Genomic DNA, 44,456 nt, shown 5'->3' with positions numbered 1-44,456 from the left:
ATGAGGACGACCAGACATTGTAATTCTCTCCTTTACTTTTTACACAAGTCTATCACATCTTTAAAAAAATGGTATAAAACTACAAGGACAGCTCCGAAATTGGCTGGCAAATAAATTTTTATGAAACCTCGAATCATTGTTTGCGGGTTGGGCCACACGGGACACAAGATTTTTTGTTTGTTGAGACAGCAAGGAGCGATTGTGGTTGGTATTAGCGATCGCCCAATTCGCGGCGAAACTTCTGATGTGGTTGTAGGCAATTTGCAAGCAGCTTCTACCTTGTTGGCGGCAGGCATTCAAAATGCTCACACTTTAGTAATTGCAGGAGACGATGATGCTGTAAATTTGGCAATTTTGATGCAAGCGAGGATTCTTAATCCTCAGATTCGCATCATCAACAGATTGTTCAATACTAGCTTGGGCGACAGGATTGACCACACTTTGCCCGATCACGCTTCCATGAGCGTTTCATCATTGGCTGCTCCGGTTTTTGCTTTTGCGGCTCTCGGAAGTCAGGCGATCGGACAGTTGCGTTTGTTCGATCGCACTTGGCCGATTCACGAAGAATATATCGATGAAACACATCCTTGGAAAAATCGAAAACTCAGCGATTTGTGGGACGATCGATCGCGAATGTTGATTTATTATCTGCCGGCGGCTAACAAAACTGATTTAGTATCGGCGGTGCTTGCCGATCGGCAGTGTCAGCAGGGCGATCGGCTAATTGTTGCCACTCAGCCGACTATCCACAGCCCCCAAAAAACTTTAACTCAAAAACTGCTCAAAACATTAACTAAGCTGCACAGATTTCAGCAGCACAGCCAAGCAGCAGTAATTGTTGTACTGACGCTGCTGTCAATGATTGCTGTTGCTACTGCTACCTATATTTGTGTTGACAATCATATCTCAATTGTCGATTCTCTTTATTTTTCAGTAGGGATGATTACGGGAGCCGGAGGCTATGAAAAAGTGGCCGAACAAGCTCCTGAAAGCATTAAACTATTTACAGTTGTCATGATGTTAGTTGGAGCCGGCATCATTGGCATCTGCTACGCACTGCTCAACGATTATGTATTGGGAACTCGCTTTATCGAATATTGGGATGTGGCGCGAGTTCCGCAGCGCAATCATTACATTATTTGCGGGCTCGGAGGAATGGGTCTCCAAATTGCTAAAGAACTGCACACTAACGGTTACGATATTGTGGTGATCGAGCAAGATCCGAACAGCCGATTTCTGAGCACGGCTCGCTCAATGAAAATTCCGCTCATTCAGGGAAGTGCCAGTTTGCCCGCAACTCTGGAAGCTGCTAATGTTAAGCAAGCAGCAGCACTTTTGGCGGTAACTAGCAGCGATATGTCTAATGTTGAAATTGCCTTGAGCGCTAAAGGATTGGCACCCAAACTATCGGTTATTGTCCGCAATCAAGACCCACATTTTGCTTTGATGGTGCAGCAAGTTTTTGAGTTTGAAGGAGTTTTGAACCCGACGGAATTGGCGGCTCCTGCTTTCGCGGCGGCGGCGATTGGAGGCAGAATTTTAGGGAACGGAATGACTGCTGACAGTCTGTGGGTTTGCTTGGCCACATTGATTACGCCAAACCATCCTTTCTGTGGCCAGCGCATTCAAGATGCTGCTAAGTCTGCTGATTTTGTGCCTCTTTATGTGGAAACTAAGTGTCAAACTCTCCACGGCTGGGATTTGCTGAATTGTTGTCTGAGTGCGGGGGATGTTTTGTATTTGACCATGCCGGCGAATCGGTTGGAGCAACTGTGGAGAACGACCTCTGAATTAATTAAAACTTAATGGTTTGACGCGGGAATTTATGGGGCCGATCGCTCAATTGCAACTACAAACCTGATAGAATGAGCCGTGTCTAGTAAATAAGACTTACGGCTAATCCTCAGAAATCCGGTTTCTTAGGGCAAGTTCTAGTATAAATAACCCACAGAGTGTCAATTAGTTGCGATTGAGAATGAGAAAATTTTTAGGATTAGTTGTGTTTGGGATGATTCTGGCGATCGCCTCTGTAGCTGTGGCAGCTCAACCTTTGTTCGTCGCTTATCCTCCAGCCAACCACAAAACTACAGCCGATCGCATCTTTTTCATCGGCACAGCGCCGGCAACGGGTGAGGTTTTGGTAAATGGCAACCAAATTTCGCGCACCGCAGCGGGTCATTTCGCCCCGACTTTTCCCCTGCAACTCGGCGAAAATGTCTTTACCTTGCGCCACGAAAATCAGGAAGTCAAAATTAAGGTGACGCGCGAGTCCAATCAGCCGGAAGCCCCTGTAGGATTGGCTTTTGCTAAAGATTCCCTGACTCCGAAAGTCGATGTCGCGAGTTTGCCGGGGGAATATATTTGCTTTGGGGCGATCGCACCTGCGAATGCTCAAGTTTCGGTAAAATTGGCGGGCGTTACTATTCCTTTAAAAGCGCGCTCGCAAGTGGAACTACCTGACAACAAATCTGTACTGTTAGGTGAAAACTCCCCGATAAAAAAAGGCGGCAGCGAACAGTATCAAGGCTGCGGTAAAACCCCTGATAACGCCCTCTCATCTAAGGGAGAAACAGTTGATTTAGGCGTGCCATCGTTTGAGCTAACAATGAACGATCGAACTATCAGCCAACAAGGTACGGGCAAAATTTCTATTCTCTCTCCGGCGGATTTAGAAGTAGCAGAAGTAACGGCAGAACCGGGTGTTGCCCGAACCGGGGCGAGTACAGATTATTCTCGGATGACACCGCTGCCGAAGGGAACGCGAGCAACAATTATCGGGCGCGAAGGAGAATGGCTCAGACTCGATTACGGTGCTTGGATTAAAGCAGCGGAAGTGCGAATTGTCAAGGATACAGTGCCTGCGCGATCGATTATTCGCAGCGCCAGTTCGCGTCAAGTTTCCGGCTGGACAGAGGTGTTATTTCCCTTAGAAATACCCGTCCCAGTCACTGTGCAAGAAGGAGAACGCACTTTCACTTTAACTCTGTACAATACTACCGCTCAAACTGACATTATTCGCATCCAGGATGACGCCGTAATTTCGCGTTTGGAATGGCAACAAATATCGCCGCTGCAAGTACAATACACTTTTAATCTCAAATCTGCCCAGCAGTGGGGCTATAAGCTGAGATACGACGGCACAACTTTAGTGCTGTCTTTAAAACACCCGCCCGCGAATACAAGCATGATGCCGAATTCGCAAGCAAAACCGCTGTCTGGAATTAAGATTCTCATCGATCCGGGACACGGCGGGCCGGAGGATGGAGGTGCGGTGAGTCCAGTGGGAATTAGGGAAAAAACAGTAGCTTTAACTGTGTCGAAATTGGTGCAACAGGAATTGGTAAATCGGGGCGCGAATGTGGTAATGACGCGGGTAGAAGATGTCGATTTGGATTTGCCGCCGAGGGTGGAAATGATTCAAAAAGAAGAACCTGCGATCGCAATTTCAATTCACTACAATGCTTTGCCGGATAACGGCGATGCGATTAAGACTAAAGGTGTCGGCGCTTTCTGGTTTCACCCGCAAGCGCACAGTTTGGCAATCTTTTTGCACAATTATTTAGTTGCCAAGTTGAACCGTCCGAGCTATGGTGTATTCTGGAACAACTTAGCCATGACTCGTCCTGCCGTTGCTCCATCTGTTTTAATGGAATTGGGATTTCTGATCAATCCCGAAGAGTTTGAATGGATTGTGAATCCGACAGAACAGAAAAAGTTAGCCGAGGCGATCGCTCAAGGTGTTACCGAATGGTTTGCCTCAGTCCAATAACAGTTAGTAGTAAGGACTGAAGCCCTTCTCAAAAAAATCATAGTCAGGACTTCAGTTCAGCCAATCCAAGGAAATGAAATAATGCTAATTTTTACTCAATCAAAAGCCTTTTTTATTGCAGCCGTCGTTGCAAGTTTTAGCTTCTCACTTTACAGCTTTCCTGTTTTCGGCAAGCAGCAAAGCCTTGCTCCCGCAAAAGCAGAAGCTTTAAAAAAGCAAACTCAATGCTCGTTTATTACAGGTGAAGGTGGCGCTGTTAACATTCGCAAAGGCCCAGGCAATAAGTACGCGGTTGTAGCTAAACTCAAAAGAGGAGACGGAGTTAGGGCTGTCACCAGACAAGGTAATTGGGTGAAAATTGCGGCCAGATTTTCGGGAAATCCTCCTAATGAAACTTTTACAATCCTTGACGGTTGGGTGAACAATCAATTTATTAATGGCTGTTCCGAAGACCAATTTGACAGGTGGCGACAATAGGGACTTTGGTTTGTAGTAAGGACTTCATTCCTGAGTTTAGATGAAGATTCAACTCCTCTCTACAAACCCAACTGGTAGATTTTTAAAATTGGTACAAAAAAGACGATCGCCCTGATTCATTCTTGCATTCTCAACCAGCTAAACACCTGTTCGGCAGTGATATTCAGGGGAATCATTTCGGGCACAGGAAGGACATCGCTACCTTCGCAGAATTGCGGTTGTTGGTTGGGCAAAAATGCTAAAATCGATCGATCGTCTGGATCGATTAGCCATCCCAACTGACAATTATGTTGAAGACAGTGAATAATTTTTCTAGTTACGCGATTTGAGCTTTGTTGTGGCGACAGGATTTCGATCGCCCAATACGGCGCAATTCGCACATCATCCACTGGTTCGCCGCTGTCATCAAATTGAATCTGTTCCCACAATAGTACCGCAATATCTGGAACAATCGAGCGACCGCCAAACGTACACCGCAACTCTGGAAAAGCGTAAGCTATCTTGGGTTCCTCTACCACTTCATTAATGACACGCAGGAATTGCCCCTGGAGACGAGAATGTTTAGTTTTCGGCATAGGTTTTTGGATAATTTCCCCCTCAATGTATTCGCTAGCAGGTTTAGTTTCTGGCAGTTTCAAAAATTCTTCCAGGGTGAAGCGCCTAGTTGCGACTGTCATAAATAAATTCCTCAATTCTACCTATCTTCAGTGTAATTCAAAAATTATTTATTTTGCATAACAATGGTGTTACCTAGCCTAATTTTCCGGAACAATCTGCTGTTTAAATTCAAACAAATTAGGATTTGTAGGGTCATAAAAAGCCCGCAACCAATGCACGTTTGGAGAACCAAAAGTTTCAACTCTAGTAAAATTTTTCATTCTCGGTAATTGAGTCTCATCGGTAAAATAGGGTAAAGGTTTATCGATGCGGAAATAGTGAGTATCGCCGTGGACGAATACAACCTGCCCTGGGAAATTGCCTGTTTCTGTTTCCAGAGTTGCGATAAAATCGTTGTAGCCGCTTCTTCTTTTGTCCTTCGGATCGAGTTCAAATCCCGGATTTGCCTGTGCAACTAACACAATTCCTTTGCTGTTGCTGCGTTTGGCTAAACCAAAACATTCTTTGATCCAGGCTAAGTTAGCCCAATTGCGATCGGCATATTCTGCATCTGCTTCGGGAGTGCGACCAAAATTGTTGTTGCTTCCCGGCATATTAATCGCGAAAAACACAACGTCATGATAAATCCAGCGAACGTTTTCGCGGAATTTAGCAAACTGCGGGTTTTCGCTTTGACGGGTGAGAGTTAAGGTGCGCTTTCCCAAACTTTGATTACCGTTGCTAAATATTTCCCGCAGTTTAGCGAGTCTTTCTACTGGATCGTAACTGCCGTTTTTTGAACGGTGGCAATCCGTCCATTCATTGTCACCATAGGCAAGAATAAACGGTATCTCAAAATTGTCAAATAACTGCTTGCGGCTGAGAAAAGTTGCATCATCGCAGACACTAGAACCGTTTTTAATGTCGCCGTCGTGGACTACAAACGCTGCGGGCGATCGATTGATATCTGCAATCAAATTCGGAAATTGTGCTTCCTGTTCGGCACTGTAGGGCAAATCGCCAATCAAGGCAAATTCAAAAGGTCTATCGCCCGAAGTTTGAGCGTAAGTTAAAACACCAAAACCCGTAATTGATACAAAAACAATAAAGGCAAGAATTAGATAGTTTTTTTTCATCTATTTAACCGTAACTAAATCAGTTATGATACCATATAAGCCGACAAATCACTCTCAAAAATTATGGATTTTCGTCGGTTGCTCTCGATAATGGCCATGCTTTCGATCGCAGGCTGCAATATCCAAACGCCACAAACTAACACACAGCCTACAGAAAGTCGATCGCCAATTGCAGCCCCTGTTCCCCCCAAACCACAGTCTGAGATCAAAGAAGCAAAACTAATTGCTGTCGGCGACATCATGATGCACAGTACCCAAACGCGATCGGGCTACGACGCAAAAAAGAAAACATACAATTTTGACACTTTCTTCGCACCAGTTAAAAGTATCCTATCAACAGGCGATTGGGTCATCGGAAATCTCGAAACACCTTTAGCGGGCGAAGATGCGGGCGGATATACGGGATATCCGCTATTTAACGCACCGGCTCAATTAGCAGATGCTGCTAAAAAAGCCGGATTTAATATCTTGACAACGGCGAACAATCATGCTTTAGATCGTGGAGAAAAAGGCGTAATTAGGACGATCGCCAATCTGAGCGATCGCCAAATTGCCTCAACAGGAACAGCCACATCAGCCGCCGCCGCCGATCGCACTTTAATCAGCACCAAAAACAACATTTCACTAGCCATGCTAGCCTACACATACGGCACAAACGGCATTCCCATACCCAAAGGCAAAGATTACTTAGTTTCCCTAATTGACGAAAAAAAGATAGTCAAAGACATTGCTAAAGCCCGCAAACAAGGAGCAGATATTATCGCAATCTCCCTGCATTTTGGCAACGAATATCAGCGACAGCCAAACACCCAACAAAAACAATTAGTGGAAAACCTATTAAAAGCCGGTGCAGACATCATTCTCGGCAGCCATCCCCACGTCGTCCAACCTTACAAAATCTTTAATTTCCCCGGAAAAAATGGGAAAACCCGCAAAGCTGTAGCAATTTATTCAATGGGAAACTTCATTTCCGGTCAGAATAAAAAATATACAGACTTAGGCGTAATTTTGCAAGTAAATATTCGCAAAACATTTCCCGAAAAAACCACAGAAATTACAGATGTAAAAACACATCCTACTTGGGTGCACCGCTACAGCTTGAACAACAAATTAAACTACCGCGTTTTGCCTCTAGCAAAAACTGTCACCGAGAAAAAAGATCCGCTATTAGCAACTTCGCACTATCCGGTTCTCAAAAGAGATTGGCAGGATATGAACAATCATCTTAATTCTTTAAATAAACCTCAATATAACAAGAAATCCCTCCCTTAAGCAGGGGGGACTGGATAGGACTCTATCTAGGTTTTAGGTTTTAGGTTGGATGCTTAGTCTATTCCACCTACCACCTACCACTTATTTTTGAGAAGTGTCGCCTACACGTAAGTGAACAAACCTAAAGCGCTCTGAGTTAAAAATCTGTCCTGCAAAACGGCAATTAGTTCGTAATTTGAATTTTCTTCGCGGTAAATAGCAGTGCCAGAAATTCCCTGAATGGGAGAGCCATCTAAGAGGTAGTCAGACGCACTTCCTTGCAGTTGAATTGTGTCTGCAAAGGGCAGATAATCAGTAATTAATGCGTAGTCAGCATCGCCGCCAACATTGTAGAAAGCCTGACCGGGCGCGCCGAGAACGAAGGTATCCAATCCTGTCCCGCCAATCAGCGTATCTGCATCAATTTCCGGCCCGTAACCGTAAGCAATTATTCGGTCATTTCCGCTACCGCCGTCTAAATAGTCGCTGCCATCGCGACCTACGCCACTATCAGTTAGGATGTCGTTTCCATCGCCGCCGTAAAGAGAATCATTTTCCGTACCGCCGATGAGAAAATCATCTCCAAACTCGCCGTATAATTTATCGTTTCCGCTACCTCCAATTAGGATGTCATCCGCATACCCGCCCCGCAGTTCGTCGTTACCGCTACCGCCATTTAATTGGTCGTATCCATAGCCGCCGTCGAGAAAGTCATCGCCATTTTCACCAAATAGTTGGTCGTTGCCAAAACCGCCATAGAGTGTATCGTCATCTTCGCCACCGTACAGAAAGTCATTTCCGCCCAAGCCTACTAGAGAATCATCCCCTGCTAAGCCGTAGATGACATCATATTCTGGGGTGCCTTTCAAGCTGTCTGGTTCTTCAGTTCCAGTGATAACCATTGTTTTAGTTCCTTCAATTGCTAGTCGGGAGCGCAAATCATGCGAGGGAAGTTGCCCTTGAGGTGGGATTGCAAAATCTAAGAGCGCGATCGCTCTCCCTTAATCAGTTATATCTACTTTAACTATTTTGAAAAGTTTCGACCAGTCGCTTATTTGAGTGACACTCATTTTACGTAACTCATTTGCTGAATTAGCCAATAAATCGCCCCTTCCACATCAGCAACCTGCTCAACATAGGGAATCTGCGGGCGCTGCACTATCACAACCGGAATTTCCCGTTCCCTAGCCGCAGCAATTTTAGCATAAGTAGCACCGCCGCCGCTGTTTTTGCTAACAATTGTATCAATTTGATATTCTAATAGTAATTGCCGCTCGTCTTCCAACGAAAAAGGCCGCCTTGCTAATCACAATTTACCGTTAGGTACAGGAGTATTTAGTGCAGGAGGATCGATCGCCCGCATCAAAAACCAAATAGTCACTGATGTAGGGTGCGTCAGGGAAAACGATATTACCCGAAATCAGGGCACGGCACTGCCGTTTCCCTACAAATCCGGCGATCGTTACATCCGATCCGTGCGATCGGGCGATCAACAAAATTGCTGTAGGGAAGCAGCACTACCGTTTCCTGACTGCCGTTTCCTTAGCCGCAGTTTTTTTTAAAGTCGCATAAATTTTCAGTAAATACCGATCTACACACTCGCCAAACCCAAAGTTAAAATATACCCAAGAAAAAAAATAGCTCCTCCTAGCTGTTTTTTGGGCCAGCTAAATATCAGGGAGTTCATCTACGTGTCAATAAATAAAACGCTCAAAGGCAGAGCCACTACACCTGCCGCAGGTTTTACAATGATTGAGCTATTGATAATTATTTTAATCATAGGAATATTTTGTGCGATCGTCGCCCCCTCTTGGCTAATGTTTATCAACAACCACCGTTTAAAGCTATCGCTCGATCGAGCTTATTGGGCAATGGAACTTGCCCACAGCAACGCCAAACGATCCAAAATTTCATGGCAAGCCAGCTTCAAACAAGTAGGAGAAAATGTACAAATGGCCGTTCACCCAGCCGACATTCCCCCAGCCCAAATACCAGACAGTCAATGGAAAAACCTAGAACCGCAAATTCAAATAGATCCAGATGAAACAACAGTGCTCCAAGTAAATGAAAGCAACGAGCAAAAAACAAACGGCACAATCCGGCGCGTCATGTTCAACCACAGAGGTTGCCCCGTATCTCGAATCGACCACGACTGCACGCTAACGAGTATAAGAGCCAAAGGAACCCTAACACTATATCATCCCAACTTAAGAAACAGCCAACGCTGCATCATCATCTCCACTCTCCTCGGACATAAACGCACCTCCCAAAGACAATCAAAACCCAACGACAACAAAAGATATTGTTACTGACAGGGCGATCAATTATTTTGGGGTAGGGAAACGGCATTGCCGTGTCCTCAATAGCCTTGTTGTCGATCGTTATATTCGATGTCAATTCCTGACGCAACATCTCAGATATAACTTATATCTTGCACCATTCTCAATTAGCCTTTTCTGAACAGGCCGGAAAGCCTGTGCCTAAAAAGCTTATTGACAATAGTGCAACATCTGACATATAATCAACTACTTCTTACTCGGCGCAATCTTCTCAATAGAAATCAGCGCCTCCATCACCGACTCCACAATCGGCGCCGCCACCGTACCCCCCGAAGAACCCTCCTTCGGCTCATCAATCACCGCCAGCACCACATACCGAGGAGCCTCCACAGGCATGATCCCCACAAAGCTAGTAATAATCGCCTTGTCAGAATAACCCCCACCAGCATTAGCTTTTTGAGCCGTGCCCGTTTTTCCAGCAATCCGATACCCAGGAATTTGTGCAGCTTTCCCCGTACCACCATCAACCACAGTTTCCATCATTTCTAACACCTGCTTAGTAGTTTCCGGCGAAAAAACCTGCTTTGGAACCGCCCTCGGAAGCTTCCAATAAGCTTCACCTTCCCTATCAAAAAGTCCCCGCACAACGTGAGGAGTCACCAACTTGCCACCATTAGCCAAAGCGCCGTTAAGCTGCACCAACTGCATCGGAGTAATCGAAAAACCTTGCCCAAAAGCCGTAGTAGCAACTTCCACCGGAGAATTAATAAATTGCTCTCGATTTTTAAGTTGACTGCTTACTTCAAAAGGCAAATCAGTTCCTGCAGTTTGTCCGAGTCCGAGTTTTTCTAAAGCTTGATAGTAAAGAGAAGGTTTCATGGTTCTCATGATGTGCACCATCCCCACATTACTAGAATGTTTCAAAATCTCAGTAACAGTGGAAGGGCCGCGCGCGCCTACGAATTTGTAATCGGAATTTTGGATAGTCCAGGGATTCATGTAAATCCGACCTTCATCGTTAAACACAGTATTAGGTTTCACCGCACCCGCTTCCAGAGCGATCGCCACATTAATCGCTTTAAAAGTCGAACCAGGCTCATAAACATCAGTTACAGCCCAATTTTTATAGCGCGACAAATCGAAATTAAAATATTGATTCGGGTCATAAGAAGGTTCCGCCACAACTGACAGCAATTCCCCGTTACGGGCATCCATCACAATCACTGTGCCCCGCTTCGCATCGTGTTGCTTCATTTTTTCCTTAAGCGCACTTCGGGCTGCCCGCTGCAAGCGACTGTCGATCGTCAATTGCAATTTCAAGTCATCAAGCTGCACAAATCCCGCCGTCAGCCGATCGGGAACCCAATTCCCATTACTCGACCTGCTAAACTGAATCGACGGCATCGATCGTTCCAACAAATTCTGCTGGCTGTATTCCACCCCGGCTTGTCCCTTCCGTTCCCCGTCCACATAACCGAGGATATCCGCCACCAACTCCTGCTGAGGGTAAAAACGCTGCTGCTGACGCAGCAACTCCAAGCCATCGACCAGACTCTCTTTAATTTGCATCTGAGCGACGCGATCGGCAACCTCTTGAGGCAGAGACTCCGCAATTGTAATACCACTTTCAGCAAGATTAAACCTGCGTATCAATTCAGTTTCCGACGTAGTGCCCGGAGTCAGTTCGATCGCCAGCATCGGAGCCAATTTAGCAGCTATTTCCGCCTTCGAGTGGTTAAACAACTTCGGGTGAGCGTAGAGCGTGTACACCTGTCTGTCGATCGCCAAAACATTTCCTGCGCGGTCAATTATCGGGCGTCTCGGTACAAACGGCTTCGTTTTGAGAGTTTGCTGCTGCTCGGCCTGTTTGCGGAGCGCCGGAGCTCGTGTCACCTGCAAATAAAACAAATTCACAGCCAGCCCCAGCCCCCCCAGCATCAACACCGCCCACACGGCCCACAAACGGAACTTGCTGCGCTTTAAACGCTCCACCGGTCGCCCCCAAGATGCAGCCGTCTGTTGTGGCGATCTGCCGAAACTGCCCGGAGATCTAGGTTTGGCTGGTTTTTCCCACCCAGTGCGATCGCCCGACGGTTTTGGGCGTTTGAAATTCGGCGATCTGTAGCGGTCAAAACGGGGGTCGTAGCTCATGGCATTAAAAATTCAATAGCAAGTTAGAGCGTTTTAGAATTTATAATTTAGATTTTATAATTTAGATTTTATAATATAAATTTCAAGACTTGGGAATGAGCAATCCCTGTCAGGGTTTGGATCAGACCTACAGTTGCATTCTTTTTTTTGAAGTCGTGTTAATTATTTTTAATTTGTAACTTCCGGTTGGAAGCCGAAAATCGATCGCGACTTGCAAAAAAGTCAAAAAGGAGATTAGAGCCTCCAATTCTCAGGCCCTCGGACACTCAGGCCCTCGGGCGCTCTCGGCTTTGACACAGGTTTAATAGCCCAGCGGTGTTTCCACACCGACTCGATTCTTAAGAGCGGGCTCAGAGTTTGGTGCCGCAAGGGGCGATCGGGTTTCAGGGGCCGGCTGCAAGAAAATCGTGTCCCCAGGATTCTGCGGAGCCAAACCAGTTTCGGGATTTTGGGCTTCTTTAGCAAGTTGGTGTTTCAAGACTTCGCTAGAAGCACTCAACTGCTGTTCCCGGAGGCGCAGAGTTTCCAGTTTTTGATACTCCTGACTCCAGCGCTGCTCGCCGTAAACAGTCAAGCCATAGAGACTCAGAGCACCGCCCAAAAGTATAACTGCTGCCACTGAGGAGGCGCGCTGTGCCCGCAGGAGCGATCGCAACCACACTGGCATCTGCTGGCGAGCTGGCAAGACTTTCAGCACCGATGCGGACTGCTGAGCCTGAGCCTGTTCGTCGGCTGTCGAGTAGTTGGGCAATACCGGCCCTGTCTTCGCCCGCCTAGCTTTGGCAATAGAAGTAACTTTGCTTTTGGCGGGGCCAGCAGCGGGCTTGCGGGTCGATCGGGAGCGGCGAGAATCCGGGGATCTGATAGCAGCGGTCATAGAGTTCACCAATACGTAAAGTGGGGTAGCTTCAGCTTGATTGAGGTTAAGAGTTTTTTGTCTCCCAGATCGCCAGTCGTGGCCATCTGCGTTTGATCGGTTATCCTTACCAAAGATACCTCACAAGCCAACCAACCCATCCTACCACTGGTCTCTTTGACTTCAGGATTTGCCAAAAAAAAAGAAATCTTTGCCGGTTAGCCGTAATCCATGTGAAATTTATTAATAAATGCAGTATTGTAATCAACGAGCGAATCGTTGAGCTATTCGTGCCAGCATTGTTTCTCAAGTAAACTATTCCCTTCCTTGCGATGGGTTTTCAATGTTAAGGAGTTTTTATGAACAAGGGATTAATTCGTTTGACTTTGGTAGTGGGCTTGGCAGTAGCCCTCGGCGCCTGCGGAGGAGATGCCGGCGGCGGCGGTGGCTCTAGCCCCACTCCGGGCGGCGCTGGCGGCGCTGGTGGCACTGGCGGCACTGGCACTACTACTACTCCTCCTGTTTCTTCTCCATCTCCAAAGTCCACTCCACCTACTAGCCCAGCCCCTGCTCCTAAAAAGACTCCCTAACTAGGGCTATCCCGGAGTTGGTGCCCAACGAGCCTAGCCTCGGGGTGAAAAATGGTTCGCTCCTCGCATTTTTTCATCTCATCGGTCTAGGTCTCAAGTTGGGTGTTAGTGATTGTCTGATGCTTTTACTACTAAAGTTCAGTACGTCCCCTTACAGCAGCAAAGTCCGCTGATTCGCTGCGTTACAAGAGCATTCCCTTTCAAGTAGAAAATTTAACTCCCGGCCTGGACGTTTTGAAACTCAAGCCTGTGAAAGGATGTTTGAGGACATTGCCAGTGCTGCTGCTTCAACTGAATATCAACCGGAGGCAAGCGAGACTCGACGCAAATTTTGCACTCTATCGAGTCTCGCTTGCCTTCCCCGCCACTGTTCCCACAGACGAGAGGAAAGCAAGCAGAGACTTGCATGCTCGAAAACTGGCGGGATGAAAGCATCGGCATTGCTACTCGATTTGTTGACTACGAGTTTCGCGCCGATGCGGGCAAGCACATCGACCCGTCTGTTTTAAGCCAGTTTAATGATTCAATTGGCGCCGCGCCAGTTCGGTATTAACCCTGCCTCGGCAAAACTCGCTCCAGTTGCGCCTCAGTGCTGCTTTAAACCTATTGCACCGTCGCTGGTAGGATGCTGCTAGTTTGGTAGGCGATTCCTTGAGCATGGCAGATATTGCTGGCTGCTGTCGCCATGCTGAGTCCTTTAGCTTTGATTCCTCAATACCGAGTTGAGCATCCTTCACTCATCCTTCGCTGTTTGAGCGTATTGCCCAAATTCACCGACTTTGTGGGGAAACCCAGCCTCCGGGATGTGAAATTCTACCGATCGGGCGATCGTCCCTGCCTGAAACTTCCAGGTAAACTATTACCTGCTGCCCAACACTTACAGGGTTGACCCTCCTGCAGTGGCCAATCGACAATAGTTTGAAAAATTTTTATATCACATATTAAATAAAAAGTCAATGATATTTGGGAAAAAATATAAATTTTTCAATTTGTTTTAATATTTCTATACTTAGATGTTAGCAGTAAAACCCCAGCTCGGCCGCCGGCAAGGCAACAGCCTGCTGTGTGTGCAAGGGCGCGCGCTGGAGCTGCAGCAGGCAAGATTATGCTAATCAGTGGTAGGATCAGCGATAAAAAATGTATCGAAATGTAAAGTGCAGCGCCACTCTAGGTTTTGAAAGCCATTTAGTTAAAAGATTGAGGTAAGTAGTTTTATGCCCGCGACCGTCCCCTTTGAACAGATTGACCGCATTGTTTGGAATCAGCACCACGATCCATTTGAAGTGCTAGGCCCTCACGCGATCGAAGAAAATGGCAAAAAAGTCTGGGTCGTCCGAGCTTATCTGCCGAATGTGGATGCGGTATCCGTAGTTTTGCCGGAGGCCAGGGCCGAATACCCGATGAAATCAGAGCATCACCCTCACTTTTTTGAATGTACGATCGACACCCCAGAACTAGCAAACTATCAATTGCGGGTCAAAGAAGGGGAACACGAGCGCTTCATCTACGATCCCTACGCCTTTCGATCGCCCAAACTCACAGAATTCGACCAACATCTATTCTCAGAAGGCAATCACCACCGAATTTACGAAAAACTGGGGGCACACCTTACCGAAGTAGACGGCATCAAAGGAGTATATTTTGCCGTTTGGGCCCCGAATGCCCGAAATGTATCAGTTTTAGGAGATTTCAACTATTGGGACGGCCGCAAACATCAAATGCGGAAATCGCAAAACGGCATCTGGGAATTATTTATTCCGGGACTATCCGTGGGAACTTCCTACAAATACGAAGTGAAAAACCAAGACGGACATCCCTACGAAAAGTCCGATCCTTACGGTTTCCAGCAAGAAGTGCGGCCGAAAACAGCATCAATTGTCACGGACTTAAGCACCTACACTTGGCACGATAGCGCTTGGATCGAAAAGCGGCGGCACACAGACCAACTGACGCAGCCGGTGTCGGTTTACGAATGCCACATCGGTTCTTGGCTGCACGCCGGTACTGACGAACCCGCCGTGCTACCAAATGGGGAAATAGAACCCCCCGTGCAGGTTTCGGAACTCAATCCTGGGGCGCGCTTTCTGACTTACCGGGAATTAGCCGATCGGCTGATTCCCTACGTCAAAGATTTGGGATTCACTCACATCGAAATGCTGCCCATCGCCGAACATCCTTTCGACGGTTCTTGGGGCTATCAAGTCACCGGCTATTTCGCCCCAACTTCCCGCTACGGGAAACCTGAAGATTTCATGTATTTTGTTGACCAGTGCCACGCTAACGGCATTGGCGTACTGGTGGACTGGGTACCGGGACATTTCCCCAAAGACGGTCACGGTTTGGCTTTCTTTGACGGAACTCACTTGTACGAACACGCCGACCCCCGCAAGGGCGAGCACAAAGAGTGGGGAACCCTAGTATTTAACTACGGCCGCAACGAAGTGCGGAATTTCCTAGTATCAAACGCTCTGTTCTGGTTTGACAAGTACCACATCGACGGGATTCGCGTAGATGCCGTAGCCTCGATGCTTTATTTGGATTACTGCCGTGAACCGGGAGAATGGCTGACCAACCAGTACGGGGGTCGGGAAAATATCGAGGCGGCAGATTTTCTGCGACAGGCGAATCACGTAATTTTTAGCTATTTCCCAGGTGCGCTGTCGATCGCCGAAGAATCTACCTCTTGGCCGATGGTATCTTGGCCGACCTATGTAGGGGGTTTGGGCTTCAACCTGAAGTGGAACATGGGTTGGATGCACGATATGCTCGACTATTACCACATGGATCCGTGGTTCCGCCAATTCCACCAAAACAACATAACTTTCAGTATGTGGTACAACCACAGCGAGAATTTCATGCTGGCTTTGTCCCACGATGAAGTAGTCCACGGCAAAGCCCACATCATCGGGAAAATGCCAGGGGACGAATGGCAAAAGTTTGCAAACGTGCGGTGTTTGTTTACTTTTATGTTTGCTCATCCCGGAAAGAAAACGATCTTTATGGGGATGGAGTTCGGCCAGTGGCACGAGTGGAACGTTTGGGGGGATTTGCAGTGGCAGTTGCTGCAATTCGAGCCACACCAAAAGTTGAAGCTGTTTTTTAAGGATTTGAACAATTTGTACCGCAGCGAAACGGCACTTTACAGTCAAGATTTTGCTGAGGATGGGTTTGAGTGGATTGATTGCAGCGACAACCGACACAGTGTCGTGGCATTTATGCGCCGAGAGAAGGATGGCGACGAGTTTGTGGTGACGGTGTGCAATTTTACGCCGCAGCCGCACTCTCACTATCGCGTAGGAGTGCCGGAACCAGGTTTCTATACGGAGTTGTTTAACAGCGACGCGCGGGAATACGGCGGCAGCAATATGGGGAATTTGGGGGGCAAGTGGACTGAGGAGTGGTGGTTCCACAACAGTGCTTATTCGATCGACTTGTGTTTGCCACCTTTGGGGGTGTTGATTTTAAAGCTCGATCGGGCAAAAACAACAGCCAAATCTCAAGAGTTTTAAGTTGTGAGTCGTGAGAGTTTTGAGCTAAGAAGAATCAAAACTTTATTAAACCTAAAAATTTGAGGGTATTCAGAAACCCGGTTTCTTGGAGAAATCGGGTTTTTTCTGTTTTGTTGTTGTGGCGAAAGAAGGAAGTTCTGCAACAGATTCGCTTTCTTCAGATTTAAGGGATTTAATATTAATTCCGGTTGCAGAGGAATGATTTAACCGCAGAGTACGCAGAACTCACAGAGGAAGAGAAGAGAGAGATGAATAATTTCGATGCAAACGGAAAGGATATAATACCACTTCTAAACACTTCGACTACCCCTCGACTCCGAGCGGCGGGGAAGCGCGAACGTACAAGTTGCAAATACTAGGGCTAGGCGAGCGTACCTATTACCAATTTTTAATTTCGAGTATCGGAAGCGCCAAGATTATAAGAAACTTTTGACGGCTCAACTGTTACTACTTCCGAAATAGATTGTTCTGCCGCTACCTCTAAAGTTGGCAGTGGTAGATGCTTCATTTCCCAAACTTTCAGCAAAATTAGATATTCATAAAAAGCTTGCAGCGTGCACCAAGCCAATCCCGCTTGGCCGTCAAGAAATCCGCCGAGTAATATATACATATAGAAAAAGCGCACCACAGGCCGCAAAGGCAAGCGTAAAGAAAAATCTTTCAAAGCGCGGCGCCTTTCCACCTCCGACGCGCCAAACAATAAACCCCACCAATTTACTTGACCCGCTTCTAATTGACGGAGAGTTTCAGCCGCCTCGTCAGTCGAGTAGCGGTTGTGCTTTTCAATCCAGCGGGAAAGACCTTTGCTGCAAGTATAGTGAGGGTAGGTTTCCTTCAAAAAGTGAGTAGGCCCGTTCCAGACTTCCCGTTCAGTGTGACCGTAGTCAGTAAACCACACTCGGTCTTTGCGAAACAGGCGCATTTGATAGCGGGGATATTGAGTGCTGCGGCGAATCCAGCGCTCCATAAATATTACTTTTTCAGCTACGTAATAGCCGATATATTCTTGACTTTCGATCGCCTTTAAGCATTCAGCAAACAGTGCAGGCGTCATCCGCTCGTCAGCTTCGAGTATGTAAACCCATTCGTACTTGCACGGCACTTCTTGGAGCATCCAAGTCCGCTGGCGTCCATGAGTTTCAAAGCGGTGCTGCACAGTTTGCACGGCATAGTTCTGAACAATCTCAAGGGTGCGATCGGTGCTGAAAGAATCAACTACAATGATATCGTCACAAAGCCGTGCCGATTCAATGCAAGCGGCGATATCAATCTCTTCGTTGTAAGTCAGAATATAAATTGAGAACATTCCCAGCTTTCAGTAATGGCAAACTATTGGGTAAACAAACTATTTCTCAGGGATGTTTCGACCAGCGCGATCCCTGCCAGCGCCGGTCAATTTTTGCGGCGGCCGAACCGCAGAATTCCCATACTTCTCAATCCCGTCCAACCAACAGTAATGTAGCCTATCGCTAACAGCAAACTGCTGATTCCCGTCTGTAAACTCGAATTTCTCGATCGAGTTCTTAACTCTTTCTCTTTTTGTTGCTTGCGGGTGCGAATCTCGTTGCGAGCTTGAGTAGGAAGTTCTTGAGCTTGCTGTTCCAGGAACTTGTCGAGGGCTTTCGGGTCATTTTTTGACTCCTGAAGCACAGCTTTCAATTCCTTGGGAACATCTGGACTCTTGAGTGCTTGTTGCAGCTTCCCGTCGTCTTCCAGCAGCGCCCCTATCTGGGTGCGACGCTGGCTTTTGAGCTGTTCTACCTGAGCTTTAAATTGAGCGCTTTTAAGTTGTGCCTCAAGTTGACCTTCCGCTTGTCCCGCTTCTTGATCGACTTGAGCCAGAGCATCCTTGAGTTCCAAACGAGTATTGTTGAGGTGAACGGGAACCAGAGATAGGTAAACTAGACCTAACAAGCTGGAAATCAACAGCGCCCAGAATCGCAAGTCCAGCCAAACCTTGCGTCGCTCAATAGAGACTCCACTGCTGCTGTCAACCCAAAAGCCAGTCATCAGGAGGGCAATACCGATCAAAGGAATAATGCCCCTGTCAACTATCTGAGTTGCAGCACTTAACTGCCAGCCTCGATTGAGAAGGTCTGAACTTTCTCCCGGCAGCGACAGAACAATGCAGTCAAGCAAAGCAGAGAGAATCAAGATAATCCCGACTACTTTGAGAGTTCGAGCAGCTACTGAAGAAAATTGACGGCTATTACTTGCTTTCATAAATTCGTGTTAGATAATTCTACACCGTTAGATTCAAGGGGGTAGTTGAGTGGATTTTGTTGAACGAGTTAAGCTATTTTCCACCAAAATAGCTGTTTCGGGTACCGACCTCGACTTTCCTCTGGGTTTTCACAGGCTGCGGTTGCGACCCAAAAGGTCGAGTTTTTGCACAGCTATACTGAGTGGGACACAGGAGGCTGTAAGCTTCTGGGGTGGCTGTAAGGCTTGGTCAAGATAGCGCCCAGAAACTGCAGCAAGCAACTGCTGGCTTTTTCTATAGTCTGACGAATCCAGCGTAAAGATGAGTTCTGCACGCTTGGGTTCGGTGCTTTTAACTAGCTTTCGCTCGCGCGACGGTGTCAGAAATAATAGACACAGGAGGAGCGCGTTTCGCTGGGTTTCACCCCCTAGGGTTCTCACTACCCGATAGCCTGCCCGATGCGGTGGAACTCTCATCCCCTGTCTTATAGTAATTGATATAAGAGAGGGCGGGAATAAATAATTGTTTCCCAACCTTTTTAACCTCCAATTACCAACAGCACGATGCGGCAATCACACATACAGGAGTAGCAGTTTTTTCCTGTGGAATTCTGTTTTCCCTATCAGCTTCGGCGCCGATCATTTTGAGTTTTTCCTTCTTGCTTAAAAGTGACCAATTACTAAATACTCATTACTAATCGCCAACTACTAATTATTGGCAGATTGAGGGATGAATTATTCAAGAGCAAAAGTGCAAAAATTCACATTTTTTGGTAGGATATTTTATCGCTGTTAAAATTTGTTGGTAATGACTGCAATGATTTCTAGTGTTTACACGTTGAGAGAACTGGAAAGATCGATCGCATCCGATCCGGACAAGTGGCGTCCGATCGTGTTTACTAACGGCTGCTTCGATATTCTGCACTGCGGCCACGTCCGCTATTTGCAGGCAGCAAAAAAATTGGGGCGATCGCTCGTGGTGGGCTTGAATAGCGACGCCAGCGTGCAAGCTATCAAACCGCAGCAGCCAGGATTGCCGCCCCGCCCGATCGTACCGGAAAATCAGCGAGCCGAAGTGTTAGCCGCTCTCAAACCAGTAGACGCCGTAGTAATTTTTTCCGAGATTACAGCAACTAAACTGATAAATATCCTGAAGCCTGATATATACGTTAAAGGAGGCGACTATCAAGTCGAAACTCTGCCGGAAGCACCGGCCGTTATCGCCGGAGGTGGCAAGATTTCCTTGATAGAAATAGAAGTTCCGAGTTCTACCAGTGCGATCGTCAAACGCATTTTACAATTAGGTACTTAACCCTTGATCGCAAACAGCAAACTGTGAGCTAAACTCAGAAGTTGCCCCATCAAAAAAAACTCAAGTGCGCTCGCTCGTACAACTTCATCCCAATTGCTAAGCAGGAGATAATTTTAATGGAACTCACAAGCAATAACACGATCACGGAAATCCTACAAAGACACAAAGCAGAGTTACTAGCAGACTGGCTCAAAGAACTGCAAAATACCGGGCTGCGGCGGGACGACTTGATGAGAGCCAAAGAATTGCGCTCCGAGTGTCAAGAGTTTCTGCAATTGCTCCACATTGCAGTCGGGCACGGTAACTTTAGCGACATCCAGACACCCGAATGGGAAAATATGCGGATGTTGCTAGCAGAAGTTTCGCGATCGCGCGTTCAGAGAGGCTTTACTCCCTCAGAGATAGCGAGTTTCATTTTATGCTTCAAAAAGCCATTGTTCGATCGGCTTTGTCATGAACTGACAGAAAACCGCGACGCACTTGTCGAACAACTTTGGCTTTCCACCAGTTTATTAGACCAGCTTGGCCTTTGGGTGACAGAAATTTTTCTCAAAGCTCGCGAAGAAGTCATTGAACGCCAGCAGCAAGAAATGCTCGAATTGTCAACACCCGTAGTCAAACTTTGGCAAGGAATTCTCGCTTTACCCATGATCGGGACTCTCGACAGCGCCCGCACTCAAATAGTCATGGAAACTCTGTTGCAGGAAATCATGGAAACCGGCTCCGAATTTGCGATTTTAGACATTACAGGGGTGCCGACTGTTGACACTTTAGTTGCTCAACATTTATTAAAAACTGTCGCTGCCGCCCGTTTAATGGGTACTGAGTGCATCATCAGCGGCATTCGCCCGCAAATAGCTCAAACCATAGTTCATTTAGGAGTTGACTTGCAGGATATTCTCACAAAAGCTACTTTAGCAGATGCTTTTAAAGTCGCTTTGCAGCGCCAAGGTTTAACTATAAGAAATATTCAAGAGGAAAGATAAAAAATATTGCCTCTGGGTATAAAAATTAAGTGAAAATTAAAATAGAGGTGGATTTGTGGAACGGATACCGATACTTCAAATGGGAGAATTTCTGCTAGTAACAATTCAAGTAGATATGCACGACCGCTTGGCAATGACGCTGCAAGACGACCTGACAAACCGCATCGTCAAAACAGGCGTAAAAGGTGTTTTAATAGAAATCTCTTCTCTAGAAATAGTAGATTCTTTTATCGGTCGTATTATCAACAATATCGCTAGTATGTCGCGAATTTTAGATGCTGAAACAGTTGTTGTCGGGATGCAGCCAGCAGTTGCGATCACGCTCGTTGAGTTGGGGCTTTCCCTGACAGGAGTTCGCACAGCTTTAAGCGTTGAAAAAGGCATGATTTTGTTGAGAAAATCCTTGGGTTTCTCTCCTGACGAGCAACCGTAAGCAGTCGATCAATTGTCCCATGACTGAGGCACAGGCAGTAAAGAAACCTAGTTTGTTTGTAGATACCTTGTGGACAAACTGAAGATTTCTGAGGACAGGGCTTACGCACTCAAGAGGGTTAAATCAAGGGTTTGAGATTGCTTCACTATGTTCTCTATAGAGAGAAAATCGTAGTAAGTGCGTAAGTCCTATTAGGAGAAACTAAGTTGATGAGCGTAAGTCCTATGTTTTGTGGAGAAGTTCTATTTTGGTACAGTAGCCGCCATGTCAAAACGTGAGACACTAGAAATCCGATCGTCATCCGATATAGTCCACGTCCGACAGCAAGTGCGAACTTGGGCTGTAGCAATGGGATTCGGTTTATTAGACCAAACGAAAATCGTTACCGCAGCCAGCGAACTCGCCCGCAATACTGTAGACTACGGAAAAGGGGGAACTGTAACTATCGAAACGCTCCAATTAGGACCCCGCAAAGGGCTGCGGCTGATATTTGAAGACAAGGGCCCGGGAATTCCAGACATCGAATTGGCAATGACTGACGGTTATACTTCTAATAACGGTTTGGGTTTGGGACTCAGTGGTTCTAAACGGTTGATGCACGAATTTGAGATTGTTTCCAAAGTGGGTAAGGGGACTAAAATTGCGATCGTCCGCTGGCGCTGAAGAAGTAATACGATTTGAGAGTTGAGATTTTAGATTAAAGAATTGGGAATGAGTGAGGACAATCGGGGTTTGGAGCTTGCGTATAGTTGTATTATTTTTTAAATTGGTATAAAGAGTAACCAGCAAAGCCAAGAAGTGATTCTTGGAATCCCACACCATACCCGGAGAGGGTTGGCGTATGGAGGATTTCATTATGAGAGCTGATAAAAAATGATAGATGCTGTAGCCCTGCCCGTAACAGAAGAAAGTCAAGTCGGAGAAGCGCGGCGAATCGCAGTCGCCCTCGCGACGGAAGTCGAATTTAACGAGACCGATCGCGGTAAAGTGGCAATTGTTACCACCGAAGCAGCAAAAAACCTCGTCAAGCACGCCCGCGAAGGAGAACTTTTGCTGCGAACATTAAAAACAGCGGCAGGATATAGCATTGAAATAGTAGCGCTAGACCAGGGGCAGGGAATGGCAAATGTCACGCTGTGTCTGCGGGATGGTTTTTCTACAGCGGGAACTCCGGGAACCGGACTGGGGGCAATTAAACGCCTCTCTACTTTTTTTGATATTCATTCTGTACCGAAACTGGGTACAGCCTTATTAGCGCGGCTGGAACCGACCCAAAATAGCCGGGAAGCCTCCCAAAACAGCAGTTACTTGGAATTTGGGGTTGTCAACTTGCCCAAAGCAGGAGAGCAAATTTGTGGGGATTCGTGGGCGGCAGAAAATCACCTTGACAAAAACCTGATTTTAGTTGCAGACGGGCTCGGCTACGGGGATTTGGCCCAGGAAGCCTCTGGCGAAGCAGTGCGCGTATTTGAGGAAAACGCTCAACTTGGGCCGAAAGCAATTTTAGAGAAGGCGCACACTGCTTTAAAAAATACCAGAGGAGCGGCGGTGGCGATCGCCCAAATCGATCCTACCCAACAAACAATTTGTTTTGCCGGAATTGGCAACATCAGCGGTGTAGTTGTCACAGATAACCAAAGCCGCAGCATGGTTTCCTACAACGGCACAGTTGGACATATGATGCGAAAAGTAGCAGAATTTGTCTATCCTTGGTCGCAGCAGTCCCTACTCATCATGCACTCCGACGGTTTGGCGGCGCAGTGGAATTTAAACCGCTACCCGGGTTTAGCCTCCCGACATCCTGCTTTAATCGCAGGCGTGCTCTACCGGGACTTCAAACGCACTCGCGATGACATGACAGTTATAGTAGCCAAGGTGAGAGAAGCAGCGTGAGTTACCCAATCCTGACGACGGAAGTCCGCTTTGAACAAGACATCGTACAAGTACGCCAAAGAGCTCGCCAAATTGCTAAAGGGCTGGGATTCGATTCCCAAGTACAAACCCGCATCGCCACAGCAGTTTCCGAAATTGCGCGCAATGCTTTCAAATATGCAGGCGGCGGCAAAGTAGAATTCATTGTGGAAGGGGAATCGCCCCAAATTTTTCGGACTCGGATTTCCGACACCGGGCCGGGAATTGCTGATTTACCGGCTGTGTTGAGTCCCAATTTTCGATCGCAAACCGGCGCGGGACTCGGTTTAGCAGCAGCGAAACGGTTGATGGACGAAGTGAAAATCGACTCTGGGCCCGATCGCGGAACGGCTGTACAATTAATTAAGCAGTTTTCCAAACATATGCCTGCGCTGAGTGCGATCGAACTCAATCAATTAGTTGACAAACTAGCGCGCCAAATTCCCGAAGATCCTTATGCCGAAATTCAGCAGCAAAATCAAGAATTACTACGCACTTTAGACGAACTCCGCCAGCGTCAAGAAGAACTCGTACAATTAAATCAACAACTAGAAGATACCAATCGCGGAGTTCTGGCACTTTACGCTGAATTGAACGACAAAGCCGAATCTCTCCGGCGCGCCAGCGAACTCAAAACCAGCTTTCTCTCCAATATGAGCCACGAGTTTCGCACTCCGCTAACGGCAATTCTAAGCCTTTCCGAAATATTGTTACATCGCCTAGACGGAGAACTTTCAGCCGAACAGGAAAAGCAAGTAAATTACATTCATAAATCTGCCGAGTCTCTCGCAGAACTTGTCAACGACTCCTTAGATTTAGCCAAAGTGGAAGCCGGAAAACTAACTGTTCGCTTGGCTGATTTTGAAGTCGAAGATTTGTTCAGCGCCCTGCGAGGAATGATGCGCCCCCTGCTTCCCCCAAACTCTGCCGTTTCTCTAATTTTTGAAGATCCTCTCGAACTTCCAATCCTTACAACCGACGAGGGAAAAGTTTCTCAGATTTTGCGAAATCTGATTTCTAATGCCCTCAAATTTACCGAAGCAGGTGAAGTTCGAGTTGCTGCGGAAATGGGAGAAGAGGGAACAGTTACTTTTTCAGTAGCAGATACGGGTCTCGGCATTCCCACAGCCGACCAAAGGCGGATTTTTGAAGAATTTGTCCAACTAGAAAACCCCTTGCAGAAGCGCGTCAAAGGCACGGGATTGGGATTGTCTCTGTGCAAAAAACTGGCGGAATTTCTGGGGGGAAGCATTGAAATCACAAGTTCACCCGGAGTGGGTTCAACTTTTTTTGTCACACTGCCGATTATGTATCCTGGAGAGGAAGAAAAACCTTTGGAAATGTCTGCTGCTAAGGGAGATGAAATATCGCTGGCAAGCGCAAATTCTCGTAGCTTGCGGGGTTCCGGGCCATCGCCAGCGCCGGATTCAGCAGCAAAAGTTTTGATTGTGGAGAATGAAGATAGTTTTTCGGTATTTGCTGAAAAACTTGCTGGCAGAAATTCATTGTACCGCGATCGAGGTCGCCAGCGGTGCTGAAGGTTTGGGTGCGGCTGCTCTTTGAGCAACCGCAAGCAATTTTTATCGACATTATGATGCCGAATCTGACCGAATTTGAGGTTTGGGAAGGGTTGAAATGCGATCGGACTACTTGTCAAATATCTACTATCGTGATGAATTCAAAACATTTTGGGTTATACCATTTTTTTAAAGATGTGATAGAGATAAAGAATGTAAAATCCAAGACCATCCGGTGAGAAAACCAATGACGATCGGGCGTGAAAGATGCCAAAATTTCCTTGACTTTTGTGCGGAGTTCGTCAAGATTACTAAACACCGACTTTCGCTAAAAAATCTTTCAGAGATTCCCACACTCTTTCTGTGGGATTTACTTCTGGACAAGCCGGAGGCTGAAATAGTAAAATAACATTGTCTGGTAATTCAGATGAGTCCAACTTATGAGCGGGTGCGTTATCAACTTGAATGATGTGTAATTGATGACTGATATTGTATTGACAAAAGTTGTAAGTATGTTCCAAAACAAACTTTGTCTAAATGCGAAAACTCCCAAAAAAAACTCTTTCCACTAGCGATTGATACTGCCCCATACAGCCAAAAGCACTCAAATTTCCATTGATGCTTCCCCATGGGCTTTACGCCTGAAAGCGTCAGCTTGCGCCGACGAATTGTATGCAGCCCTATCCGCGTTTCATCACTACACCAATAAGTAACTTTTTTATATTGGTTTACTTGAGGTAAAGCTTTTTGTAGTAAAGCTTTTATCTGTTGATGCAAGTTATTTTTAAATTCATTAATTGCCGTAGATTTCTGAGAAATACTGCGAGGTCTGGGAATTTTTAATTTACTTTTTAATTCCCCTCTAACTAAAGAATATACAGCCGGGTAACTACTGGCTATTCCTTTAATCAACCAGAGCCAAAGCCAAAGATGAACTTCTTTATAACTCTGAAACCCTTCGGGATCTCTCAACTCTTGTTGCAAGGTCGCTGCTATTTCAACTGATAACTTTTTTGGGCGACCGAAAACCTGCCTATTTTTTAACAAATTTTCCAGACCGCCCTCTTTATATTGAAAGAGCCAGCGATGAATCGTTGCCTCACTTTTACCTAAAACTGTGGATACTTCCCGCACAGTTTCTACTTGTTTTGACTGAAATAAATAAAGCATTTGAACTTTGTTATAAGCTAGGATTATTTTTTGATTTTTGAGGATTTCTCGTAAGTTTTCTACTGATTCGGTAATCTTTATATGAGGACGACCAGACATTGTAATTCTCTCCTTTACTTTTTACACAAGTCTATCACATCTTTAAAAAAATGGTATTACTTACCATTGTTGACTCTCCTGGCTTTGCAGAATGTAGCTAAAAAGACTATCTAGGAAACTTGTGCCGCCGTAACCTGGAAGTTTTGAAACAAGGACACGGATCTGCCGTCTCCCTAAAGCCGCGTTCCCAAGTTTTGAAACAAAGACACGGCAGAGCCATGTACCTACAGATATGAGGTGCAACTAACCTAATTTAATATTTGAAAAATATCCGGGTGCGACAGTCAACCAGCAGAATGTGAATAGGCAGGGACAGGACACTGCCCTGTCCCTACAACTATGACTTCCTACATAAATTTAGCTGCCTTAGCGGCAGGAGTTATTATGAAATTGACTGCACCCTTATTAGCATCCGCTTTAGTTTTCGCCGGTACTGTCGCCTTGGCAAGCCAAGTGCAAGCAGCTCCAGCCAGCAACTCTTTGAATAGCACTAGAACAACATTTCAGTGCGTTACGTCCGGTCGCAATTTTGTCACAATTGCGCGGCGCGGAAATGTCACGACAGATCCAATGATTCTTTGGAAATCTACCGAGTTCGGCCGCGAATATACACCTTGGCAGCGCTGTCAAATTGTTTCCAATAGATTGACCAAAGCTGTTGCCCAGAATGGCGGAAGATTGAGCAGCTTGCAGTTAACAACAGGAATTGTTAATAACTTGCCAGTAGTTTGTTACGTCAACGGACGGGGGCGCTGCAACTCTCAAAATCTGCTTTTCACCCTAGACAAGCGCAATGCTAAAAATCCCGGTGATGCTTTAACGAGATTGATTAATTTTGCCCAAGACGGCGGTGGGCCAGTTACAACGTTCAGAACAGGAACTCAATCATCTGCACCGCAGTTTGTTCCCTTTGGAGATATGGTTGATCGAGCTTTTAATTCTCCCAATAAGAAACCGTCAGTTCCTGTAGCAAAACCGCAGGGCGATCGAGGTATTTAATAGTCGCGCCCCTAACTTGCACCTGAAACATTTTGAAACTATTGTGGGGAGTAGGGGTTGGGCTTCTAGCCCGCCCCTAAATATTTAGACTAAAAAAAACTACACTGTCACCCCTTCAATCTTCTCATCTGTTAACTCGTACAACTCGCGCAACTGCTGCAACTTATCCGCATCCGGCAGCCAAAAACCCCGCCCGTTAGCCTCCAACATTCGCCCTACAATATTGCGAAAAGCTTCAGGATTAGCATCCCGCAACTTCTGCGCCATTTCCTGATCTAAAGCATAAGTATCAGCCGCCTGATCGTAAACCCAACCATCAGTAAAATCAGCCGTTCCGCCCCAACCAATTAACGCCGTCATCCGCTGGGAAATTTCATAAGCGCCGCCCGAACCTTGATTGACCATCGCGTTAGCCCACTTAGGATTTAGCAACTTAGTTCGATATTCCAAGCGCAGCAAATATTCTAAATTGCGCGGAGTGGTATCCTGAGAAAAACTTTCTACAAAACTCGTGTTAACCTTTTTGCCGCGCTGCTTTTCTGCGGCTTTTTTCAAACCGCCAGTATTCGCATAATACTCTTGAATATCAGTCAAACCGTATTCCACAGAATCAATTTCTTGAATTATGCGATCGCACCCTTGCAACAACTGAGTCAAAACCTCCGGCCTCGCTTCCCCCTTATCCTTTCTCCCGTAACTAAAAACATTGCGGCTTTCCCAAGTTTTCCCCAACTCATCCCCCGATTCCCAACTACCATCAACAACCCTATCGTTAACCAAAGAACCAAAATCCCCAGCCGGATTAGAAAACAACCTTGCCGAATAATTCTGCACACCTTTTTCCTGCAAAATTAAAGCGTGTTTACGAATAAAATTCTCCGATTCCGGTTCATCAGCATCCGCCGCCCGCACGAACAAATCATCCAACAATTCAATAATATTCACAAAGCTATCTCGGAAAATACCCGAAAGATTTCCCAACACATCAATCCGGGGATGACCGACATCAGCTAACGGTTTTAATTCATAGCGAACAATGCGGCCAGTACCTTCTTTTAGAGGTTCAGCCCCCACCAATTCTAGCAGAATTCCAATAGATTCGCCCCGCGTTTTAATCGCATCCAAACCCCACAGCATCACTGCCACAGTCTCAGGATAATTCCCCTGTTCCTTAAGGTGCTTATCAATAATTTTTCGAGCAATTTCGCGGCCTCTTTCATAAGCTGCCGGAGAAGGCATCCGATAAGGATCTAAAGCGTGAATATTCCGACCAGTTGGCAACACCCCAGCCCCATCCCGCAACAAATCCCCCCCCGGTGCAGGCAGAATATATTCCCCATTCAAACCCCGCAAAAGATTAGTCAACTCATCCGAAGTTTGCAACAACAAATCCCGCACCAACAAACCTTCCTCAAAAACCCCATCAAACCCCTCTTGTGGCACAGGCATCTTGCCTGTGCTTGTTTGTGAAACAATTGTTTTCACCTGTTCCTGTGATAATTTATCCCCAAAATAAGCCTCAAGATAAGAGGTCATTTCCTCAGAATTAGGCGGTTCTCCGAGAACGTGCAAACCAGAAGAAAACAAGCGGCATTCCACCACCTGCAAATACTCGTACAACTTCACCAAATAGCGGTTAAAAGCATCAGCACTGAACATTCCCACTGTCTCAAAATTAAAAGCAATACCCAACTTGCGAGCCTCATCAAACGGACAATCAGCCTCCAAACCGCTATCTAAAACTTTCTTACAAATAGCCTCCTTCAGCACATAATTCTTTGCCGTATCTTCCCGATATTCCGCAATCAAATCCCGCAAAGCCATCAATTCCTTGTACAAACCCGCGCGGCCGTAGGGCGGCACGTTGTGAGAAATCAAAACACCGTAACCGCGCCGTTTTGCTAACATCGATTCCGAGGGATTGTTGGCGGCATAGATATAAAGATTCGGCAAACTTCCCAACAAAATATCCGACCAAGAATAGCCAGTATTTCCCAGAGGAGAACCGGGCAACCATTCAACAGTGCCGTGCATTCCGAAGTGAACCACAGCATCAGCTTGCAAATCATTTTGCAGCCACTTGTAAAAAGCAGCGTATTGAGGGTGAGGCGTCAAATCGTGATCGAACATTAAGCGCATCGGATCGCCCGAAATTCCCAGCGGCGGCTGCAAACCTATCCAAACATTCCCCAGTTGAACGCCACCGATTTGGAACTCGTCGCCCTCCGTCTTAATGCCCGTACCCGTTAAAGATTTCCACTGTTTTTCGATACGACTTGTTAACAGATAGCCCAGCCATTTCTCCAGAGTTTTAACATTAACAGTATTGCCGTAAACTCCCTCCGTATCTGCGTTCATCCGCGTTAATCCGCCTGTATCTGCGGTTGCCTCATCCGCCTCTTTCACCCTGCGAATTAACTCCTCACCGTCAGCCGGAATTTCTCCAACTGTATAACCTGCTGCTTGAAGTTTGTACAGGAAATTTAGCAGCGATTTCGGTACATTTAATAAAGCAGCCGTACCCGCCGCACCGTAACCGGGAGGAAACCCGTAGAGAATAATCGCAATTTTCCTTTCAGATGGGGGAGTTTGCCGCAGTTTCACCCAATTGTTAATTCTACTTGTTAGGCGTTTGGCGCGATCGGGCACCAGATAAATATCCTCACCCACCAAACCGCCCAGGGGCACTGGATCGATCGCGCCATCCAACTCAGGCAAAGCATACAATACCACACTTTGCAAACCCCCAATCCCCTGACGAGTCCAAGAATGGATATCCTGAATCAGCAGAGGTGCGGACACAAAATAAGGTACATTTTTAGCAGTTAAAATGCGCTTAGCAACTTCCACCTGCCTTCCACCCTCCATCGAACCAGCAGGCCCGCCAACCAAAGGAAAGCCAATAGTAGAAACAATCGCATCAACTTCCACAGCATCTTTAGAAAGCGAAAGAGTTTCAATATTGCCTTGTTTTCGCCGCGCAGTTTCATCAGCAGTCGTCATCCAATCCCGCACCGCCACATGGCCTTCAACGCCATTGATAAAAATCGGCAAAGGCACAATTCCCGCATCTTCAAAATAGCGAATTAATTGAGGAATATAAGGCTGCTTGGTGATAACGTGCTTGCGGTAAAGCAAAATTCCCACAACAGGGGATTTTACTTCGTTGGAATTAGGGAAGCCATTGGTTCCAAATTTTGTGGAACGGGCATCTTGCCCACTTCTACCAATGTGATTACCGAGATACCAATCCAAATATTGCCGAGGCGATTCAAAATAACCATTATAATCAGGATGCAATAAACCCATATTGGGAGTTTCCACAGGCGGCGGAATTTCTGCAACCTTCAGCCCCAAATACTTTTCGGCAATAATCCAAAACATCGAGACAACATTATCCGCACCGCCCGCATTCCAGTAACCATAAATAATCAGCCAGTTACGCAAATCTTGCACTTTTTGCACTGGCACATATTTTAATAACTTCGGCCCCACCTTCAAAAAGCTAATATAACCAGCCAGCTTATCTTCTTCTCGCCCATTGCTGAACTTATCTAGAATAAACTTAACAGGCTTCGGCATTCCCTTCGGTTTGTCGCCAATTTTAAAAGCGCCGATTTGAGTAAGACTCATCAATTCCAACGCCGACTCAAAAACCAGGCGAATCGGAATATTTTGCACCCTTTCCCGCAGCCACATTACCGCATCATAATCAAACAGCAAACTCCCGAAAAACACATCAGCATTCAAGAGGGCGGCTGCTACAGCGTCAGGTTCGTCTGCGAGGGCGCGATCGCTAAAAACCCTTACTTCCAATCCCTGACAGCCACCAACAGCCAACTCAGCCGCTTTGCGGTACAAATCAGCATTAAAAGATTCAAAACCTGCAATTAAGACAATGCGTTTCACAGCCCTACCTCGAAATATTTGCTTCTTTTAATGATAGACTAATTGCAGAAATGCACAGGCAAGATGCCTGTGCCACTGACAGACAGAACAAAACAGATAAACTTCTGCTTTCTCTTACTTCGCGCCTTCGCGGTTCATCAACTATGTCTTATTAAAGTAAGCACCGATTAAAATAATCAAACCCATCCAAACACAGCCATATTTACAACCGTGAATCGAGTTCCTCCCGCAATTTTTATCTTAGGTCAAAACAGCCTGCCGATCGCCAAAAAAATCTCCGCACATTTCCCCGGTTCCCAGATTTACGGTTTAATCGATCGCACATCCAACACAGACCTCAACTTTAGCAACTTCGGCGAAACATTGCGGGAATTATTTGCAACCGAAACCCCAATCATCGGCATCTGCGCCGCCGGAATAATCATCCGTACCCTCGCCCCGCTGCTGTCAGACAAACGCGCCGAACCGCCAGTTTTAGCCGTCGCAGAAGACGGAAGCGCCGTCGTACCGCTGCTGGGCGGTTTGCACGGCGTTAATGATTTGGCCAGAGAGATTGCAGCAGCCCTGGGCGTACAACCTGCAATTACCACAACCGGAGATATTCGGTTTCGCACCGCGTTGCTGAGTCCTCCCCAAGGCTATTATTTAGCGAATCCAGAGGACGCGAAGACTTTTATTTCAAATTTGCTCGCCGGGGCAAAAGTACGCCTAGAAGGGGCTGCAAGCTGGCTTTCCGAGAGCAATTTGCCGATCGCCCCCGACGCAAAATTGACGATCCGCGTCACCGAAAAAGCAATTGCGCCAACACCCGATTGTTTAGTTTACCATCCGCAAATTGTGGCAGTTGCACTCACAAAGCTATCGAATATTGAGCCGGAAATAGCGGCTTCATTTGTCCAGCAAGTCTTGGAAAATGCAGGTTTAGCCCCAGCTTCTGTTGCTGGATTTTTTGCATTAAAAGAGGAGATGGGAAATCCGGCACTTGAAGCAGTTTCACAATATTTTAAAGTCCCCGTTCGCTTTTTCAATCTCTCCGAACTTGTCGAATTAGACTCAATTGAATTCATCGAAAATAATGTCGCACAAATTGCCCTGACAGCAGCCGGTGCAAACAGTCACTTAATCGAGTACGATCGCCCAAACTCCGTGAATTGCGCGATCGCCCTAGCCGCCCAACCCTTTGATGCTAGGGCGATCGGAGTTAGCCGCGGCAAACTGGCGATCGTCGGTACCGGCCCAGGAGGCGCGCAGTGGATGTCGCCGGAGGTTAAGGAAATTCTGCGCGAAGCCACGGATTGGGTGGGTTACAAATTTTATCTCGACTTAGCTGGAACCTTGCGGGAAGGACAAAAGCGACACGATTCCGACAACCGCGAAGAGATAGATCGCGCCCGTTTTGCCCTAGATTTAGCAGCATCAGGAAAATCTGTAGCCGTGGTTTCGTCAGGAGATCCGGGTATTTTTGCGATGGCTGCAGCGGTGTTTGAGGCGATCGACTTTGATGCCAAACCCGAATGGCAAGGCATTGATATTCGGGTGGCACCGGGCATTTCAGCCATGCAGGCGGCCGCTGCTGCGATCGGAGCACCCCTCGGACATGATTTTTGCGTGATTTCGCTTTCGGATATTCTCAAGCCCTGGGAGGTCATTGAACAGCGGATTGCGGCAGCAGCAGCAGCCGATTTAGTTATGGCATTTTACAATCCCATCTCGAAACAGCGGATTTGGCAACTCGGAAGGGCGATCGAGATTTTGTTGCAAAGTCGCGATATTAAAACCCCCGTCATACTAGGGCGAAACCTCGGCCGGCCCGGTCAATCTGTGCGGGTTTGCACCCTCGGCGAATTCCAGCCACAAGACGCAGACATGAGAACTTTAGTGATTGTCGGTTCGAGTCAAACTCGGATTATTCCCCGCAAATATGGAGATGTTTGGGTTTACACGCCGCGCAGGTACGAAAAATAAGTAAAGCAGCAAAAACTTAGGAAATAAGCACTTGACTGAAAGCTAATTGACTTTGACAAGGAGATATTTTGATATCGCTGGGAGGAGTCTAGCTTAACAAATGCTGGCGAATCACTCGATCGCGATCGACCTGTTATTACATCTCAGAGTTTTCACTGATATTGATGAGCGATCGCCCTGGATCGCAGAAATCCTCGGTACTAAGGGATCTCGGCTTCTTGAAGCCGAGTTTCTCTCGCAGATATCGATCAAATTTAGATATCGACTCAACCGTAGTAAGGATTTCAGCTTCCTTTTTGGAGATATCTAATTTACATCTCAGGAAACATTTTTTTATATAACCACAATAAAATTAAGGGCGATCGAGGTCTGCTAAATTCCTTAATCCTACGATAATCCTACGGTTACCAATACGCTTGGGTTAAAACTATTTATTCCTCGGAGATGCCCCTAAATCCCCTGGTTGTTGGGGGACTTTGAGTAAGTTCTTGTCCCGCCCCCTACTCCCCTTTTTAAGGGGGGTGCCAGGGAGATCGAGCTTAACTGAACCGTATTGCTACGGTTACAACAAAAAGAGGGTTTTCACCCGGAGGAGTCTTCTCTGTCTATGGGTAGACCGAAGTTTTTTTGTGTTTTGATAAGATTCCCTTAAACAAAGCTTAAGAGAACGGTTAAAAGAACATGAAATTCCAAATTCCTTTAGCTCCTGGGGCTGTAACCCAATTTTTGCTTCGAGTGGTGACCTGTCTAGCTGTACTCTCTTTCTTAAGTCAGATGAGTCTGTACTACTTGCCGGACTACCCGTTGAGAGAGTACATTGCAAGGGTATTTAACGTTGATGCCGAGAGGAACCTTCCAACCTTCTACTCATTTTTGGCATTGCTGTTTAGTTCTCTCTTGCTAGGTGTGATCGCCCATGCGAAAAATTTAGATAGCGATCGCTACAAGAATCACTGGAAAATTTTATCATTCATATTTCTATATTTATCCTTAGACGAAGCTGGTCAATTGCACGAAAAGTTTATAAATCCGATGCGAAGCCTGCTAAATGCATCAGGATTTCTTTACTTTACTTGGATTGTGCCGTTCGGTTTTCTGGTAGCGATATTTCTATTATCCTATAGTAAGTTTGTGTTCCACCTTCCTGTTGCCACAAGAAAATTATTTGTTGCAGCATGCGCTCTTTATATTGGAGGAGCAATCGGGATGGAAATTCCCGGGGGATACCTATTTTCTACCACGGGAATGGAGAGTGTACCCTACCTGATAGTAGCGACCATTGAAGAGTCATTAGAAATGCTGGGCATCGTTGTATTTATCCACGGCTTGATTTCATATATCAAGACATATTTAGGTGGGGTAAGTTGGAATATTTACATACCAGGAAAAAACACACAAGTTACCGAGGATCAAAATATCGGTTTACCTGCCCTTAGCGGATCAGCCCACACAAATCTATTAAAGTGAATCACTTAAAACCGGGTTTAATGGACGACGAAAATACTGCATTCTGGCTTTTGATCAGGATAAAAAACCCGGTTTCTTTGGTAATGATGTGTCCAGGAATGGAAGTGCTGCGCTCTTCGGCGCACCTACGACTAATATGTAGGCTGCTTGCTGCACCAAACGACTAATTCGGGGTGGAACAGCTTAGAGATGACATCCTCACCTTTACCAGAAAATCGTTAAGAGCAACTTTTGCATTAGGATTTGACGGCAAATGACTTGTAAAACTTGCATCTTCTAATATATTAATTAGCCGATCGCGCTCTTGCTGATAAAATTCAATATCTGTATCTTCCAGCACTGATTTTTCCTCCCCAGCCAGCTTGCGAGCAATCAAATCAGGAATATACGACAACTGGAAGTTCTCGTTAAGTATCACCAAATTCGCCTCGACTTCCCCCGTTTGCATCAAGTGAATCCCAGCCAGCAACACCCGGTAAACGTACAGCAGCGGCTTAACCCGACGCGGGCGTTCTTTCTCAAACAATTTCCATTGAGTTTGAGCAAAACCGAGATAGTGGTGGCTGTGGTGCTTGGTAATGCAGTGAGAGGCAATAGCCTTTAATTCTTCGTGTTCCTGTGTACTGTAAACTATTAGTGGCGAATACAGTTGTTCTAGCACGTAGCCGTTGCGCTTCAACAGCAACTCAAAAAATTTCTTGATGTCGTGAGTTACTAAATCGAGTTGCATTCCCTCCCGAACTTCAGAAACTTCGATTGTTTCTTCTCCACAAATCAGTCCAATTACTTTTGGTAGCGGTAAGATGTGTACTCCCCGCAAGTCGAAGTCAGAATCTGCAGAAGGAAACCCGTATAAGTGCGAACCGCTGACAGTCGCAAACAGCAGCGGGTAAGGTTGAACGGAGATAATTTGGGCGAGATTCGAGATGTATTCTGTCATTTGTTCCAGTCCATGCAAGCGGGCTTTGTTTCACAAGAAGCGATTTCAAGAAGATCCGATTTCGATCGCACCTCTACGAGATTTAATCAAAAACAGGTTCGCTTTCTCGTAATTAGGACGTTCTGGCAAGGAAGTTGCAGCAAAAGCGCGATCGAACTCACCGTGCAAGCTCAACCGCCAGCGATTCACCTCATCCCAGGATATTTCTTGGTTGCGGATAGATAAAAGTTGCGATCGATAATCCTGCACGCGAACGGGTACAAACCCCTCCTTGAGCACCGTAATTCCTGACAGCAACAAGCGAATTAAGTGCATCGCGTGCTTCCAACGAATTTCCCCGGTATTGCGGAGGTCTTGCTCCATTTTTTTAAATTGAGACAAAACGTAGCTATTGTAAGTTTGATAAACCAATTGAGAAAGAAAAATTTCCCGAATTTCGAGCAATTCTTGTGCTACAGGAGAAACAGTTTCTACTAAAGGGGTGTACAAACATTCTAGCACATTTGGATTAGCTTTTAGTGCTAAAACTAGAAACTTTTGCAGTTCCCAATAGCATTCCTGATTTTCCTTGTTTTCCAATTGTTCGGGAATGCCGTAAAGCGACCAATGAAGTATTGCCGGCGGCAAGTAAATCCCGCGTCTGTCTGTATCGGATTGCTCGTTATCAAGACCATAAGCTCTGGAACCAACTATGCAGCGGTAAATTACAGAATCATAGAGGTTGTATTCTGCAAGAAAATCTCCTCCTGACTGCAATCCTTCGCTCTGAAACTGCTTGCGGATGCTGAGTTCGTGCCGTCGCAGACTAACTTGTGTTCCGTCTGGGAGTTTGACTAAATATGCGTGGGAATTGTCCGTAGGCGATTGAACGATGACACCTACTAATCCCGGTTTCCAAGATTGGTCGCTGGCGGGGTTTTTGACTTCGATTTTGGTGACTATTTGGGTTCCTGCGGGGATGATTAAGTTGAAATTTTGAGGAAGATTGGCATTTGCCATGAGGAAACCTCCTGCGAGGGCACGAGCTACAATGTTAGTGTAGCATATGTGTAGTATGCAAGGGGGTTTTGGGCGATTCCCTTCGGGATAGCTTCGCTTCACGCGGATTTGGCCTTGTTGAACATTGTCTAATGCTCAAGGAGGAATACCGCCAGCGGGTTGAGGGGAAAGTGTTGGAGATTGTGAAAACTCACCCGACAATTGCAGCAATTCGCAATGGGGAAGCGGTGACGGACTTGCAACTGGTGGGGTTAGAGCGTACACTGAGGCAAGAGTTGCATGGGGAAAACGTGCAGTTGTAGAAGTCGAATATTCGCAAGGCGTTTAATCTGAAGGTTAATAGTTTCTTATTGTTTCTGCGAGAGTAGTTCGAGATTGAGGCATTGCCAGATTATCAGGAAGTGGTAGGCGGAATTTTGAGAATTTTAGTGCTGCCCAACCGCTGTTTAACGCCAATCAGATTCGGTTGTTACGGGCTGTGCAGAATGTATTTTTGAAGAATCGGCGATTGGAAGTGGCGGAGTTGTATGACGAAGCGTGGGATCTGTTTGCGGAGGATGCTGTGGAAAGGTGGTTTACTGAGGAACAGGTGGATGAGTTAATTGAGTTTACTGAGCAGTTGGCATCTTCATCGTTAATCATTGAGTTCAGAGCCCTAAAAGACCTATTAAATTTATGAATAACAACAGAGCGCTTTCGGTCACAGAACAAGCGATGGAGCTATTGAACCGCCAACATGGCTCATTTAATATAGTAACAATCAGCCGGATCAAAGGTGAAATTAAGGAAGAGATTTTGAGGCAGGCGCTAGATGCAGTTCAAAGCATTCATCCTCTACTGAGTTCTCGGATCATTGGAACGCTGGAGCATCTCGAATTTACAAATCACGGAACAGGAAAAATTCCTTTATCTGTAGTTTCACAGGGCATAAATGACAACTGGGAAGATGTTGTGAGAAAAGAATTGAACAAAAGTATGGATAGCAGTCAGGTTCTGCTAAGGTGCATTCTTCTTTACAAGCAATCCGAAATTAACACCCGCTATTTAATCACAACTGTACATCATGCCATATCAGACGGATTATCTTCTATAAGTCTACAATCAGAAATCTTGAAATGTTACCAAATTATTGCATCGGGAGATGCCATTGATATAGATTGCGGAGCTGCTATTCCACCCTTAGAGGAATTATTACCTAAATGGATGAAAGGAAAGAAAGGGCTCAGCAATGGCACATGGTTTTTGCTGAAAATGAAATTACAAATGCTTTTACATAAACCAGAACAATTAGAGTCTGAAGAGACGGTTCCCCTTGAGTCTCGTACTTGTGGCATGACTCATAGATTTTTAGAAAAAGAGTTAACCAAAAAAATAATTGAACTTTGTCGGCAAGAAAATACCACAGTACATGGGGCGTTATGTGCAGCAATGCTACTTACAGTAGCTAATAAAATTAGCAGGAAAAAGCCAAGAAGCATTAAGGTTTCATGTCGTTCTTATGTGGATTTGCGTAGGCGTATAGAACCTCCCATTAAAAATAAAAACATGAGTTTTTTAGCTTCCTTTTTAACTTCATTCCATCACCTAAAACCTCAGATGTCGTTTTGGGATTTATCAAGAGATATTACTAAAGATATTGAATTAGGCTTAAACACACAAGAGTTTTTTAAACCTTTAATGATCTTCAGAAAAATTATTGAATATTATATTAAGAATCCTGATGAATTTCTCATAACAAGTGGGGTTACTAATATTGGCATAGTTGATATTTCTGAAGTTTATGGGGATTTGGAAATAGAAGAAATCAGTTTTGTTGCGTCTGATGCTATTTTTGGAAAAAATTTTACAGTTGCAGTTGCAACTTTTAAAGATAAAATGCTTTTTAATTTCATAGCATCTAAGCCTTCACTTAGTCAAGAGACTATAGAGTTGCTTGCTACTGGTGTCATCAATTGTCTGATTGAGGTTTGCCAAGAAAAGGTTATAATGGCTGTCAAATAATGGCCAAAGAGGAAAGAAGTCACCCATGCTAACCGATCCCGAACTCCGATCGCCAGTTGACCCAATTTGGGATAGATTGCGATCGTCGGGACTCTCCAACCCAAAGCAGGATGAGGTTTTTTATCAGTCGCGCAGGTTACAAGGGAGAGATTGCTGAACTTAGAGCATATTATGGGGATAGAAGTGCAGGAGTTGATGAGTTTTATAGATGAAAAATGAAAGTTAGAGAAGTTATTAAAATGTTAGAATATGATGGTTGGTATTTAGCTAGAACAAAGGGCAGTCATCGTTAATTTAAACACCCTGAAAAGGCTGGAAGTTTCACTGTGTCAGGTAATTTAGGCGTTGATATGCCAATTGGTACCCTTAAAGTTGAAATTTTTAGAAAGATTGGCATTTGCCATGAGGGAACCTCCTGGGGGGACACGAGCTACAATTACTGTAGCATATATGTAGTATAAAGTGGACTAAGTAACTAAAATTCAGAAGCACCAGAGTTTTCGCGCCTTTGCTTTTGTAAGTAATGGGGATATGACGTTATTTCTGGGATGTCGGAAACGAATGGACGAGTTTTAATTTCCCTAAACTGGGGCAAAAACCTGTTGCCTGAGCAGAGCAAGAGGTACAATAACTTTGCTTATGAATAACATCACCCACGACATCGTTGCCAAACTCTGGAATCTCTGTAACGTCCTCAAGGACGACGGAGTGACCTATCACCAGTACGTGATCGAACTCACGTACCTGCTGTTCCTGAAGATGGCCAAGGAGACCAGCACGGAGAACCAACTTCCAGACGGTTATCGCTGGGATGACCTAGAAGGTAAAGCCACACTTGAGCGCCTGGAGTTCTACAAGCTGCTGTTGATCCATCTTGGTAATCGCGGTTCTACACTCGTTAAAGAAATTTTTGCCAACGCTAGTTCCTCCATCAAAAAGCCCACCACATTTTCTACGCTGGTCACTGAGATCAATAAGCTTGACTGGTACAGCGCCAAGCAGGAAGGTCTGGGCGATGTGTATGAAGGGCTGCTGGAGAAGAATGCTAATGAAAAGAAGTCCGGTGCTGGTCAATACTTCACACCCCGTCCGCTGATCGACAGCATTGTACATATCATGCGCCCTACGCTAGAAGACATTATTCAAGACCCGGCAGCAGGTACGGGTGGCTTTTTGATCGCGGCTAATCGCTACATACGCGAAAACGGCGACCCAGATAGTTGGACAGAAAAACAGCAACGCAAATACCGCCACAACACTTTCTACGGCATGGAACACGTGCAGGACACGCACCATTTAGCATTAATGAACTTGATGTTACATGGAATTGAATTTGACCCACAAGGGGCTGGTATCCGATACGGTGATACGCTCTCGCCGGAAGGAGAAGCCTTGCCAAAAGCAACGCTAATTCTCTCCAATCCACCCTTCGGTTCCAAGAAAGGGGGTGGCTTACCTACTCGCAAAGATTTTACTTTTCCTACTAGCAATAAACAGTTCTGCTTCCTGCAACACATATACCAAGGTCTCAAGCCTGGTGGTCGCGCTGCGGTGGTGTTGCCGGACAATGTACTGTTTAATGGCAACATGGGCAAGCAGATTCGATCTGACTTGATGAACAAGTGCAATCTGCATACTATCCTGCGTCTACCGACTGGCATCTTCTACGCACAAGGAGTTAAGACTAATGTGCTGTTTTTCACTCGTGGTAAGAAGGAAAAGGGCAACACCCAAGAAGTCTGGGTATATGACCTGCGTACCAATATCTCGCAGTTTGGCAAGCGCACCCAACTCACACGCAAGCACTTTGTCGAGTTTGAAGTTGCCTTTGGCGATGACGCATTCGGTAGCCCTGCGAGTCTTGCCAAGCGTGTAGATACTGGGGAGCAAGGGCGTTTCAGAAAATTTACCCGCGACTCGATAGCAGAACTTGGTGACAGTCTGGACATTTCTTGGCTCAATGATGAAAGCGAAGGCGGAACTGATGAACTGCCTGAAGCAGCAGCACTCGCACAAGAAGCGATCGGTGAACTGGAAGCGGTGATGGAACAACTGCGCGGAATTCTGGAGGAGTTGGGTGAGGAGGTAGAAGTGTGAGCAAACAACCTCCAGGATGGGTAACAGCAACGCTCGCCGATGTCACCGAATACATATCTCGTGGCAAGTCGCCGAAATATACCCATCACAGCAGTCTTCCGGTGGTAAATCAAAGAGCGATCCGATGGTTCGGTATTCAACAGGAACATCTTAAATACGTCGATCCGGCTCAGTTCGATCTCTGGACACCGGAGCGGTTTATCCGTATTGGGGATGTACTTTGGAACAGCACGGGTACAGGAACAATTGGACGAGCATGTTTAGTCACGCAACACGACGTAGAACCACCAAAGGTCGTAGACAGCCACGTTACTATTGTCAGACCCAACCAGGCAGTAATAGAGCCTCGTTTCTTGTTTTCCTGGATTCAAAGCCCTGAAATCCAAGAAAACATTTCGAGTCTTGCTACTGGTACAACGAATCAAATAGAACTTAGTCGGCTAGCCATCGCTTCTATACAGATTCCGATCGCTCCCCTAAACGAACAAAAACGCATTGCTGATAAGCTTGATGCTCTACTTGCGCGGGTAGATGCTTGTCGAAAGAGGCTCGATCGCATCACCCTCATCCTCAAACGCTTCCGCCAATCTGTCCTCGCAGCAGCAACATCAGGGCAACTTACTGAGAACTGGCGTGCAAGTAGCGATCTTTCCTCCATTCAACGTGTATTGCTATCTGAGGTTTTGTCAGAGATAAAGACTGGACCATTTGGAAGCGCTTTACACAAGTCGGATTATGTGGCTGGAGAGATTCCAGTTGTCAATCCTATGCATATAAACGATAGAAAAATAACCCCTTCAGATGACATGACAGTCTCTCCTAAGAAAGCAGAGCAATTATCAGATTTTATGCTTAGGGTTGAAGATGTTGTTATTGCACGGCGTGGTGTCATGGGTCGTTGTGCGGTTGTGCAACCAGAACAGGAAGGGTGGCTTTGTGGTACGGGTTGTATAATTCTTAGAGTTCAATCCCAACTTCTCCCTAACTATCTTCAATTGTTTTTATCTGGCCCTGCTACCGTCGAAGTTTTGGAAGCTAATGCTGTAGGTTCAACGATGGTCAATCTAAATCAGCGAGTTTTACTCTCACTACAGCTTTCACTACCGACCATTCAGGAACAACTAGAAATTGTTCGGCGTACCGAAAGTCTGTTTACTTACGCCGATCGCCTTGAAGCCCGCTACCAGAAAGCCCTTGCCCAAGTCGAGCGATTGACACCAGCACTACTATCTAAGGCATTTCGAGGTGAACTGGTTCCACAAGATCCTAATGATGAACCGATATCGGTACTTCTCGAAAGGATTCAAGCCGAGAAAGCCCTTATAGAGCCTGAGCGCAAGACAACACGCATTGTCCACCGCTCAACCAAAGAGTCCCCAAAAAACAGCATGAAACAACCATCAGATTATTCGGAGGCTCTTCGTTCCACATTTGCGGAGATGGGGGGCAAAGCTGATGCTCGCCAACTTTTTGACCAAGCAGGATTTAGCAAAGACGAGGTAGTGCAGTTTTATGAAGCATTGCGTGCTACCCCAGAAGTATCAGTTGCCTTTGAAAAGCATCTGGAAGAAAGTCCGCAGCAACAAAGTTCAATTGTTAATAGTACAGCTAAAAATTCCACAGCCAAAGGACATTTCCGCTTGGTGGAGCTTTGGTTGGAGGATTTCAAGAACCTGAGTGACTACACAGTTCGCTTTGACGCCTCCCATAGCATTGATATTGTGCTTGGCTGGAACGGCACCGGAAAATCAAACCTTTTTGAAGCCTTAGTTATTATTTTTCGTGATCTGCACGAATGGGTAGAGCAGAATCGGTGGCCAGACAAACCAATGAAGGGCTATCGACTACGTTACCAAATGGATGAGCAAACAGTAGAGGTCTCTTGGCATCCGGGGGAAATGAAACGCCCCAATTTGAAGATGATAATATTTCAAGAAGGCACGAAGGAGTCATACAACCTCAAAAGTATCAATCGAGGAAAACTACTATTACCCCGATTTATCTTCGGCTATTATTCGGGTCCCACAAATCGTTTGGCTGAACATTTTTTACCAATGAAACAGGCTCACTATGTTCGCTTGCGGCGAGCGACATCCGATGATCCTGCCACCCTTACGCAGCTCCTGGAGCAACGGCGGTTCTTTTGCGCCGAAAATCATCACGCAAAATATGTATTACTTGCCTTTTGCCACAAGGAAGATGCTGATATTAGCCGCTTCCTTGAAGACAGACTGCGGATCGTTGGTTTTGAGTCGGCACTATTCGTGATCCGCAAGCCACGTTGGGCAAAGAAAGGTCAAACTGCTGAAAATTTTTGGGGCGCAACCGGCATCATGCGTCGAGTTATGGAGCGGCTCCGGCGATTTGCCATTGCGCCTATGGTAGTTGCACAGACCATCCCAGACGGTTTTCAATCAAACCGTGAAGACCACTACTACTTCTTTCTGCCTAACTTGAAGAGCTTGCACGCCTTTGCTGCTGAATACCAGGATGCGCGGACATTCTTCCTCGCTCTTGAGAGTACAGACTTCTCGGAATTGATCTATGACTTAAAAATTCAGGTTCGTGTGAAAGCGACCAATATGAAGCGAGTGCCGATCACGTTTCACGAGTTGAGTGAAGGCGAGCAGCAACTGCTCATGGTGCTGGGCTTAATGCGCTTTACTAAATCCCATCAATCTTTAGTATTGCTTGATGAACCGGATACGCATCTCAATCCGCATTGGAGTGTGGAATACCTAAAGCTGCTAACTCGTGTGATGAGCGAGGACTCCAGTGAGTCGGAAGAACAACAAACTAGCCAAATTCTCATGTCAACCCATGATCCCTTGGTCATCGCAAGTCTATTCAAAGAGCAGATTCACCTCCTCAAAAGAGATTGGAAAACGGGTGTTTGCAAATGGGATCAGCCAACCGTTAACCCGCGTGGACTTGGATTTACTGGTATTCTTACGAGTGAAATGTTTGGAATGCGGAGCGACCTTGATGAAGAAACGCTCGCGGATCTGGACAATAAAGTTCGCCTTGTAGCCAAGGAGGATTCCTTGAACCCGATCGAAGTTGCAGAGCTTGAGAAGATTAACAAACGTTTGGAAGATGCGGGCTTCCAGAAGGCATTCAGCGATCCCTACTATGCTGCTTTTGTCCGTGCGTGGGGCAAACGGTATAGTGACTTGATGGCTGGCGTCCGATTCCTCAATCCAGAACTACAGGAGGACATTGATCGGATCGCCCGGGAAGTTCTTGAGGAATCTCTTGCAGAATTGCAAGCAGAGGCGGTGGACTGATGCGCTGGGTTGACATCGACGAACTTGAGTTTCCAGATGGATGGCAGACGCGGGCTGATAAGGCTCTCAATGAACTGCGAAAGGAAATAGAGGATGCTGAACAGGCTGCCCGATTGGCTGGAAAAGATATAGCGGCTGCACGAAAGAAAGCGATTACAGAGGGATTGAAAAAAAAATCTCGCCAGCAAGTTTGGCGCGCTCTCGCCAAACCCTTATCCGTTCTCCGAAATTATAAGTGCTGGTACTCCGAGAGCAAAAACCCAACTTCTGATAAAGATGTCGATCACTTTCGTCCGAAGAACCGAGTGGACGAAGATCCTGATCACGAGGGTTACTGGTGGCTCGCATTCAACTGGCGTAACTATCGTTACTCATGTCAATGGTGTAATCAGCGACGCGTTGACGCAGCAAATGGAACGGATGGTGGTAAGTTGGATCACTTTCCACTCGCACCCCGAAGCTTTAGGGCTCGACAAGAAGCAGACAGGTGGGAGAGTGAAGAAGTGGAGCTTCTTGATCCTATCGACCCCGACGATTGGAAACTTTT

At 46.2% G+C, this 44,456-nt stretch carries 37 protein-coding genes and 2 pseudogenes (1 of these 39 only partly in view); 27 read left to right on the top strand and 12 right to left on the bottom strand.

Features of this window, described 5'->3' with window-relative positions:
* The first annotated feature begins 120 nt into the window (after window positions 1-120).
* The 3 genes from QUA74_RS14710 (at window position 121) to QUA74_RS14700 (ending at window position 4,246) form a co-directional block, all read left to right on the top strand.
* Window positions 121-1,806 (top strand): NAD-binding protein, encoded by a 1,686-nt coding sequence (locus QUA74_RS14710; RefSeq protein ID WP_333330014.1) that lies wholly within the window; start codon window positions 121-123, stop codon window positions 1,804-1,806.
* A 169-nt stretch (window positions 1,807-1,975) separates the two neighbouring features.
* Entirely contained in the window at window positions 1,976-3,769 is a 1,794-nt protein-coding gene (locus tag QUA74_RS14705; protein WP_333330011.1) for an N-acetylmuramoyl-L-alanine amidase, read from the top strand.
* Window positions 3,770-3,850: 81 nt separating this feature from the next.
* Window positions 3,851-4,246 (top strand): SH3 domain-containing protein, encoded by a 396-nt coding sequence (locus tag QUA74_RS14700; protein WP_333330008.1) that lies wholly within the window; start codon window positions 3,851-3,853, stop codon window positions 4,244-4,246.
* Between the two features lie 116 nt (window positions 4,247-4,362).
* Here QUA74_RS14700 and QUA74_RS14695 read toward each other — a convergent pair whose 3' ends face one another.
* Together QUA74_RS14695 and QUA74_RS14690 are read right to left on the bottom strand one after the other, a co-directional pair.
* Window positions 4,363-4,923 carry a Uma2 family endonuclease gene (locus QUA74_RS14695; RefSeq protein WP_333330006.1) on the bottom strand — a complete coding sequence of 187 codons (561 nt, stop codon included), beginning with the start codon at window positions 4,921-4,923 and terminating at the stop codon, window positions 4,363-4,365.
* Between the two features lie 78 nt (window positions 4,924-5,001).
* A complete protein-coding gene (locus QUA74_RS14690; RefSeq protein ID WP_333330003.1) occupies window positions 5,002-5,979 on the bottom strand; it encodes a hypothetical protein in 978 nt (325 codons plus the stop codon).
* A 63-nt stretch (window positions 5,980-6,042) separates the two neighbouring features.
* Between QUA74_RS14690 and QUA74_RS14685 the strand changes: the two genes are divergently transcribed.
* Entirely contained in the window at window positions 6,043-7,251 is a 1,209-nt protein-coding gene (locus tag QUA74_RS14685; RefSeq protein ID WP_333330000.1) for a CapA family protein, read from the top strand.
* Window positions 7,252-7,352: 101 nt separating this feature from the next.
* Here QUA74_RS14685 and QUA74_RS14680 read toward each other — a convergent pair whose 3' ends face one another.
* Together QUA74_RS14680 and QUA74_RS14675 are read right to left on the bottom strand one after the other, a co-directional pair.
* Window positions 7,353-8,132, bottom strand: a complete 780-nt coding sequence (locus QUA74_RS14680) for a calcium-binding protein (protein WP_333329997.1) — start codon at window positions 8,130-8,132, stop codon at window positions 7,353-7,355.
* 164 nt (window positions 8,133-8,296) lie between these two features.
* Window positions 8,297-8,521 (bottom strand): annotated as a pseudogene (locus QUA74_RS14675) (precorrin-6A/cobalt-precorrin-6A reductase); the annotation flags it as partial.
* 457 nt (window positions 8,522-8,978) lie between these two features.
* Between QUA74_RS14675 and QUA74_RS14670 the strand changes: the two are divergent.
* Window positions 8,979-9,542 (top strand): transcriptional regulator, encoded by a 564-nt coding sequence (locus QUA74_RS14670; RefSeq protein ID WP_333329993.1) that lies wholly within the window; start codon window positions 8,979-8,981, stop codon window positions 9,540-9,542.
* 213 nt (window positions 9,543-9,755) lie between these two features.
* Here QUA74_RS14670 and QUA74_RS14665 read toward each other — a convergent pair whose 3' ends face one another.
* Window positions 9,756-11,660 carry a penicillin-binding protein 2 gene (locus QUA74_RS14665; RefSeq protein ID WP_333329991.1) on the bottom strand — a complete coding sequence of 635 codons (1,905 nt, stop codon included), beginning with the start codon at window positions 11,658-11,660 and terminating at the stop codon, window positions 9,756-9,758.
* A gap of 301 nt (window positions 11,661-11,961) precedes the next feature.
* The gene (locus QUA74_RS14660; protein ID WP_333329988.1) at window positions 11,962-12,537 is read right to left on the bottom strand and encodes a hypothetical protein; all 576 of its coding nucleotides are present in this window, start codon (window positions 12,535-12,537) and stop codon (window positions 11,962-11,964) included.
* A 338-nt stretch (window positions 12,538-12,875) separates the two neighbouring features.
* On the opposite strand from QUA74_RS14660, the gene QUA74_RS14655 reads away from it, so the two are divergent.
* From QUA74_RS14655 to glgB, 4 genes are all read left to right on the top strand, one after another.
* Complete coding sequence (locus QUA74_RS14655) at window positions 12,876-13,106, top strand: serine protease (protein ID WP_333329985.1); 231 nt, start codon at window positions 12,876-12,878, stop codon at window positions 13,104-13,106.
* Window positions 13,107-13,512: 406 nt separating this feature from the next.
* The gene (locus tag QUA74_RS14650) at window positions 13,513-13,659 is read left to right on the top strand and encodes a hypothetical protein (RefSeq protein WP_333329982.1); all 147 of its coding nucleotides are present in this window, start codon (window positions 13,513-13,515) and stop codon (window positions 13,657-13,659) included.
* A 132-nt stretch (window positions 13,660-13,791) separates the two neighbouring features.
* Window positions 13,792-13,995 carry a hypothetical protein gene (locus QUA74_RS14645; RefSeq protein WP_333329979.1) on the top strand — a complete coding sequence of 68 codons (204 nt, stop codon included), beginning with the start codon at window positions 13,792-13,794 and terminating at the stop codon, window positions 13,993-13,995.
* A 325-nt stretch (window positions 13,996-14,320) separates the two neighbouring features.
* Window positions 14,321-16,615 (top strand): 1,4-alpha-glucan branching enzyme, encoded by a 2,295-nt coding sequence (glgB, locus tag QUA74_RS14640; RefSeq protein WP_333329976.1) that lies wholly within the window; start codon window positions 14,321-14,323, stop codon window positions 16,613-16,615.
* 388 nt (window positions 16,616-17,003) lie between these two features.
* Here glgB and QUA74_RS14635 read toward each other — a convergent pair whose 3' ends face one another.
* Window positions 17,004-17,921 (bottom strand): glycosyltransferase family 2 protein, encoded by a 918-nt coding sequence (locus tag QUA74_RS14635; protein WP_333329973.1) that lies wholly within the window; start codon window positions 17,919-17,921, stop codon window positions 17,004-17,006.
* Between the two features lie 86 nt (window positions 17,922-18,007).
* Window positions 18,008-18,838, bottom strand: a complete 831-nt coding sequence (gene hpsJ-B, locus QUA74_RS14630; protein ID WP_333329970.1) for a hormogonium polysaccharide biosynthesis protein HpsJ — start codon at window positions 18,836-18,838, stop codon at window positions 18,008-18,010.
* A gap of 796 nt (window positions 18,839-19,634) precedes the next feature.
* On the opposite strand from hpsJ-B, the gene rfaE2 reads away from it, so the two are divergent.
* The 6 genes from rfaE2 (at window position 19,635) to QUA74_RS14600 (ending at window position 24,997) form a co-directional block, all read left to right on the top strand.
* Window positions 19,635-20,129 carry a D-glycero-beta-D-manno-heptose 1-phosphate adenylyltransferase gene (gene rfaE2 / locus QUA74_RS14625; RefSeq protein ID WP_445302149.1) on the top strand — a complete coding sequence of 165 codons (495 nt, stop codon included), beginning with the start codon at window positions 19,635-19,637 and terminating at the stop codon, window positions 20,127-20,129.
* 116 nt (window positions 20,130-20,245) lie between these two features.
* A complete protein-coding gene (locus tag QUA74_RS14620; protein ID WP_333329964.1) occupies window positions 20,246-21,115 on the top strand; it encodes an STAS domain-containing protein in 870 nt (289 codons plus the stop codon).
* Between the two features lie 55 nt (window positions 21,116-21,170).
* Complete coding sequence (locus QUA74_RS14615; protein WP_242717860.1) at window positions 21,171-21,548, top strand: STAS domain-containing protein; 378 nt, start codon at window positions 21,171-21,173, stop codon at window positions 21,546-21,548.
* Window positions 21,549-21,812: 264 nt separating this feature from the next.
* Window positions 21,813-22,211 (top strand): anti-sigma regulatory factor, encoded by a 399-nt coding sequence (locus QUA74_RS14610; RefSeq protein WP_333329959.1) that lies wholly within the window; start codon window positions 21,813-21,815, stop codon window positions 22,209-22,211.
* A 210-nt stretch (window positions 22,212-22,421) separates the two neighbouring features.
* Window positions 22,422-23,441, top strand: a complete 1,020-nt coding sequence (locus tag QUA74_RS14605; protein ID WP_333329956.1) for an ATP-binding SpoIIE family protein phosphatase — start codon at window positions 22,422-22,424, stop codon at window positions 23,439-23,441.
* Entirely contained in the window at window positions 23,438-24,997 is a 1,560-nt protein-coding gene (locus tag QUA74_RS14600; protein WP_333329953.1) for an ATP-binding protein, read from the top strand. Before QUA74_RS14605 ends, QUA74_RS14600 begins: the two co-directional genes overlap by 4 nt.
* Before the next feature lie 168 nt (window positions 24,998-25,165).
* Here QUA74_RS14600 and QUA74_RS14595 read toward each other — a convergent pair.
* Window positions 25,166-26,245 (bottom strand): annotated as a pseudogene (locus QUA74_RS14595) (IS630 family transposase).
* A gap of 384 nt (window positions 26,246-26,629) precedes the next feature.
* Here QUA74_RS14595 and QUA74_RS14590 point away from each other — a divergent pair.
* The gene (locus tag QUA74_RS14590; protein ID WP_333329950.1) at window positions 26,630-27,244 is read left to right on the top strand and encodes a COP23 domain-containing protein; all 615 of its coding nucleotides are present in this window, start codon (window positions 26,630-26,632) and stop codon (window positions 27,242-27,244) included.
* Between the two features lie 99 nt (window positions 27,245-27,343).
* Here QUA74_RS14590 and bchH read toward each other — a convergent pair whose 3' ends face one another.
* A complete protein-coding gene (gene bchH / locus QUA74_RS14585) occupies window positions 27,344-31,153 on the bottom strand; it encodes a magnesium chelatase subunit H (protein ID WP_333329947.1) in 3,810 nt (1,269 codons plus the stop codon).
* 210 nt (window positions 31,154-31,363) lie between these two features.
* Here bchH and cobJ point away from each other — a divergent pair, with 210 nt between their 5' ends.
* The 3 genes from cobJ to QUA74_RS14570 all read left to right on the top strand — a co-directional run bounded on the left by cobJ (window position 31,364) and on the right by QUA74_RS14570 (window position 34,585).
* Window positions 31,364-33,118: a precorrin-3B C(17)-methyltransferase gene (gene cobJ, locus QUA74_RS14580; RefSeq protein ID WP_333329944.1), complete on the top strand. Its 1,755-nt coding sequence runs from the start codon at window positions 31,364-31,366 to the stop codon at window positions 33,116-33,118.
* A 100-nt stretch (window positions 33,119-33,218) separates the two neighbouring features.
* Window positions 33,219-33,428 carry a hypothetical protein gene (locus tag QUA74_RS14575; protein ID WP_333329942.1) on the top strand — a complete coding sequence of 70 codons (210 nt, stop codon included), beginning with the start codon at window positions 33,219-33,221 and terminating at the stop codon, window positions 33,426-33,428.
* Between the two features lie 371 nt (window positions 33,429-33,799).
* Window positions 33,800-34,585, top strand: a complete 786-nt coding sequence (locus tag QUA74_RS14570; protein WP_333329940.1) for a hypothetical protein — start codon at window positions 33,800-33,802, stop codon at window positions 34,583-34,585.
* A 163-nt stretch (window positions 34,586-34,748) separates the two neighbouring features.
* On the opposite strand, the gene QUA74_RS14565 is transcribed toward QUA74_RS14570, so the two are convergent.
* On the bottom strand, window positions 34,749-35,525 hold the full coding sequence (locus QUA74_RS14565; RefSeq protein ID WP_333329938.1) for a nucleotidyltransferase domain-containing protein: 777 nt from the start codon (window positions 35,523-35,525) through the stop codon (window positions 34,749-34,751).
* A 45-nt stretch (window positions 35,526-35,570) separates the two neighbouring features.
* Complete coding sequence (locus QUA74_RS14560) at window positions 35,571-36,524, bottom strand: DNA polymerase beta superfamily protein (protein ID WP_333329936.1); 954 nt, start codon at window positions 36,522-36,524, stop codon at window positions 35,571-35,573.
* 131 nt (window positions 36,525-36,655) lie between these two features.
* Between QUA74_RS14560 and QUA74_RS14555 the strand changes: the two genes are divergently transcribed.
* The 8 genes from QUA74_RS14555 to QUA74_RS14520 form a co-directional block, all read left to right on the top strand.
* A complete protein-coding gene (locus tag QUA74_RS14555; RefSeq protein WP_333329934.1) occupies window positions 36,656-36,826 on the top strand; it encodes a hypothetical protein in 171 nt (56 codons plus the stop codon).
* Between the two features lie 191 nt (window positions 36,827-37,017).
* Window positions 37,018-37,203: a hypothetical protein gene (locus QUA74_RS14550; protein ID WP_333329932.1), complete on the top strand. Its 186-nt coding sequence runs from the start codon at window positions 37,018-37,020 to the stop codon at window positions 37,201-37,203.
* Entirely contained in the window at window positions 37,200-38,525 is a 1,326-nt protein-coding gene (locus QUA74_RS14545; RefSeq protein WP_333329930.1) for a phthiocerol/phthiodiolone dimycocerosyl transferase family protein, read from the top strand. The genes QUA74_RS14550 and QUA74_RS14545 overlap by 4 nt, the downstream gene beginning before the upstream one ends.
* Before the next feature lie 25 nt (window positions 38,526-38,550).
* Window positions 38,551-38,682, top strand: coding sequence for a hypothetical protein (locus QUA74_RS14540; RefSeq protein WP_333329928.1), 132 nt, complete (start codon window positions 38,551-38,553; stop codon window positions 38,680-38,682).
* Window positions 38,683-38,740: 58 nt separating this feature from the next.
* Window positions 38,741-38,818 (top strand): type II toxin-antitoxin system HicA family toxin, encoded by a 78-nt coding sequence (locus QUA74_RS14535; protein WP_333330017.1) that lies wholly within the window; start codon window positions 38,741-38,743, stop codon window positions 38,816-38,818.
* A gap of 346 nt (window positions 38,819-39,164) precedes the next feature.
* On the top strand, window positions 39,165-40,622 hold the full coding sequence (locus QUA74_RS14530) for an N-6 DNA methylase (RefSeq protein WP_333329926.1): 1,458 nt from the start codon (window positions 39,165-39,167) through the stop codon (window positions 40,620-40,622).
* The gene (locus tag QUA74_RS14525; protein WP_333329924.1) at window positions 40,619-43,909 is read left to right on the top strand and encodes a restriction endonuclease subunit S; all 3,291 of its coding nucleotides are present in this window, start codon (window positions 40,619-40,621) and stop codon (window positions 43,907-43,909) included. Before QUA74_RS14530 ends, QUA74_RS14525 begins: the two co-directional genes overlap by 4 nt.
* Window positions 43,909-44,456, top strand: partial view of a hypothetical protein gene (locus tag QUA74_RS14520; protein WP_333329921.1) — the 5' portion only. The gene runs 364 nt beyond the window's last position; only the first 548 of its 912 coding nucleotides appear in the window; its start codon is at window positions 43,909-43,911; its stop codon lies beyond the right edge, outside the window. The genes QUA74_RS14525 and QUA74_RS14520 overlap by 1 nt, the downstream gene beginning before the upstream one ends.

This window comes from Microcoleus sp. LAD1_D3 (genome assembly GCF_036702135.1).
Lineage (GTDB): Bacteria > Cyanobacteriota > Cyanobacteriia > Cyanobacteriales > Microcoleaceae > Microcoleus.
Note: the sequence above shows the minus strand (reverse complement) of the source record. Positions and strands in the feature narration are given on the sequence as shown.

What these genes read in the sequence shown, in the direction of transcription:
- QUA74_RS14710 (WP_333330014.1), top strand. Translation starts at nt 121, where the DNA reads ATGAAACCTCGAATCATTGTTTGCGGGTTGGGCCACACGGGACACAAG.
- QUA74_RS14705 (WP_333330011.1), top strand. Translation starts at nt 1,976, where the DNA reads ATGAGAAAATTTTTAGGATTAGTTGTGTTTGGGATGATTCTGGCGATC.
- QUA74_RS14700 (WP_333330008.1), top strand. Translation starts at nt 3,851, where the DNA reads ATGCTAATTTTTACTCAATCAAAAGCCTTTTTTATTGCAGCCGTCGTT.
- QUA74_RS14695 (WP_333330006.1), bottom strand. Translation starts at nt 4,923, where the DNA reads ATGACAGTCGCAACTAGGCGCTTCACCCTGGAAGAATTTTTGAAACTG.
- QUA74_RS14690 (WP_333330003.1), bottom strand. Translation starts at nt 5,979, where the DNA reads ATGAAAAAAAACTATCTAATTCTTGCCTTTATTGTTTTTGTATCAATT.
- QUA74_RS14685 (WP_333330000.1), top strand. Translation starts at nt 6,043, where the DNA reads ATGGATTTTCGTCGGTTGCTCTCGATAATGGCCATGCTTTCGATCGCA.
- QUA74_RS14680 (WP_333329997.1), bottom strand. Translation starts at nt 8,132, where the DNA reads ATGGTTATCACTGGAACTGAAGAACCAGACAGCTTGAAAGGCACCCCA.
- QUA74_RS14670 (WP_333329993.1), top strand. Translation starts at nt 8,979, where the DNA reads ATGATTGAGCTATTGATAATTATTTTAATCATAGGAATATTTTGTGCG.
- QUA74_RS14665 (WP_333329991.1), bottom strand. Translation starts at nt 11,660, where the DNA reads ATGAGCTACGACCCCCGTTTTGACCGCTACAGATCGCCGAATTTCAAA.
- QUA74_RS14660 (WP_333329988.1), bottom strand. Translation starts at nt 12,537, where the DNA reads ATGACCGCTGCTATCAGATCCCCGGATTCTCGCCGCTCCCGATCGACC.
- QUA74_RS14655 (WP_333329985.1), top strand. Translation starts at nt 12,876, where the DNA reads ATGAACAAGGGATTAATTCGTTTGACTTTGGTAGTGGGCTTGGCAGTA.
- QUA74_RS14650 (WP_333329982.1), top strand. Translation starts at nt 13,513, where the DNA reads ATGCTCGAAAACTGGCGGGATGAAAGCATCGGCATTGCTACTCGATTT.
- QUA74_RS14645 (WP_333329979.1), top strand. Translation starts at nt 13,792, where the DNA reads ATGCTGAGTCCTTTAGCTTTGATTCCTCAATACCGAGTTGAGCATCCT.
- glgB (WP_333329976.1), top strand. Translation starts at nt 14,321, where the DNA reads ATGCCCGCGACCGTCCCCTTTGAACAGATTGACCGCATTGTTTGGAAT.
- QUA74_RS14635 (WP_333329973.1), bottom strand. Translation starts at nt 17,921, where the DNA reads ATGTTCTCAATTTATATTCTGACTTACAACGAAGAGATTGATATCGCC.
- hpsJ-B (WP_333329970.1), bottom strand. Translation starts at nt 18,838, where the DNA reads ATGAAAGCAAGTAATAGCCGTCAATTTTCTTCAGTAGCTGCTCGAACT.
- rfaE2 (WP_445302149.1), top strand. Translation starts at nt 19,635, where the DNA reads ATGATTTCTAGTGTTTACACGTTGAGAGAACTGGAAAGATCGATCGCA.
- QUA74_RS14620 (WP_333329964.1), top strand. Translation starts at nt 20,246, where the DNA reads ATGGAACTCACAAGCAATAACACGATCACGGAAATCCTACAAAGACAC.
- QUA74_RS14610 (WP_333329959.1), top strand. Translation starts at nt 21,813, where the DNA reads ATGTCAAAACGTGAGACACTAGAAATCCGATCGTCATCCGATATAGTC.
- QUA74_RS14605 (WP_333329956.1), top strand. Translation starts at nt 22,422, where the DNA reads ATGATAGATGCTGTAGCCCTGCCCGTAACAGAAGAAAGTCAAGTCGGA.
- QUA74_RS14590 (WP_333329950.1), top strand. Translation starts at nt 26,630, where the DNA reads ATGAAATTGACTGCACCCTTATTAGCATCCGCTTTAGTTTTCGCCGGT.
- QUA74_RS14575 (WP_333329942.1), top strand. Translation starts at nt 33,219, where the DNA reads ATGCTGGCGAATCACTCGATCGCGATCGACCTGTTATTACATCTCAGA.
- QUA74_RS14570 (WP_333329940.1), top strand. Translation starts at nt 33,800, where the DNA reads ATGAAATTCCAAATTCCTTTAGCTCCTGGGGCTGTAACCCAATTTTTG.
- QUA74_RS14565 (WP_333329938.1), bottom strand. Translation starts at nt 35,525, where the DNA reads ATGACAGAATACATCTCGAATCTCGCCCAAATTATCTCCGTTCAACCT.
- QUA74_RS14560 (WP_333329936.1), bottom strand. Translation starts at nt 36,524, where the DNA reads ATGGCAAATGCCAATCTTCCTCAAAATTTCAACTTAATCATCCCCGCA.
- QUA74_RS14555 (WP_333329934.1), top strand. Translation starts at nt 36,656, where the DNA reads ATGCTCAAGGAGGAATACCGCCAGCGGGTTGAGGGGAAAGTGTTGGAG.
- QUA74_RS14545 (WP_333329930.1), top strand. Translation starts at nt 37,200, where the DNA reads ATGAATAACAACAGAGCGCTTTCGGTCACAGAACAAGCGATGGAGCTA.
- QUA74_RS14540 (WP_333329928.1), top strand. Translation starts at nt 38,551, where the DNA reads ATGCTAACCGATCCCGAACTCCGATCGCCAGTTGACCCAATTTGGGAT.
- QUA74_RS14535 (WP_333330017.1), top strand. Translation starts at nt 38,741, where the DNA reads ATGAAAGTTAGAGAAGTTATTAAAATGTTAGAATATGATGGTTGGTAT.
- QUA74_RS14530 (WP_333329926.1), top strand. Translation starts at nt 39,165, where the DNA reads ATGAATAACATCACCCACGACATCGTTGCCAAACTCTGGAATCTCTGT.